The organism is Ancrocorticia populi (assembly GCF_003123745.1).
Taxonomy (GTDB): Bacteria; Actinomycetota; Actinomycetes; order Actinomycetales; family Actinomycetaceae; genus Ancrocorticia; species Ancrocorticia populi.
Map to the genome: position 1 here is coordinate 1 of NZ_QETB01000008.1, position 57,671 is coordinate 57,671.

Genomic DNA, 57,671 nt, shown 5'->3' on the forward strand with positions numbered 1-57,671 from the left:
ATCAATCGACTCTGGTGGCAACACCCCCCGGATCATTGAATAGACAGGGGTAGAACACCATGCCAGAGCGACTGACCGACAAGCCCAATCAACACTCGTCAAAAGGACCTGTCAACAAGGTAACGGGGAATTCTCCGCTAGTCGTTAGCGAGTAACTCCAACTCACGCCCTAAACCAAGCGTTTGGCGCCCATTTGTCGTTTTGGGTTGCGCTTGCCGCTATGGGTTGCCGTTAGCGCTGTGGGTTGCCAATATACTGGCAACCCACAGCGCTAACCTACCCCCAACTGTCTGATATGCCTCGCGAGGCGCCAATTGGGGAGCTTCAAGGCCTCCCGCTACCAAAGCGGGAGTGTGTGTAGGGGCTGTTTTCTATGCCTAGGCAGAGTACGGCGTTCGCAGGTGGAGGCGTGTGGGTTTTGTGTTTGTGAGAGGTTTGCCAAAAAGCGGGCGGCTGAGGTTGGGCAATATGAGTACCCCGAACAGGATTCGAACCTGCGACCTTCTGCTCCGGAGGCAGACGCTCTATCCACTGAGCTATCGGGGCGTACCGCAACATACTAGCAGCTTGGCGGGCCTCGCTTGCGCGTGAACGGCGTCCGTGCGTGGTGAGATAGGCGACGAATGTGAGCAGTGATGAGCGCAATTCGGTGGGGAGGGCTAGAACACGTAGAATCTGCTGCGTGACTCCTGAAGAACTTGGTAAGGCAATTGCTGCGGCGCTGAAGGCCGCGGTTGATGACGGAACATTCTCCATCGAGGGTGAGCTGCCCGAGGTGCGCGTTGAGCGCCCGCGATCGCGCGAACATGGCGATTGGGCAACGAACGTTGCTATGCAGCTGGCGAAGCGCGCGGGGATGAAGCCGCGGGACTTTGCGGATCTGCTGGCAGTCCGTCTCCGCGAGATCAGCGGCGTGGACTCCGTGGAGGTAGCTGGGCCCGGCTTCCTCAACATCCGCCTATCTGCCGGCGCCGCGGGTGAGCTCGCGCGGACGATCCTTACCAAGGGTGCCGATTATGGCCGCTCCGATTCAGCCGCGGGGCACACCGTGAACCTAGAGTACGTGTCCGCAAATCCCACCGGCCCGATCCATATAGGTGGTGCCCGATGGGCTGCCGTGGGTGATTCGCTAGCTCGGATTCTCGCGTTCTCCGGCTCGGACGTTGTACGCGAGTACTACTTCAACGATCACGGCAATCAGATTGATCACTTCTCCGCCTCACTGTTGGCCCGCGCGCACGGCCGCCCCGTCCCGGACGATGGTTACGGCGGTCAGTACATTGAGGACATTGCCAACACTGTGATTGTGCAAGCGATCGAGGCTGGAGATCCTGACCCCCGCTCGTTGCCAGACGATGAGGCTCAGGAAGTGTTCCGCGCTCGCGGTGTTGACCTCATGTTCGGCGAGATTCAAGATTCGCTGCACGAGTTCCGCTCGGATTTCGACGTGTATTTCCACGAACAGTCGTTGCACGAATCGGGCGCGGTGGACCGCGCGATTGAGCGCCTGCGCGAGCAGGGTGCCCTTGTGGAGAAGGACGATGCCCTATGGCTGCGTTCTACTGATTACGGGGACGATAAGGACCGCGTGATCATCAAGTCCAACGGCGAGAAGGCGTACTTCGCGGCTGATATCGCCTACTACCTCGATAAACGTGAGCGTGGGGCGGACCAGTGCGTATACATGCTGGGCGCCGATCATCACGGCTATATCGGGCGTATGTACGCCATGGCGCGAGCCTTTGGCGATGAATCTGGCACGGGCAAGAACATGGAGATTTTGATTGGGCAGCTGGTCAATCTAGTCCGTGGCGGAGCGGCCGTGCGGATGTCTAAGCGCGCTGGCACGGTGGTCACGATGGAGGACCTCGTGGATGCAGTGGGCGTGGATGCGGCACGCTATTCGCTGGTACGCGCCTCTGTGGATACAACGCTGGAGCTCGATCTAGATCTCGTTGCCTCACATTCGAACGAGAACCCGGTCTACTACGTACAGTACGCTCACGCCCGCACCTGCGCGGTGTCCCGCAACGCGACCGAACACAAGGTGGCGCGCGAGGACGGCTTTAAGCCCGAGCTGCTTGAAGCCGCCGATTCCGAGCTGCTCGGAAGCCTCGCGCGCTTCCCGGATATTGCCGCTCAGTCAGCCACCTTGCGCGAGCCCCACCGCGTGGCGCGCTATCTCGAGGAACTAGCAGGCTCGTACCACACCTGGTATGCAAAGGCCCGTGTCACTCCTCGTGCTGATGAGGAAGTTACTGATCTTCACCGGACCCGCCTCTGGCTCAACGACGCTACCCGCCAAGTATTGGTCAACGGACTGGGCTTGTTGGGAGTCTCGGCACCGGAGAGAATGTAGTGAGTGTTCGCCACTGAAAGGAAACCGATGACATCGCCGCTGGAACACCTTGCTGCCCCCGAACCAGATGGTTCGCCCTCGGGTATTTGGCCCATGAACGTGGACCGGGTGGGAGGCGAGCTGACAATCGGTGGAGTTTCAGCTTCCGATCTGGTGGCTCAGTTCGGTTCGCCCCTGTATGTCATTGACGAAGGGGACATGCGGGCCCGCGCCCATGCGTGGAAGTCCGCGATTGATGAGAGCTTCGCCGATCTAGCCGGGGGAGATGTTTTCTATGCCGGTAAGGCGTTCCTGAGCGTTGCGGCGGCCCGCTGGATGGCCGAGGAAGGCCTGAGCATAGACACGTGTTCGGAGGGTGAGCTTCGCACGGCGATCGCGGCCGGCGTTCCCGGATCGAAGATTGGCCTGCATGGCAATAACAAATCCCGGGCTGAAATCGAGTTGGCGCTTCAGGCGGGGGTGGCGCACGTCGTCGTCGACTCTCTAGCAGAACTCGCCCTCGTAGAACAGGTAGCGGGCCAACGTGGCCAAACTGCACCCATAGTCTTGCGGGTAACAACTGGGGTACACGCGGGCGGCCACGAATATATCTCGACGGCGCACGAGGATCAGAAGTTCGGACTATCCATCTCAACTGGGGCCGCCTTGCGTGCGGTGGAGGAAACCCTCGCCGCTTCGCACCTGGAGCTGGTGGGGCTACATTCCCACATCGGCTCGCAGATTCTTGCAGTGGAGGCTTTCCAAGCGGCGGCCAACGCCATTCTGGCCCTCCGTGCTGAAATCTCCGCCCTCCACGGAGTCACGGTGCCAGAAATCGATTTTGGCGGCGGATACGCGATTCGCTACACGGTAATCGACGACGTCCCGCCTGCACCGCTCACCTACACGGCCGCACTTGCCGGCGCGGTGACGGCTCACGTTGTCGAATCCGGGCTTGCCGCCCCGCGGGTTTCCATCGAGCCGGGCCGCTCCATCGTTGGCCCCGCAGGCATCACCCTGTACACAGTTGGCACGATCAAGAATGTTGAGCTGGAGGAAGGCTCGCGCCGCTACGTATCTGTTGACGGCGGCATGAGCGATAATATCCGGCCAGCGCTTTACGAGGCCGATTACACGGCGGCGCTTGCCAGCCGCGAGCCCTTTGACGAGCAGGTTCGTTCACGCGTGGTAGGAAAGCACTGCGAGAGCGGAGATATCCTAGTTAAGGACGTTGCACTCAGCGCCAGCCTTGGTCCGGGCGATCTGCTGGCAGTGCCAGCCACGGGCGCTTACGGGCGCTCCATGGCCTCAAACTACAACATGCTGCCGCGCCCGGGCGTCGTGGCTGTCAGCGACGGCAGCGTCAAGCAGCTCATCCGGCGGGAGACCGTTGAGGATCTGCTCACCTTTGATGAGGATGCTTAGGCTGTTGGACGCTTAGGCTCTCGGACTCAGGCCTCCTCTGCCCACTTCTCAATTGTGGTCAGAATCGGCTTGAGAACGGATGCCGGAACCTGACCTGGGGCGGAAGCATCCCCAACGGTCGCGAACGTGGCGGATGATCCGAACAGGCTGCCGGCCACACGTGAGATGGTTCCCGTGGGGCCCATGGCCGCGGTGATGATCGGGATGTTGAGCTTTTGGCTAGCCTGCCAGGTTGCCTGCATGAGGGCCAGAGTATCGCCCGCGTCCTTTGGCATGCACACGAACTTGGCGATATCTGCGCCGGAATCCTCCATTGCCGTGAGCGTATCCACGATCGATTGGGTGCTGGGCGTTGCCTTGAAATCGTGCACGGAGGCCACGACGCTGCTTCCGGCCGAATGCGCGGCATGCAGAATCGTCGCTATGACTTCGCGGCCGCGGGAAAGCTCTACGTCAATACCCGCCACGGATCCGGAGTTGGCAAGAGTGGTGAGCAGACGAATGTACTGGCCGGTGGCTAGATCCTTCTCCCCGCCTTCGGGCGTGGTGCGGAAGGTCGCAAGGATGGGCAGCGGCGTTCGGGAGCGGAGGATCGCGGCAGCATGCGTGATTGCACTGGGATCTAGCGCATGCTCATAGCAATCAATGCGCCACTCCACGATGTCCGAAATAAAGGTGGGTTTGGAACCCTCAAGTCCGTTTGTGTCATATGCGAGCTCACGCCCCTTGTAGTCTTCGAGCTTTTGGCCGCCCAGCTCAAGGGCCTGCCTCTCCAGTTCCTCAAGAGTCCTTGGCGTAATCGGGGTGATGATTTTAGGGCAATCTTTACCCAAGATGACACCGTCAAGATTTGCAAATGCCATGGTCAGCCTCTCCTCTTCGAATCGCTGCGTCTACGCCTTCAACTTATAACATTGGCCACATTTATAGGACATGCTTTGGTCCCGAATACACCGTATTGGACAAAGTGAACCTCTGCCGTTTTTGTGGTGGACATCCTCCCAGTTTTCCGGCTTCCCCCAGTACGCTGGGGACATCTGAAAGGAGAATCCGTGGAAGATGTGAGAGTTGCCCTTCTTGGATGTGGCACTGTAGGTAGTCAGGTAGCTCGCCTGCTCGATGAACAAGCGGCGGATCTGACGGCCCGCGCCGGTGCGTGGCTGCACTTGGAGGGTATCGCTGTACGTGATATCAACGCGCCCCGAGACCAAGCGGTTGACCGAACGTTGCTCACCACGGATGCCTCCAGCCTGATTGATGGCGCTGATATCGTGATCGAGTTGATGGGCGGAATCGAGCCCGCTCGATCCTATATCTTGGAAGCCTTCGAACATGGGGCGTCCGTTGTTACGGGCAACAAGGCCCTGTTGGCTGCTCACGGCCCCGAGCTTTACGAGGCTGCCGCCCGGGCGGACGTGGATCTGTATTACGAGGCCGCCGTGGCAGGTGCCGTACCCGTTGTATACGGCCTACGCGAATCGCTGGCTGGGGACCGCATCACCGCGGTGCTCGGGATCGTGAATGGCACCACGAACTATATTCTTGATGAGATGACCACCAAGGGCCTCGAATTTGATGATGTCCTAGCCGAGGCCCAACGGCTCGGGTACGCGGAGGCGGATCCTACTGCGGACGTGGACGGTCTGGATGCCGCGGCTAAGTGCGCGATTCTGGCCTCACTCGCCTTCCATTCACGCGTGGCGATGGACGAGGTTCACGTGGAAGGCATCCGTTCCATCACGTCCTCTGATATTGCGGCGGCAACGCGGGCGGGATACGTCATTAAACTCATCGCCTCTGCCAAGCGCCGCGAGAACGGTATTGAGGCCACGGTTGGGCCCACCCTTATCCCAAATTCACATCCGTTGGCTGGAGTACATGGGCCCTTCAATGCGGTGGTGATTGAGGCCGAGGCCGCCGATCGCCTCATGTTCTACGGACGCGGCGCTGGCGGTGCCCCCACTGCCTCCGCCGTCCTGTCGGATGTGGTGGCCGCGGCTAGCCATATCGTGGAAGGCGGCCACGCCCCGCGCGAGCTCATTTACGCGGACCTGCCCGTCCTTTCCCTAGAGGAGAGCGTCGCGCGCTATCAGGTTGAAGTGGCAGTTGACGATACTGTGGGAGTCCTCACCGAGGTTAGCGGTATCTTCGCCCAGCACGGCGTTTCGATCAGCGCGGTGGCTCAGGACCACGAAAAGATCATCAAGGGTGAAGATGGTCTGCCCGGGCAGGCAGTATGCCACCTGACGGTCACTACCCATGCAGCGTCCCACGAGGCGCTTGAAGCAACTATCGCCCAGCTTGAGGATTCGGATGCTGTGGCCGGTATTAATCGCGTTATCCGAGTAGAGGAGGCCTGATGGCTCATCAGTGGCAGGGCGTAATTTCCGAGTACCGCGAACGGCTCCCGTTCGCTGAGTCTGATCCGATCGTCTCGCTGGGTGAGGGAGGAACACCGCTGGTTCATGCTCGCGCGCTGGACGAGCGTACGGGCGCCCGCGTGTACGTCAAGGTCGAGGGAATGAATCCCACGGGTTCCTTCAAGGATCGCGGCATGACAACCGCGATCTCGAAGGTGTTGCAGTCCGATACGCAGGTGGTTGCCTGCGCTTCCACGGGCAACACCTCCGCATCGGCCGCCGCATACGCGGTGGCGGCGGGCCTGAAGAGCGCCGTGATCCTACCCGCAGGCAAGATCGCCGCAGGCAAGCTGGCTCAGGCAATCGTGCACGGCGCCCATTTGGTGGCCGTAGACGGAAACTTCGATGATTGCCTCAACATCACCCGTGCCCTGACCGAACGCTATCCCGTAGCGCTCGTGAATTCGGTGAATCCCTACCGGCTCCAGGGGCAGAAGACCGCCGCTTTTGAAATCGTTGACTATCTGGGAGACGCCCCCGATATTCACGTGTTGCCCGTGGGTAATGCCGGCAATATCTCCGCCTATTGGATGGGGTACAACGAATATGCCGGGCGCCCCACGATTGCGTCCCTCGATGAGTCTGCGGCCCATATGCCGCCGATTTCCACGAAGGTGCCCCAGATGTGGGGTGTTCAGGCATGGGGGGCCGCGCCGCTAGTTCTGGGCCATCCGGTTGAGAAGCCGGAGACCGTGGCAACGGCCATCCGCATCGGAAATCCCGCCTCCTGGAAGTTTGCCGAAGCTGCCCGCGATGATTCCCACGGCTGGATCGATCGCGTGACGGACGATCAGATTCTCAACGCACAGGCGATCTTAGCCGCGGAGGTCGGGGTGTTCATCGAGCCCGGTTCCGCCGCCTCGATTGCCGGCCTCCTTAAGGCTGCCGAAGCCGGGAAGGTGCCTGAAGGCGCCACGATTGTCTGTACCGTAACGGGTAATGGTCTGAAGGACACGGCCACGGCTTTGGGTGGGCGCGAGCTCGATTTCGATCCGATCGCACCTACTCCTGAAGCTGCCGCCGCCGCACTGGGGTTCTAATGCGTGAGACCGCGCGCGCACGCGTTCCCGCTACCTCCGGGAACCTCGGCCCTGGGTTTGATTGCATGGGTATGGCCCACGATCTGTGGGACGAGGTTTCGGTACGTGCCTTTTTTAACGACGACGACGAAGCACCGCCCTCCGCCCACATCAACATCACGGGCGAAGGGGCAGATTACCTTCCTCGCGATAACTCGCACCTTGTGGTGCGGGCGTTGCGGCGCGGGCTTGATCAAGTGGGTGCCCCACAACCGAGCCTAGAGCTGACGTGCGTCAACGGTATTCGCCAAGGGCGGGGTCTCGGATCGTCGGCCTCGGCCATTGTGGCGGGACTCTTGCTAGCACGAGGCTTGGTCGAGGATCCGCAGACTCTGAGTGATCAGGTGATTCTTGAGCTAGCCACACAGTTCGAAGGTCATCCCGATAATGCCGCCCCCGCCATCTTTGGTGGAGCAGTTGTGGGATGGGTTGATGAGAGCGGTGCCCACGCTGTTCCGATTCGGGTGCGCGAGGATCTGCGGACAACCCTCTTGATTCCCGAATCTGAACTTCTGACGGAAACAGCTCGTTCAGTGCTGCCCGAAAAGGTCCCACATAAGGACGCTGCGTTTAATGCGTCGCGAACAGCTCTCTTGGTTTTGGCGTTAGAACACGATCCCTCTGTGCTGTTTGAAGCAACCGAGGAGCGGCTGCATCAGCAGTATCGAGCATCGGCCATGCAGCCGTCTGCGGACGCCCTTGCTGCGTTGCGAGAACGCCGAATTCCCGCGGTCATCTCGGGCGCCGGCCCCTCGATCTTGGTGTTGGGTGAACTGCCCGAAGAGGTGAAGGAAGAGATGGAGAGGACTGGGTTCAGTGCTGTTGGTGGCTTCCCGGCGCGAGGCGCTTATCTAGTTTGAAATTGCTGGGTGTCCCTAAAGTCCTAACCCTGGGTCGTGTCCACAACTAGGATCGGCAATAGCAAGAATTGCCGAGAGGACAGGCCACCTGTGCACACGAATAATCCACTCCCTATTGGTTCGGTTCGTCCGTCGAATTATGCCTATGATCGTGCGCCCATGATTGTGTATTGGGAGCTCACGTTGGCCTGTGATCTGGTGTGCCGTCATTGCCGGGCAAAGGCGATGCGCCGGGCCCTGCCAGGAGAGCTTTCCACCGACGAATGTAAGGCAGTTCTTGACAGCATTCTCGATTTTGGCGATCCGCTCCCACACCTGATCCTTACGGGCGGCGATCCTCTCCGGCGGGACGACCTAGAGGAGATAATGAGTGCTGCCCGCGAGCGTGGCATCGGGGTATCCCTCTCGCCTTCGGCCACTCCGCTTCTCACCCGCGAGCGCATGGCCACGCTGAAGGACGCTGGAATGCAGGCGATGTCGCTCAGTTTGGACGGTGCTACCGCCGCCACGCATGATGGCATCCGGCGTGTAGAGGGGACGTTCGATCACACGGTTGAGGCGATGGAATGGGCCCATGAGCTAGACATTCCGCTTCAGGTCAACACATTGGTGGCTGAACAGACTATCGGTGACCTTGAGGGGATCCGCGAGCTGATGGAACAGCACGACATCATGCGATGGACTCTGTTCTTCTTGATTCGGACGGGGCGCGGCCTGATGCTTTCGGAGATCGAACCGGCGGAGGCGGAGAAGGTACTTAGGTGGGCCGACCAGCTTAATGAGATTGAGCCTTTCGAGGTTCGCACCACCGAGGCTTTGCATTTTCGGCGTGTGGCCGCCCAGCGGATGATGGCGGAAGGCATGACGCCGGAGCAGGTTCGGGCAACGAAACTTGGGCGTTCTTTTGGTGTGCGCGATGGCAACGGAATCGTGTTTGTGAATAACCAAGGCAACGTCACTCCCTCGGGCTTCCTGCCAAAGATTCTTGGCAACGTCAAAGAGCGTTCGATCGTAGACATGTATCGGAACGATCCGCTTATGCACTCCCTACGCACGCCCGAGAGCTTCGGTGGAAAGTGCGGCGTGTGCGAGTTCAATAATTGGTGTGGCGGTGGGCGCTCGCGTGCCTACGCCGTGAGCGGAGATCCACTAGCCGCCGATCCGATGTGTCTTTATGTGCCGGCCCAGTTGCGGCAGCCGCAACCCGTTTCGGGCGTGTAGGCGCAGAGCGGCGTTTCCTAGTTCACTTTGCGGAAATAGTGCATCCTGTGGGTGAAGCCTGCTAAAGTAACCACGTACCGACAGATATACATATATGTTCGGTAAGGCATCAAAGATCTCTCGGATGAGTCATTCCGTGAAATCATTTCGCGCAATTAGTCAAGATGCCATCCTCTAAGTACTCAGCCGAAGCCATTTCGGCTACAGCAAAGCGAATGTAACAGGCTTTGCAAGGAAGGAAACTCGTGAGCGAAACTCGCACGAGCGGCGCAATCTCAACGATGCGTCTCCCCGAACTAAAGGATCTCGCAAGGTCTTTGGGCATCGACGTGCAACCAAAGGCGCGTAAGGCAGATCTGGTCGAGGCCATCCGCACGGTGCAAGGCCCGGCCAAGCGTGGGCGCCCGCCGAAAGCGGGACGAACTACGCCGGAGGACACGTCCGCCCAGCCGCAGCAGGGCAAGGATGCGAAGCAGAACACGGCCTCGGCGAAGCCTGCAGAGCAGGAAAAGTCCAAGGCACCCGAAAAGACTGAAGAGCCCTTTAAGTTGGATTTGCCCGCGAAGAAGGAAGAACCCGCCAAGCAGGAAGCGCCGGCCAAGAAGCCTGAGTCTACTGATGACATCGTGCTGCCCGATCACTCCGGGCAAGGTAATAAGCACGAGAATCAGCGCAACCGCCGCGATCGGCGCAACCGCCAGGGTATGTCAGACGAAGATCGTCGTGCAGCCCTAGACGCCATTGGCGAAGCCGCCGAACGTAAGGCGAGCGATTCCGGCGAAGAAGACAACACAAATCGGCGTAACCGCCGCAACCGCCGCGATCGAAACCGCGGGCGCGATAATCAGCGCAACGATAATCAACGTAACGACCGGGATAACCAGCGTAACGATAACCATCGCAACGACAATCAGCAGAACGATCGTCAGCAGAACGATCGTCAGGATAACCGTCGCGATTCGGGCGATGAAGAGGTCTTGATTCCCGTCGCTGGAATTCTGGACATGGAAGGCAATCACGCCTTCCTGCGTACTGGCGGCTACTTGCCGGGTAACAACGATGCTTCGGTGTCTCCTCAAATTGTTCGCCAGTTTGGTCTGCGCCGCGGCGATGCGTTGGTGGGTGCTGTCCGCCAACGAAGCGAGCGTGAAAACCAGAATCAGAATCGCGGGCGCAATCAGCACCGCAAGTATTCGCCGAAGCTCAATCCGTTGGTTCAGGTGGATTCGATCAATTCGCTCGATCCTGAAGAGTCCCGGCAGCGTGCGGAGTTCAATAAGCTGACGCCTCTCTACCCGCAGGAAATGCTGCGGATGGAAACAACGTCTAAGGCTCTGACGGCACGCGCAATCGATCTTGTTGCCCCCGTTGGCAAGGGCCAGCGCGGACTCATCGTTTCTCCGCCCAAGGCCGGCAAGACGATGGTCATGCAGCAGATTGCTAAGGCGATTGCCACAAACAATCCGAATGTCCACCTGATGGTGGTGCTGGTGGATGAGCGCCCCGAAGAGGTTACGGACATGAAGCGTCTGGTCAAGGGCGAGGTTATTGCCTCCACCTTCGATCGGCCGGCCTCCGATCATACGATCGTTGCTGAGCTTGCGATTGAACGCGCAAAGCGCTTGGTGGAGTTGGGTCAGGATGTTGTGGTTCTGCTCGATTCGATCACCCGCTTGTCGCGTGCCTACAACTTGGCTGCACCGGCATCCGGCCGAATTCTGTCTGGTGGCGTGGACGCGGGTGCGCTGTATCCGCCCAAGAAGTTCTTTGGAGCCGCGCGCAACATCGAAGATGGCGGATCCCTGACCATCATCGCCTCCGCGCTTGTGGAGACAGGTTCGAAGATGGACGAAGTGATCTTCGAGGAGTTCAAGGGTACGGGCAACATGGAGCTGCGCCTGTCCCGCCAGCTTGCTGACCGCCGAATCTACCCGGCAATCGATGTCAACGCTTCGGGTACCCGCCGCGAGGAGTTGCTCTTCACGGCCGAGGAACTGAAGGTGATCTGGCACCTGCGCCGTGCCCTAGGTACGCTGGATGTGAACGATGCCTCCGACTTCCTTTTGGGCAGGATGCGCAAGACGGAAAACAATGCGGAATTCTTGGTGTCCATCATGCGTTCAATGCAAGGTGGGGCGAAGAAGTAACCTCACGGGTAGCTCCGCCAAAGGTGGAGTTACTCACCCGGCCCGGTCCGCTCTGGTAACTGAGCGGTTGGGCGTGTCATAATATTTCGTCGGCTTTCGGTTCACCGATCTGCACAAGCAGGTTGGACCCGGGGCGCAAAACGATCCAAGGAGAATACTATGAAGCAGGGAATTCACCCTGATTACCACACCATCGCAGTGACCTGCACCTGCGGGAACGAGTTCGAGACGGGTTCGACCTTCGCAGGCGATCACCTTCGTGTTGATGTGTGCAATGCTTGCCATCCGTTCTACACCGGTAAGCAGAAGATCCTCGATACCGGCGGCCGCGTGGCTCGCTTCGAGGCTCGCTACGGCAAGCGCAAGAAGTAGTCTTTGAACATCAGATGCCGGCACAGCTTGCTGTGCCGGCATCTGTCATGATTATGGGTATTGCCAGCTTGAATCGAGGAAACCGTGGATAAGAAGGTCGAGCTTGCCGAGCAGATGCTTGCCGAATACGAGCAAGTTGAAGCGAAGATGTCTAGTCCGGAGGTGCTGAAATCTCCGGCAAAGATGAAAGCCGTGGGACGGCGCTACGCCGAGCTGGGACGCATCGTGCGTGTGTACCGCGACTACAAGAGTGCTGGCGCTGATCTAGAAGAGGCAAAGGAGATCGTGGCGGCGGGCGGCGAGGATGCCGAACTGTTCAAGCCAGAGCTTCCCGGCTTGCGTAAGAGCTTTGAGACCCTAGAAGAAGAACTTCACGACGTTTTGATTCCCCGAGATCCAGACGATGCGCGTGATGCCATCGTGGAGGTCAAAGCCGGGGCCGGCGGCGAAGAATCCGCCCTGTTCGCCTCCGATCTGGTGCGGATGTACCAACGGTACGCAGAAACGATGGGCTGGTCCGTTGAAGTTCTCTCGGCAACCACCACCGATATGGGTGGGTACAAGGAATTCCAGATGGCCGTGCGTTCCAAGGGCAACTTGGCCGATCCCGCCGACGGGGTGTGGGCCCATCTCAAGTACGAGGGCGGCGTGCACCGCGTCCAGCGAGTGCCAGTCACCGAATCTCAGGGTCGCGTCCACACGTCGGCTGCCGGCGTCCTAGTGTTCGCCGAAGTAGACGATCCGGGTGAGGTAGAGATTCATGATGCCGATTTGCGCATCGACGTTTATCGCTCCTCCGGGCCTGGTGGCCAGTCCGTGAACACCACGGACTCTGCCGTTCGCATCACCCACCTGCCCACCGGTGTGGTGGTTTCTATGCAGGACGAAAAATCACAAATCCAAAACCGCGAGGCAGCGATGCGAGTGCTGCGCTCGCGACTTCGCCAGATGCAATTGGACCAGCAAGCCGAAGAAAACGCTGCGCTGCGCCGCTCGCAAGTGCGCACAGTCGATAGGTCTGAGAGAATCCGTACCTATAACTTCCCCGAGAACCGCGTCTCTGATCACCGCACGGGATACAAGGCCTATAACCTCGATCATGTACTCTCCGGAGATTTGGGGCCGCTCGTAGACTCGGCGCGCAACATGGACGAGGCTGAGCGGATGGCAAACGCGGAGGAATAATGCTGTGGAACGATCTGGTGATTCAGGCCACCGGCTGGCTCGCAGCCAAGGGGCTAGAGTCACCAGCAGCCGATGCGCGTGAGATTGCTGAGGTGGCGGCGGGATCATCCCTTCATAAGGCGTCAGATCCCACAACGCAGCAACGCGACCGCTTTGCCGAAATGGTGGTTCAGCGCGGTGAAAGGGTGCCCCTCCAACACGTAACGGGGCAGATGTACTTCCGCTACCTGGAACTTGCCTCGCGCCCCGGATGCTTCATTGTGCGGCCCGAGACGGAATTGGTGGCAGGTGACGCCATCGATGAGGCAGCGGCGATGGTGGAGGCGGCGGGCCCCGATGAGATTATCCGCGTTGCAGATCTATGCACGGGAAGTGGCAATATCGCACTTGCAGTAGCTACGGAGGTCCCAGAAGCATACGTGATGGGTGTGGAGCTATCCGAGGAAGCCCTCGTTACGGCCCGTGAGAACAACGCACGGTATGGCAACCCCGTGGCCCTCATCCATGGGGATGCGCGCACTGCATTGGAGGGGCTTGAGGGGGAAGTTTCCGTCGTCGTCTCAAATCCTCCCTACGTGCCTCCCACCGTAGAACTCAGCCCCGAAGTGGAAGCCGACCCGCCGATGGCGTTATGGGGCGGCGGACCGGACGGGGAGGACTTCCCGAAGGCAATTATCGAGCGGGCGGCGCAGCTGCTGAAGCCCGGCGGTATCCTCGTGATGGAACACGCCGAGAACCAGGGGGAGGGCCTTCTGGACTACGCCCGCGCATCAGAATTCGAAGAAGCGCACACGGGCTGTGATTACACGGGCAGGCCGCGGTGGCTGTGGGCAAAGAAGGAAGCAGAATGACGATAGTGGACTGTTCAAACGATCTGGACGCGGCAATCGGCCAGGCCCGCCACGCCGTAGCGGACGGCGGACTCGTGGTCCTTCCAACAGACACGGTATACGGGGTGGGTGCCAACGCGTTCTCCCCGCGAGCCGTGGACAAGCTCCTGACCGCCAAGGGCCGCGGCCGCGACAAACCCTCTCCGGTGCTCGTGGCTTCCCCCGAGGATGCGGCGAAACTAACAACCAGTATCCCCGAGGCCGCCCGCGCCCTCATGGACGAATTCTGGCCGGGAGCTCTCACCATCATCCTGCCAGCCCGCCAGGAGATCGGATGGGACCTCGGCGAAACTGGGGGAACTGTTGCACTGCGCATGCCGGATAACCCGATAGCCCTCGCGCTCCTCCAGCAGGCCGGGCCGATGGCCGTCTCCTCCGCAAACCTCACGGCTCAGCACCCGGCGGCAACGGCGCAGCAGGCGCGGGACCAGCTAGGCGACAAGGTGGCTGTTTATCTGGACGGTGGAAAATGCGGTGGGGGCGAACCTTCCACTATCGTGATCGTAGGCGAGAAGCTGGAGATCGTTCGCCACGGTGCCATCGCTGATTCAGATATCGCTCGGTTCGGCACACTCGCGGGCTAGAAGGCAGGCTAGAAGGGTTCATGCGCGTATACCTGCTCATCATGGTGCTTGCCGCGGCCATCACATATCTGATGGTCCCGGTGGTCCGGCGCATCGCGCTGGCGGCTGGTGCCGTGACAGGGGTGCGCGCTCGCGACATTCACACGGTGCCTATCCCGCGGCTTGGCGGGATTGCGATGTACATCGGGTATGTGGTGACGCTACTAGTTGCTTCCCAGATCCCCTACCTACATTGGGTGTTCGCCTCCGGCTCCGGAGTATGGGGAGTACTGCTGGGCGCCGGAATCATGTGTGTTGTTGGGGCTATCGATGACATCTGGCAGCTGGACTGGTACGCGAAACTGGCCGGGCAGATCCTCGCTGCCGGAGTGATGGCTTGGCAGGGTGTCCAACTGGTTTCCGTCCCTTTCATGGGGCTGACCGTGGGCTCCTCCCGGCTGACGCTGTTCGCTACCGTTGTGATCGTTCTGATAGTTGCCAACGCTGTGAACTTCATGGATGGACTGGATGGGTTGGCGGCCGGAATCGTGGGGATCGCGGCCCTCGCCTTCTTTGGATACTCCTACTTCCTTGCCCGGGATGCCAGCCCCGATAACTATGCGGCCGTCTCTTCGGTTGTAGTGGCCGCACTCGTGGGGATCTGTGTGGGATTTTTACCGCACAACTTCCACCCGGCAAGTATCTTCATGGGGGATTCCGGGGCGCTTATGCTTGGGATGGTGATCGCTGGCGCCGGTATCCTCGTGACTGGCCAGATCGATCCCGCCAACACATCCGTTGGCGATTCCCTACCGGCCTACATGCCTATTTTGGTGCCAGTTGCCGTTATTTTGCTTCCGATTATCGATTTTGTGTGGGCCGTTGTGCGCAGGCTTGCGCGAGGGCAGTCCCCATTTCACGCCGACGCCGGGCACCTGCACCACCGTCTTCTTCGCAGGGGCCACTCCCATCAGGGAGCTGTCCTCACACTTTATTTGTGGGCTGCCATTGCATCCTTTGCGTGCGTTGCGCTGGTGATTTTCCCAGCCAAGATCGTTATATCGATCTCCGCGGTTTGCATTGTATTGGCCATCGTGGTTTCGCACCGCGCGCTTGGGCGCCGGCGTCATAGTGTGGGTGCCCGCGATGACGATACGCACATTCCCGATGAAGACGTTGTGGGCGATGACTAAGCGCCATCACTGGCTGGGACGGCGCGAACCCGGGGAAACGCTAAGTATTGCCCAATTGTTCGGGCTGATCTTCGTGTGGTGTGGCGTGAGCGTTGGTGGCATCGGAGCTGCTGGTGCCTTGATTGCCTATGGTACCGGCAACCCCGATTGGGGGATCGCCGCGTTGATTAGTTCGGCGGCGGTGGTTGTCTCCTTCGGGCTGACTGCCCTCTTTGTCCGGTGGGGCACCTTGGGCGGGGTTGCGAGTGGCATACTCTACGGTCTTAAAGTGATCGTGACGGCGGTTGCCGTTGTTGCGTGCGGACGCTGGGCCGGTGCGGATGATATTGCCCTTGTGGTCACTCTCATAGTGGCCGAAATTATCGCCCTGTCCGCAATGGTCGTGGTGGTGCTGCGGGCCGAAGGTCCCGGTTTAGACGTGGATAAACCGTAGCGAGCGCACGAAAGAGCCAGAATTGCTTGGGCGGGCTGGACGGAGCTAGGTTCTTCGGCGCTAACTTGGTTAGAGGCAGCCAGTTGAATACTCGTCTGGGTGCCGGTTCCCGTGCCCGTGGATTCATGGGTATCATGTACGGGTGTCTCGGGGAACGTAGCAGCTCCTCGTCCACCTAACTTACGGAGGATGGTTTGTTGGTTTCTCTCGCCGCGGCCTCGGCAACCACTCTCGCCGATGGCGATAGCTCGTGGCATGTGCCGGGCCTTGAGGAGTTTTTCCCCGAGCCGTTCCTCTTTGAAGGGACTCCGTTTGAGATCAACCGGTTGATCCTTGTACGTCTGATCGCGGTTGTTTTGCTTGCGATCGTTTTTGGACTCTATGCCCGCCGGGCGAAGTTGGTGCCCGGGCGCGCTCAGGCTGTCGTGGAGTTTGGATTAGATTTCGTCCGCAAGCAGATCGGGCATGAGATCATCGGCGAAGAAAAGTCAGATCGGTACATGCCACTTTTGGCGACGATCTTCTTCGGAACGCTGTTCATGAACCTCACCGGGGTGATCCCCGGCCTCCAGATCGCGGCAACGTCCGTGATCGGTATGCCACTGGTTTACGCCGTTGTGGCGTACGTTGGCTTCATAGTGGCAGGTATCAAGGAACAGGGTGCCGGGCACTTCTTCAAGAATCAGCTCATGCCTCCGGGAATGCCGAAGGTCCTGTATCTGCTGATGACCCCGATTGAGTTCCTCTCCACCTTCATCATCCGGCCGCTCACGCTGACCATCCGTCTCTTGGCCAACATGGTTGCCGGGCACATGATTCTTGTCTTGTGCTTTGTGGGTACCAACTTCCTGTACACAGGCATGGGGGGAGCGGCCGGTATTGGCCTGGGTTCTCTCACGCTGGTAGCGGGAATCATATTTGTAGCGTTCGAGATATTCATTGGCGCTCTACAGGCATACATCTTCGCTCTCCTGAGCGCTGTCTACATTTCACTTTCTATCGAAGAACACTGATCTTCAATCGAAGAACACTGATCCGTCCTTAACCAATAACCAAAGGAAGATTCATTATGGAGATTGTCGGTAACATCGCAACGATCGGTTACGGCCTCGCCACCCTCGGCCCCGGCATCGGCATCGGCATGCTTGCCGGTAGGACTCAGGAAGCCACGGCGCGCCAGCCCGAGGTTAAGAGCTTCTTGCGCGTGAACATGCTGATTTCAGCGGCGTTCGTTGAGGCTCTCGGCCTGATCGGTTTCGTTGCTGGGCTCGTCTTTGGAGCATGATGTTGGCAGTGACGTTGGCCGAGGAAGCGGAGCACAATCTTCTTCTCCCGGCACCTGCTGATCTGATCTGGGGCTCGATCGCGTTTGTGATCGTTGCTCTAGTGGTAGGGAAGCTTGCGTGGCCCACCTTCATGGAGATGCTCGACGAGCGGAAGACCAAGATTGAAGATGGTCTGGCTGCCGCCGCGAACGCCAAGGAGGAGATGGCTGGCGAACGCGAGGCACTTGCCGATGAGATCAACAATGCCCACCGCGAGGCGGCCCAGATCCGCAATCAGGCGAAGGATAACGCCGTTGAGATCGCTCGTACAGCTAAGGCCGATGCGGCCTCGGACGCGGAGCGGATCACCTCGAACGCTCAGCGTCAGATCGAAGTTGACGCCACCTCAGCGAAGAAGGCTCTGGAGCAGCAGATCGGTACTCTCGCAGTGGACCTTGCGGAGAAGATCGTTGGGGCACAGGCTCTGGACCCGGATATCTCGCGCGACGTTATCGATCGCTTCCTTGATGATCTCGAGGCCCAGAATGCCCAGTTAGCTAAGGCGGAGGTCAAGGAAAACTGATGCGTTCTAGCACCGAGGCCGCCTTTAGCCGGTTGGCAGACGTTTGGGACACCATCCTCGCTGAACGCGACGGTGGCGAACACGAGTGTGCGCGGGAGCTCTTTCGCGCGGCCCGCCTTGTAGAGGGAACGCCAACCCTTGGAAAAGCGTTGACGGACCCCGCGCGCGCTAGCGCGGATAGGTCGCGCCTGGTGCTCGATGTATTTGGGGATTCGGTTTCGGGGCCAGTGTCCGATCTGCTCTCTGGAATCGCACGTGAGCGGTGGGGGAGTCCCGCAGAGCTTGTTGATGTGATAAATCGCTTGGGCGTTCAGTCTGTTCTTTCTGGTGCGGGGCGCGCAGGCATTCTCAAGCAGGTGGAAGAAGAGTTGTATCACGCGAGGCGATTGCTGCGTGATGAGCGTGATTTGCGCGTGGCTCTTGGGGATAGGTCCCGTACGGCGGACGAGCGCGCGGCGTTAACCCGGAGTATCTTCACGGGTATGGGGGGCGACGCTCAGCTCTTGCTCGTGCACGCAGTACGGATGGCCCCCGAGCGGGCAATCACCCAGACGCTCGCGGCAATGACCCAGGCGGCGGCAGAGCGGAGCCATCGCCTGCTTGCATCGGTGACCGTGGCTGTTCCACTCACCAGAGCTCAAGAGGAAAGGCTTACCCGCCTTCTCAGCGAGCGTTACCAGGGCCCTGTCAACGTGCACGTGTACGTTGATACACGGGTTGTTGGAGGCATGCGGATCCGAGTTGGTGACGAAGTGATGGACGGGACCCTCGCCCATCGTGTTGCCAAGTTACGCGAAGAAATCAAGTAGTGAGCGATAGCGTCCGGTCCATAGCCGGTATTGAGATACGGCAAGAGCCGTCGAACGAAGGAATGAGGAATGGCTGAACTGACAATCCGGCCCGATGAGATCAGGGCTGCCCTTGACAGTTTCGTGGGCTCGTACAAGCCGAGCGAGACGGCCAGCGAGGAGGTTGGTCACGTAACAGTGACCGCCGATGGTATCGCTCGCGTCGAGGGCCTTCGGGGCACGATGGCGAATGAGCTTTTGAAGTTTAGCGACGGAACGCTCGGCTTGGCTATGAATCTCGAGGAACGCGACATTGGTGTTGTTGTTCTTGGAGACTTCTCCAACATCGAAGAGGGCCAGGACGTCCGGCGCACTGGAGAAGTACTCTCTGTGCCCGTGGGCGATGGCTACCTTGGGCGTACCGTTGACCCTCTGGGTCATCCGATTGACGGCTTGGGAGAAATCACTGATCTTGAGGGACGCCGGGCGCTTGAGCTTCAGGCTCCGGGTGTTATGGCCCGCAAGAGCGTGAGCGAGCCACTGCAGACGGGGCTCAAGGCGATTGACGCCATGATTCCGATCGGGCGTGGCCAGCGCCAGCTCATCATTGGTGATCGTCAGACGGGTAAGACCGCGTTGGCGATCGATACGATCCTCAATCAGAAGGACAACTGGGACACCGGAGATCCGGACCAGCAGGTGCGGTGCATCTACGTGGCTATTGGGCAGAAGGGATCAACGATCGCTTCCGTGCGCTCCACACTGGAGCGCTTCGGCGCCATGGAGTACACGACTATCGTCGCTTCCCCCGCCTCAGATCCGGCAGGCTACAAGTACCTCGCTCCTTACACCGGTTCGGCCATTGGTCAGCACTGGATGTACGGCGGCAAGCACGTTCTGATCGTGTTTGACGATCTTTCCAAGCAGGCCGAGGCCTACCGAGCAGTTTCCCTGCTCCTGCGGCGGCCACCGGGCCGTGAGGCATATCCAGGAGACGTCTTCTACTTGCACTCCCGCCTCCTCGAGCGTTGTGCCAAGCTGTCCGATGAGCTAGGCGGCGGTTCGATGACGGGCCTACCCCTCATTGAGACGAAAGCAAATGACGTTTCGGCTTACATTCCCACGAACGTCATCTCTATTACAGACGGCCAGATCTTCCTGCAGTCCGATCTCTTCAACTCGAATCAGCGTCCGGCCGTCGATGTGGGTATTTCCGTATCGCGGGTAGGCGGTGATGCCCAGATCAAGGCCATGAAGAAGGTTGCTGGAACGCTCAAGATCACGCTGGCTCAATATCGTGCGCAGGCTGCGTTCGCAATGTTCGCGTCCGATCTTGACGCCACTACGCGCCAGCAGTTGACTCGTGGTGAGAGGTTGATGGAGCTTCTGAAGCAGCCGCAGTACACGCCCTATAAGGCTGAGCAGCAGGTTGTTTCTATGTGGACTGGAACCGCCGGTTACCTTGACGAGATCCCGGTAGAGATGGTCCATTCCTTCGAATCCGGCTTGCTGGATTACGTTGCACATAACTCGGATGTTTTGTCCACGATCGCAGATACGGGACAGCTGTCAAGCGAAACCGAGGATAAGCTGCGAGAGGCTGTGGAGGCATATCAGCACGGGTTCCTCGCGTCCGAGGGACTGCTTCAGGATTCTGAGGCCGAGGTGGAAACGGAACAGGCCAAGGAACAAATCGTACGCGGTAAGCGGGGCTAAGCGTGGCGGGAAAGCAGCGGGCCTATAAAGAGAAGATCCGGGCAACGGCCACCCTTGAAAAGGTGTTCCGTGCCATGGAGCTTATCGCGGCTTCACGTATCGGCAAGGCTCGGGAGATCGCGCAGGGCAGAGATCCCTACAACCGTGTGTTGACCGAGGCCATCGCCACCGTTGCCGCACACTCTGACGAAGAGAATCATCCCCTCCTCAACGAGCGTACGGATACGAACCGAGTCGCAGTTCTCGTGGTGACGTCCGATAGAGGGATGGCAGGCGCTTATTCGGCCTCGGTACTGCGCGAAGCTGACCGCTATATGGAGGAGCTGCGTGAGGCGGGCAAGGAGCCGGTTCTCTATGTGGCGGGCCGCCGGGGGATCTCGCACTACCATTTCCGAGGGGCTGATGTTCAGCAGAGTTGGTCCGGGGAATCGGATCGGCCAAGTCCCGAGATGTCCCGAGATATCGCGGACGCGCTCTTAGAACGTTTCTTGGCGGATACCGATGATGATCCGGTGGCAGAGCTGCACGTAGTGTTTACCCGTTTTGAGTCCATGGTTCGTCAGGTTGTTCAGGTTCGGCACATGCTGCCGATGGAGATCGTGGATACGGATGAACCCATGGCTGACCGTACGGCGGAGCCGGATGAGCTGGGTGAGTACCCCGTTCCGATTCATCCGGTTTACGAGTTCGAGCCATCGGCGAAAGAACTATTTGATCTGATTCTGCCGCTGTATGTACGTCAGCGTATTTCTAGCGTTCTCTCAATGTCCGCAGCGTCCGAGCTCGCTTCGCGCCAGCAGGCGATGCATTCGGCAACGGAGAACGCCGGACAGCTTATTGAGGATTACACACGGTTGGCGAACAACGCACGCCAAACCGAGATCACCACCGAGATCACCGAGATTGTTTCCGGTGCGGACTCTCTGAAGTCCAGCTAGCACACGGAAGATGCAAGGAAGAGAAGAACATGAGTGCCACTGTTGAGACCACTACTAGCCAGGGCAGGATCGTCCAGGTGCTCGGCGCCATTGTGGACGTGGAGTTCCCGGCCGATGCCCTACCAGAGATCAATAACGCTCTGACCACAACCGTGGAGCTTACTAGTCAGGGCGAAGGCGAAGCTGATTACCAGATGACTCTTGAGGTGTCTCAGCACCTCGGGGATAACGTGGTCCGCTGCATCGCAATGAAGCCGACGGACGGGCTTGTACGCGGAGCCGTAGTCCAGAACACCGGAAGCGCTATCACGGTGCCGGTTGGCGATGTGACTAAAGGCCACGTGTTCAACGTGCTGGGTGAATGCCTGAACCTTGAGGAGGGTGAGAAGCTCGAAGTTACGGAGCGCTGGCCAATTCACCGTAAGGCCCCCGCCTTCGATGAGCTCGAGCCTGAAACCCGCATGTTCGAGACGGGAATCAAGGTGATCGATCTGCTCACCCCCTACGTTCAGGGTGGAAAGATCGGCCTATTCGGCGGTGCCGGTGTGGGCAAAACCGTCCTGATCCAAGAGATGATTCAGCGCGTGGCGCAGGATCACGATGGCGTTTCTGTGTTTGCCGGTGTAGGCGAGCGTACGCGCGAAGGCAACGATCTCATCATGGAGATGGGTGAGGCGGGCGTGCTGGATAAGACGGCGCTAGTGTTCGGCCAGATGGACGAGCCGCCCGGCGTGCGCCTGCGTATCGCCCTGTCCGGCCTCACTATGGCCGAATATTTCCGCGATGTTCAGAACCAGGACGTGCTCCTGTTTATCGATAACATCTTCCGCTTTACACAGGCGGGTTCTGAAGTTTCCACGTTGCTTGGACGTATGCCCTCTGCGGTGGGCTACCAGCCCACGCTTGCCGATGAAATGGGTGCCTTGCAGGAGCGCATTACCTCCACCCGCGGCCACTCGATCACCTCGCTGCAGGCCATTTACGTCCCCGCGGATGATTACACGGATCCGGCCCCGGCAACCACCTTCGCCCACTTGGATGCCACCACCGAGCTTTCCCGTGAGATCGCCTCTCAGGGACTATATCCTGCGGTGGATCCTCTGGCCTCAACATCGCGAATCCTCGATCCACAGATCGTTGGCCAGGAGCACTACGATGTGGCCACCCGTGTGAAGGCGATTCTTCAGAAGAACAAGGAACTTCAGGACATCATCTCGATTCTGGGTGTTGACGAACTGTCCGAAGAGGACAAGGTGACGGTGGCTCGTGCTCGCCGTATCCAGCAGTACCTCTCGCAGAACACCTACACGGCCGTGAAGTTCACGGGCGTTGAAGGCTCTACGGTACCCGTGGATGAAACCGTTGAAGCCTTCAAGCGGATCTGTGACGGCGTGTACGATAAGGTGCCTGAGCAGGCATTCTTCAACATCGGTGGTATCGAGGATCTTGAGCAGGCTTGGGCCAAGATTCAGGCGGAGCAGCGATAATGCTTCTGGAGATTGTTTCACCGGCTGGTGTGGTGTGGACCGGGCAGGCCGAACAGATTCGCATCCCCTCCGTTGGTGGCGAGATGGGCATCTTGGCCGGGCACACCCCACTCATGGCGGGGCTTGAGCAAGGATCCGTGATTGTTGATACGCCGGAGGGGACGAAACTCGGTTTCAGCGTCTCCGAAGGCCTTGTCACTGTGGATTCTGATCACATCTATGTGGTTGTACAGTCGGCGGAGAAGCAGGAAGCCTAATGACAGGAGATGCGGCCATGAACGAACTACTCTTCTGGATAGTGTGCGTTCTGGCCGTTCTTTTCGTTCTGGCCGCCCTGTGGCTCTTGCTGCGCTTTGTGCTGCTGCTGCGGGCTGGTGGCGCCGTCCAGTGCTCATTACGTAATCCTCACGCGAAGTGGCGTACGGGCGTCTTGATCCTCGGGCAGGATTCGCTTAGCTGGTACCGGGCTAGGTCAATCTCTCCCGTTGCTCGGCGCGTGATTACACGAGAGAACTTCGTTCTTGTCTCTCACCGGCCCTCGAAGGAGGACCCGGAAACCATGATCATTGAAGTTCTAGATGGCGATTTTCCGCTCGTGGCAGCGATGAGTGCCAACTCATTTGCCGGGTTGGTTTCGTGGATCGATTCAGCTCCTCCCGGTGTACAGAGGACGGGGCTCTAAGAGCTGGTAAGGTGTGCTGCTGTGCGCACAGTATATGCAACGTGTTCGGTCGAATACTCTGGGCGGCTTGACGCTCACCTCGAGATGGCCAATCGCCTCCTCATGGTCAAGGCCGACGGCTCGGTACTAGTCCATTCTGATGGGGGCTCCTACAAGCCACTTAATTGGATGAGCCCGCCCGCCACCATGAAGGTCCGCGAGCCCGATATCGAAGAAGCTGAGGCCGGCGTTACGGAAGTCTGGGAGGTAGCGCATAAGAAGACCAGCGACCTCCTAGTGATACGCCTATTCGAGATCATTGCTGATGTTGCTCACGATCTTGGTGAGGAGCCAGGCCTCGTCAAAGATGGCGTGGAAGCCCACCTTCAGGCCCTTCTGGCTGAGCAAGTAGACCGCCTTGGCGGGGGTTCGCTGGTCCGGCGCGAATACCCCACACCTATCGGGCCCGTGGACCTCATGATCCGCGACGGCGAGGGAACGTACGTGGCGGTTGAGGTTAAGCGCCGCGGGGAGATCGACGGCGTAGAACAGTTAACCCGCTACCTAGAGCTTCTGGGAAGGGATCCTCTCCTGCAACCGTTGCGCGGTATCTTTGCCGCCCAAATCATTAAGCCGCAGGCCCGCGTGCTTGCCGAGGATCGTGGCATTGAGTGTGTGATACTGGACTACGACGAAATGCGCGGGATCGATCATCCGGAGGACCGTCTATTCTAGGCGTGCGCTCGTAGGTGAGGCTCCGTTGGCGTTATTCGACTCAAAGGAGATGCTCGTGGAAGTGCTACGCGGACGTGCGGTAGTTGGTTCACAGGTATGGGACGACGCCGTTGTTGCTTGGGAATCCGAGCACTTAACCTATGTAGGCCCGCCGCGCCCCGGTGATCCAGATATCCGGCAGGCAGGATACATCCTTCCGGGGCTCATTGATCTGCACTGTCACGGCGGTGGAGGAGAGTCCTTTCCCGATGCCACCATGCGCGATGAGGTTGCAGCTGCGGCCATGTACCATCGCCAGAACGGCACAACCGTATTGAGTGCAGCAACCTCAACTATGGAGTTCGGGAGGATGGAGTTTGTTCTCGGGCTTCTGGCGCAGGCGTGCGAGGAGGATCTGATTGAGGGGATCGAGATCGAGGGCCCGTTCCTCTCGCGCGAACGCTGCGGATCCCAAAACGCGAACTATCTCTTGGCCCCTGACCCGGCGTGTGCAGAGCTGCTTTTGGATGCAGCGGGTGGGTATGCGTGGGCAATGGCCGTGGCCCCCGAGTTGGAGGGTGCGGCAGACCTTGTTGAGTGTCTAGCCCGAAGGGGCGTGCTTCCTGCATGGGCCCACACGAATGCAGATTCCACAATCGCGCGTCGAATGAATGATCTGGCCTGCACGCTCCTTGCGGATCATGGAAAAGCGCCATTGGATTACCCCGTTGTTGATCACCTCTTCAACGCGATGAGGGAGATGAACCATCGCGCACCCGGTCCCGTCATGGAATACATGGCAGCGGCCCGCCTGAATCGCGCTACGGTGGAGATCATCGCCGATGGCGTGCACGTCTCCAATGAATTGGTGCGCGATGTGGTGGAGATTCTTGGTCCCGATTCCATCGCGCTCGTCACTGATGCGATGGCCGCGGCCGGCATGCCTGATGGCACCTACGAGCTGGGCGGCTTGCTGGTACATGTGACGAACGGCGTTGCTCGGTTGCGCGGGGGAAACCTCGCCGGCGGAACGCGGTTCCTGATGGACATTGTGCGCAACGTGGTGGCCTATGGAGTGGACCTAGCCACCGCCGTTGAAATGGCAACTCGTACTCCGGCGCGCGTGCTTGGCAGAACGGACGTTGGTGAGCTGCGGGAGGGCATGCGTGCGGACGTGCTCCTGGTTTCGCCAGAGCTTGAGGTGGAGCGGGTGTACCGCCGGGGTCGGATCGTGGCCTGAGGCTCTCGGGTGAGAGCAATCTTCCACTCATGTGGTGGCGATGCTGAGCTAGCCTAGATGGGTGCGCCGTTCCAAGAAGTACTCCCGTCCCGTCCGCCCTCTCAATGAGAACGCGGCATTAGGAGGAGTCCACTTCGAAGAAGGTAGCGGCGGTACCCAATACAAGGTGCACCACATTCAATCCGGCAAGAAGGAATATGTGTGCCCTGGTTGCGGCGGGATCGTCGCGATCGGAGAGTCACACGAGGTGGCTTGGACCGAGGACACCATTTGGGGCGCCCAGTACGGCCAAGAGTCCCGGCGGCATTGGCATACTTCCTGTTGGAAGCATCGCGGCCGCCGGTGACCGTCAGCTAGTCCTGAGTGGGTTCTTCGGGAGCGCCCTCCGTACCGAAAGTGGCTTCCTCAGTGTTGTCGTCAGCGGGAACTCCGTTTTCGTCGGCGTCAGGCTGGTCGGTGCCAGCCTCGCTGGGTGCTTCCTCGGCATCGGCAGCCCCGACGATCGAGGAGAGCGTCAGGCCAGAATCGCTTCCCGAGAGAAGCGAACGCATGTCTTCAACGTAGGACGAGAGAGCGGCCCTCTGCTGCTCTAGGTGCGCAAGGTGCTCATCAGCTTCCGTTGTGCGTTCCTGAGCCTCAGCCTGGGCTTCAGTGCGGAGCCGGCGTGCATCCTCACGCGCTAGGGACAAGACGCGTTCGGCCTCGTCGCGAGCGGTGTTGAGCTGCTCTGCAGCGTCCTCTTGCGAGGATGCCGTCAGGGCCTCGGCCCGCTCAATCGCTTCGGCTAGGCGCTGTTCTGCGGCGTCTGCACGCTGGTCAGCATCGGCAATCATCTCATCGATCTTGCGGCGTGCCTCCTGATCCGAGGCGCTGAGTTCTTCTGCGGACTGCTTGCGCTTGGTGGAGATCTCACGATCGGCTTCGGCGCGAAGTGATGCCACTTCCTCATTCGCCTCGGACTTTATTTGCTGAACCTCGCGTTCGGCTTCGGCGCGGAGCCGAGCCACTTCTTCCTCGGCTTGGGTCCGTAGCTCCGCGATCTCTGCATCGGCTTTGGCCCGTAGTTCCTGAGATTCATTGGCGGCTTGTGAACGCAGCGATGATGCCTCGGACTTAGCCTCCATCAGGATCCTCTCTGCCTTTCGGGTGGCCGTTGCAACAGTTTCGTCCGCCGAAATCTGGGAGTTCTTGGTGAGGCTCGCAGCATCGGCCTCGGTGCTGGTGCGTAGCTTTTCAGTAACGCTATACGCGTTGGCAAGGGTGTCCTGAGCTTCGGCCTCGGCGGACTTGGTGAGCTCATCGGCACTGCGCTGGGCGCGGGTAATGATCGCCTTCGCGTCACCGTTTGCGCGGCTCATCACCTCGAGAGCTTGTTGCTCCGTTGAGCGCAGGAGGCGCTCAACGCGAGAACCGAGTGTGGCGTAGGACGGGCGGTCCTGTTCACGCAGGTGATCCTGTGCCTCGGCTAATTCACCTGAGAGCCGAAGAATCCGCGAGTCTAGCTCAGCAACTTGAGAGCGGGTTTCCTCCAAAGCACTTTCAAGTGAATAGACGCGCTGATCAACCTGAGCGCGATCGTATCCGCGGCGAACTAGCGGGAACTGAGGATTTTCATCCACCATGATGAGCCTTTCTCAGGGTGTTCGGGGCCGAACCCTTGTCCTGACCAGAATAGTAAAGTGAGAGCATCTTCCACATCTACCGTGACTGAGCTAACCGCGAAAACACAGCTATACACGGTATCGTTATGAAACCGTTATCTGGTTAAGTATATGAGCTCAGTCCGAGTACGTGATAGTAGAAGTTTAGAGCCAAGTAAGGCTCTCGGGCTAATGAGAGGGAAATGATGCGACGAATCGTCAGCGCCGCGCTGGCCACGTTTGGAATCATCGCCATGATTATTGGCGTTGGGTTCCTAACGTTCTGGGCACCCGATGGCAGCGTTCGGGCAACGGCGGAGGCACCGAACTCCACCTTCATCAAGACGGATCCGGGCGTTATTGATCTGGTTGGTGAGGATGTCTCAATTGCCCTTGAGGCCCCCGATGATTCAGAGGTTATCGTGGCCTTTGGTGCCGCCGATGACATTGATGCTTGGGCCGAGGGAACTGACGTTTCCACTGTCAGTGGCTTAGCCGATTGGGAAACCCTGAAGGTTGCCGGCCCAGATTCAGCGGCTACACCCGAAGCCACGCCCGCGCCTTCTGGTACGCCCACAGATGAAGACGCGGATCAAAATGCAGACGAACCTGAGTTCGCGGACGTTGATCCGGAGCTCTTGGCTACTTCGGACATGTGGCTCCAGGTGGAGCAGGGAGAGAAGAAGGTTGATCTCTCCTACCGCGTTGCCGATGCTGGTGCGATCTCGCTGCTGGCAACCACAACGAGTGGAGAGGCCCCAACCCTTACACTTACCTGGAACCGCGAGGTCGGCAACGATCTAGCGGTGCCGCTCATTGCGGTTGGTGCTCTTGTAACCCTCATTGGCATCCTGCTCTATGCTCTAGACGTTCAGGAGGCCCGCCGCCGCAGGCAACGCCGGGCCGCTCGGGAAGCGAAGTTCGCTGCCCGCGCCTCCCGTTCTTCTGCATCAACGAGCGTTCTGACAGCCGTAGAGGTTGACGAACTCTTGGCACAAAACGATGAGCTCGCGGGCGAGTCCCGCGACGTCCAAAGCGAGAAGACGGCCCGTGGGTTCGGTGCCGGAATCCTTCCCGTTAGCGAGCGTGCCGAAGAGTTCCGTAACCGTGAGCTGTCCGATGATGATCGGATCGTCCTGCCAGCTGAAGAAGACGAACTCGCGGAGGATACCGGTGAGGTAAGCCCTGGCGAGGGATCTGGCGAGTCAGCGGGGAGTGCCGACCGGCCCACGGAAGCGGCCGATGAAGAGTCCGAGGCCGTTGGGGAAGCAGAGAACTCCGACGAAGCTATCGAGAATGCTGAGGATGCGTCCGAGGAAGCAGATGAGGCGGCTGAGATGCCTGCCGAGGAATTTGGTGAAACAGAAGAAACTGCCGAACCGGTTGAATACTCAGATGATGACCAAGTTTCTGAGGACGGCGAAACAACAGACGGAACCGAAACGGACAGTGAGGAGAATAAGAATGCGTAAGTATGGTGGATTTGCCCTTCTTGCGGCAGCCTCTCTGGCCCTGTCTGGGTGCGCATCAGACGAGGCTTTGCCACAGCCGTCAGCGGCACCTGAAGCCGCACGTGCTGCCGTATCTACCGAATCATTTGAGGATATTCAAGAGGAGATCTTCGCGTCAGTCGCGGATGCTGATGCAGAGCTGGATGCGGATCTGCTTACGGACCGCGCGACCGGACCTTTTGCGACGATCCGAAAGGGCGAGTACAAGCTCAAGAATGTCCTTGCGGACAGCTATGGCTTGGAGAAGCTCTCAGCGTCACCGATTCAAACGGCTGTTTCCTCTGCTCAGAATTACCCGCATTCCGCGATCTCTGTGATGGAGGCCCCCAAGGGCTCCAATCTCCAGACGATCTCCGTTTTCCAGCAGCCTACTGCACGGGAGAATTGGAAGCTCTGGGGCGTACTGGACATTCTTCCAGGGGCCACATTCCCCGCGCTGTCACTCGAGGAAAGTAGCGCTAGCACGATCGCTCAGGATGAGGCTGATGGCCTTGTTGCTAGCCCATCGGGTGCTCTGGCCGGGTACGCGAAGGCCGCCCAAAGCGGTAAGAACCCGGACAACATGAAGTTCACCGACGATAAGTTGCGTGACACTTTGGCGAAGGGCAAAGAGAGCAACGCTGAAGCCATTGGGGATGCCGGAACGGTAGATATGGGCTTCAAGGTAGCCGATGTTGACCCGGTGTCCTTCGCAACGGATGATGGCGGTGCCCTCGTGGTGGGCCGATTGAACTTCACCACCAAGATCGAGGTTACTGAGGAGAATGCGACAGTCACCCTGGGTTCAACCATCGGGGCGCTTGCTAGCGGCGAAGCCGATGGCGAAATCGAGGTGAGCGGGACCCTGACAGCGAACTACACTGTCATGGTGGCAATCCATATACCGGCGGATGGCGCCGAGGATGAGGCCATAACTACCATTGGCGCCAGCGACCCGGTACTCATCAAGGTGAAGAACGGATAGTTTAATGACTCAGCCTCTGGCAAGCTCAATGTACGGAGCGGTAGACCTTTCGGGACTAGCACAGAGCGCCTCGCCCGCCCAAGCGGGGCCGGATGGCACGGTTCCCGGGCCGTATGTTCTGGACGTGAATCAGGATAATCTGCGCGGCGTACTGGAGACGTCAGGGCAACTGCCCGTTGTGCTTTCCTTCTACGCGGAGCAGTCAGAGGCATCCGTCAAACTCACTTCTCAGCTCGAGGCGCTGGCCGGGGAAGCCCGCGGCCATTTCCAGCTCGGCAAGGTTGATGTGGGTGCCAGCCCGGAGGTTGCTCAGGCATTCGGCCTGCAGGGAGTCCCGGCGGCTGTGGCGCTCATTCAAGGACAGCCCGTCCCGCTCTTCCAAGGTTCACCCGATGATAGCGAGATTGCGCCGCTCATCAATCGAGTACTCGAAACGGCCGCCCAGTATGGGATGACTGCGGTACTCAGCGGTGATGAAGAGCCAGAGGAGCCTGCGGCTCCAGCACGGCCGCCGCATCAGGCTGCGGGTTTCGACGCCGTAGACGCGGGCGATCTAGAGACGGCGAAGGCCGAATTTACTCAGGCGCTCAAGGATAATCCGGGCGATGAGGAATCTCAGAAGATGCTGGCGCAGGTAGAGCTGGTGGAGCGCGTGCGCGAAGTGACCGATCCTGTGGCACTCATGCAGCAGGCGCAAGCCGCCGGCCTTGACGATGTCCCCACCCAGCTTTCGGCCGCGGATGTTGAATGCTATAACCGTAGGCCCGAGGCCGCGTTTCAGAGGCTCATCGATGTTATCTCGGTGACCTCAGGTCAGGATCGCGAGACGGCACGCAAGCGCCTTCTGGAGCTCTTCGAGATTGTCGGCTCGGATAATCCTGCGGTTGGTCAGGCGCGCAAGGCGCTCGCGATGGCGCTCTTTTCCTAACACTGATCTTGATGCAAGGGCCTCCCGGCTAGGGGTTTACTACCCCGGCTCGGAGGCCCTTTACTTCACCTGGAGGCCAATTACTCAGCACGGGAAAGTTGCACGCGTGCCCCGAGTTTTCGAGTGGTAACCGGCGGTTACTTCGCGCATGACCCCGCAGCTACTTGGGGCAGGGCCCGGTCGATTTACGAACGATCAGTTCGGACTGGAAGGTGAGAGAGCGGGGAGATGTCCCGCTCCCATCGATCAGGCCGGAGATGGTGGAGAGCGCGGCCTCGCACATGGAGCGTACCGGCTGACGGAAGGTAGTTAGTGGTGGATTGGTGAATGCCATGAGCGGGGAATCGTCGTACCCGATGATCGAAATGTCCTCGGGTACGGACAACCCAGACGATTCGAAGTAGCGAATCGCGCCGAGCGCCATGATGTCGCTGCCACAAAGGATTGCCGTACAACCCATGTCGATGAGCTGGGCGGCGGCCGATTGGCCGCCCTCAACGGTGTAAAGCGTGTTGACGATGGGTGCGGGCTCACCCGGGTACAGGTTCTCCATGGCTTCGCTGAACCCGAGAGTCTTTTGCTGGGAGGGAATGAAGCGGTCAGGCCCCATAGCCAAGCCGACGTGGGTGTGGCCGAGCGATCCCAAGTGGCGCACTCCCTGGGCGATTGCCGCCGCATCATTCGGAGAGAAATCGGGAGCGGCAACATCGGGGCGGTTCCCGTTGAGGGTCACATACGGTATCCCGAGCTCCTCCAAGCGCTGGTAGCGATCTGCCGAGGCTTGGGTATCGGCGTGAAGACCGGACACAAAGATGATTCCGGCGGCATGCTGATCCACAAGCATCTGCACGTAGGAATCCTCGGTGATACCACCCGCCGTTTGCGTGCACAGCAGGGGAGTGTAGCCGGCGCCTGCCATCGTGGATTCGAGGTTCTGGGCGAAGATCGGGAAAATGGGGTTCGTCAGTTCTGGAACGATCATGCCGATAAGCCTGCTGGGACGCTGACGGAGGCGTTCTGGACGCTCATAGCCAAGCAAGTCCAACGCTGTCAGAACGGCCTTGCGAGTGGAAGGCGCAACAGTGTCCTTCCCGTTGAGCACGCGTGAGACCGTTGCCGTGGAGACACCAGCCTGCTGCGCCAAATCGGCGAGACGGATTCGATTCGTCATTGTTCCAACTCTTTGTCTCGATCAGTAAATGAGTAACCCACAATATATCGGGGCCGACTGGACGGCCCCTTGAAGCTAAGATATTGCACGGAACGGCTCCACAACAGCTGTGAGGCACCCCGTTGCTGCAAGAGTTTACATTAGTACAATACCTAGCGCCACTGCAGCGCCCGTCAATATTAGCTGATTTGCTAGAGCATCACGCCAAGTTCTCAATCTTGCCGCCACCTGTAGCTCACAGCACAATCTTGCAACTTCTTGCAAACTGTGATGTAACCAGCTAGTCTTACAGCAGGTTGCCGGTGCGTGGGAGCACATGCAAGCTACAACCATAATTAAACCTTTATTCTCAGGAGAAATATATGCGACGGGGCATTGCGCTCGCGGCCGTGGCAAGCATGGCCTTCACGCTGGCCGCTTGCGGTGGCAACGATGATTCAGGATCTACAGATTCAGCTACCGAGGGCGTTTCAGCCGCGCCCGCAGGGGATGGCAACCTCACCGTCTGGACGGATAGTAACCGCGAGCCAGCGCTGAAGGAAGCCGCCGCTGCCTATGAGGAAGAGACCGGCAACAAGGTAGAGCTGGTTGTTAAGGACTTTGACGGGATTCGCGCAGATTTCCTCTCGCAGGTCTCTAACGGAGAGGGCCCGGACATTACGGTGGGTGCTCACGACTGGCTCGGCGAATTCGCAGCCAACGGTGTGGTTTCCCCGATCGAGCTGGGTGATGGCGCAGCTGACTTCGCAGAAGTTTCCATCTCCGCCTTTACTTACGACGGTCAGGTTTACGGTCTGCCCTACGCCATTGAGAACACGGCCATTATCCGCAATACGGCTCTGGCCGATTCCACGCCGGAATCCTTCGATGACATGATCGCTATGGGTGAGGAAGCTGGAACGGACTACTCATTCCTAGTCCAGACCGGCGCTGAGGGCGATCCCTATACGTTCTACCCATTCCAGACCTCGTTCGGAGCTCCCGTATTTGAGCAGAATAGCGATGGCTCCTACACATCCGATCTTGCCCTCGGCGGTGAGAACGGTCAGGCCTACGCGCAGTGGCTGGCAGAGCAGGGCCAGGCTGGCGTTTTGGACACCGCGATTGATTACGATATTGCCGTGGATGCATTCAAGAACGGAGAGTCTCCCTACATTCTCGGTGGGCCGTGGATGATCGCAGACTTCGAGGATGCCGGAATTGACGTTGCAGTGGACCCGATCCCATCCGCTGGTGGGGAGACCGCGGTTCCATTCTCCGGTGTGCAGGGCTTCTACATGTCCTCCGCCTCGGATAACCAGCTCCTGGCATCCCAGTTCCTCATTGATTACGTGGGAACCAAGGACGTCCAGTTCTCCATCTACGAGACGGGTAACCGCCTCCCGGCTCTGACGGCCGCGGCTGAGGAGGCTTCGCAGGACGATGCAACCGCTGGCTTCGCCGAAGTTGCTGAAGTCGCGCAGCCGATGCCGTCCACCCCCGAGATGGGTGAGGTTTGGGCCTTCTGGGGTGTGACCGAAGCGCAGATCATCTCCGGTGATGCCTCTGACCCTGTTGCTGCGTGGGACAAGATGGTTGACGATATTCAGGCTGCAATCGACGCCTCGAACTAACGCAAGTAGGTGAAGTGACACTGGGCGTGTGACGGGGGACCGTCACACGCCCACCTGTTCGGAGGAAATATGGCAGGCAAGCACACAAGCGCTGAACCCAGCGCGAAAGCGCCACGCGTAGAACGCAAGGCCACTACGCCCCATGCACGGAGTTGGAGCGCCGGTTTCTTCGTCAAGCTGGTGCTCATGGCAGTTGTGAACGCACTGGGAATCTACGTTCTCATATCGGCGGCAACCGCTTCCCAGTGGGGAATCTTCGCTGCGATGCTCGCGCTGATTCTGGCAGCGGATTACGTGTACTTCTCCAAGCGCACGCTCGCCTTGAAGTACCTGATTCCCGGGCTTGCCTTCCTCCTAGTCTTCCAGATCTTCGTTATCGCCTACACCGGCTACGTGGCGTTCACGAACTACGGTGACCGCCACATGCTGACCAAGGAGGGAGCAACCGATGCACTCCTGCTGCGGTCAGTTGAACGCGTCCCTGATTCGCCGCAGTACCCTCTAGTTGTTGTTGAATCGGGCGATGATCTTGGGTTTGCCATCTTGGACAACGGCGTTATCCGCGCCGGCACAGAGACCCAGCCGCTTGAGGAGGTCGATGGCGTCGTCGTCGACAATAAAATAACGGAAGTCTCCGGCTACGACATTGTCAACCTCTCCGAACTCGGAACCCGTCAAAACGAGGTGACTGAACTCAGGGTGCCGCTCACGGACGATACGGAGGATGGTGCCATCGGAACTCAGACGGGCGGGACGGGCTTCGTTTTCCAAACCACAATGCATTACGACGAAGATCTGGACGCGCTTGTCTCGGATAAGACGGGTAAGGTCTACGTTGCGAACGGGGATACAGGTTTTTTTGAGGCCGACGACGGCGAGACCCTGACAACGGGCTGGCGCGTCAACGTAGGCTTCGATAACTTCAGTAAGGCATTCGCAGATCAGCGCTATTCCCAGCCATTCGTCAAGGTGTTGCTGTGGACCTTCGCGTTCGCCTTCCTCTCTGTGGCCACTACCTTCTTGCTCGGAATGTTCCTCGCACTCATCATGAACGACGAGCGCATGCGGGGGCGCAAGGTATACCGCACCTTCATGTTGCTGCCCTACGCCTTCCCAGCGTTCATGACGGCTTTCCTGTTCGCGGGCATGATGAATCCAAAATACGGCTTCATCAATCAAGTCCTGTTGGGAGGGGCAAACGTTCCATGGCTGACCGATCCGTGGCTGGCCAAATTCTCTGTGATCTTCGTGAACCTGTGGATGGGCTTCCCCTACATGTTCCTCATCTGCACGGGTGCCCTTCAGTCAATCTCTTCCGATCTTAACGAGGCAGCGGAGATCGATGGTGCCAGCGGATTTCAGGTATGGCGCTACATCACCATGCCGCAGTTGCTCACTCAGGTGACGCCGCTGCTCATCGCCTCTTTCGCCTTTAACTTCAACAACTTCAATCTCATCTACATGTTGACTCGCGGTGGGCCACGGTTCTCGGACGCCTCCGTGCCCGTTGGTGACACGGACATCCTCATTTCGATGGTGTACCAAATCTCCGGGCTCTCCGGGCAGGCTGCGAAGAATTACGGACTGGCCTCGGCCATGTCCATCCTGATCTTCCTCATCGTAGGCGCGATTTCGATGTACAGCTTCAGAAAGTCCAAGGCTATGGAAGGAGCACAGTGATGAGCGTTATTGAGCAGACTCCCCACGTTGAGGTTCCCCAAGCAGACGCGCGTGCGAACAAGATGCCCTTCGGACGCTGGTTCAAAGAGATCGGGTTCCGGCACGTCATTGGCGTGATCGCCATCATCTATTCCGTGTTCCCGATCCTCTACGTTATCTCGGCTGCGCTCAACCCTTCGGTTGGCACCACGCTGACAGCATCAAATTCGCTATTCTCAGAGATCTCGCTGGAGAATTTTGCTGAACTCGGGAATGAGACGCGGTTCTGGACGTGGTTCGGCAATAGCCTCCAGATTGGCATCATTACCTCGATCGGGACGGTCCTCATGGGCGCGGCTGCGGCCTACGCCTTCTCTCGTTTCCGCTTCAGCGGCCGCCGGGGCGGGCTGATGGCACTTATGGTGGTCCAGATGTTCCCGCAGCTTCTTGCCTTCGTTGCAATCTTCCTGCTGCTACTGGCACTGGGTGACGTTGTGCCAGCGCTCGGGCTGAACTCTAAGCTGGGCCTTATCTGCGTGTATCTGGGAGGTGCGCTGGGCGCCAACACCTTCCTCATGTATGGCACCTTCAACTCCATCCCGTTGGAGCTGGACGAGGCTGCCAAGATCGATGGAGCCTCCCACACTCAGATCTACTGGACCATCGTTCTTCCGCTAGTGACACCAATTCTGGCCGTTGTGGGCCTGCTCAGTTTCATCTCCGCGTTCAACGATTTCGTGTTGGCCAACACTGTACTGACCGGCTCTGAGAACTGGACCATGGCCATCGGCATGAACAGCTGGGTCGGTGGCATGGATAAGCACTGGGACTGGTTCACCGCCGGCGCCATCATTGCCGCTCTTCCGATCTTGCTGCTCTTCCTGTTCCTGCAGAAGTACATCGTGGCGGGGCTGACGGGTGGTTCCGTCAAGGGCTGACGGGCGTTTCGTGATCGTTCCCCGGGTTCGCGTCAAGCCCCGGAAACGAAGTCCGGTTTGCGTCAAGACTCGGGGTTGGCCAGACTCTTGCGAGGCAGCACCCCAGCCACTGCAACAACCAGCAGCGAGAGCAGTGGCACGATGAGCAGGCCGTAGCGAATACCGACGGTATCGGCGATTGCCCCAACTATCGGTGGGGCGCATAGCGAGCCGAGTCTCAGCAACCAGGTCACGATCGTGAGCCCAGTTCCTGTCCTGAGGCCCGGGATGCGGTCGGCTTCTGCCATGGCCGCGGGGATGATTGTGGCTTGGCCAAGGCCGATTGATGCGAACCCAATAAGGGTGCCGGGAACCGTGGGGAAGGCGAGCGCAAGGCCCATTCCGAGCGCCGTGATGAGCGCGCCTGTGCGGGTAACTGCTCGAACGCCAAAGCGATCGCTTAAGCGATCACCAGTGGCTCGCCCGATGAATTGGGTGCCAACGAGGGCCGTGAATCCAAGCCCGGCAAGGCTGGCCGGAGCGTCGAGTTCGGTCTTCAGGTATAGGGCAGCCCATGAGCTCCCGGAGTCTTCTCCAACCGCTCCAGCGATCCCAATGATGACGAGGGCGCCGAGTATGAGCACGGTCTTGACGGAAACCTTTGAAGTTCCGAGTTCGGCCCTAGTTGCCTCTTGAAGGTCACGTTCAGCTTCCTTGGGGATGCAAAACCGATGGGCAATGAGGGCAACAACCGCCCAAGTGATTCCCGAGATCCCGAGGTGGATGTTGATGGGGAGATGGATTGAGATGGCCCCGGCAGCCATAAGGCCACCGCCTGCGGCGCCAATGGACCAGGTGGCGTGGAAGCTATTGAAAATGGAGCGAGGATAGCGCTTTTGGACGGTGAGCGCCTGCGCATTCTGGCTCACATCGGTGACGGCGTCCATGGCACCGCCAAACAGGAGGCATGCCACGAACAGCACGTAGGTTGGGGAAACGCCGGCCCCGATGGCGGCGAGTGCGGTGCCAACTGTGCCCAGCACGGCAAGCCTCGCCGATCCCATCCGCCTGATGAGAGTGGCAGCTGCCAGCCCGGAGAGGATAGCCCCAACAGGCCAAGCGGCCACCGCAAATCCATACATGGTGTTGTCGATCCCCAGCGCGGCCTTGATCTCCGGGTAACGGGGAACGAGGTTAGCAAAGATCGCGCCGTTGGCGAAGAAAAGCGCGGAAACGGCAACGCGCGCGCGGCGATCTGCCGCGGTCAAAGTGTTGACTGGGGACTGCATGTGTACAATCGTACACATGCATGACTTCTTTCAAGGTGACTCGCGGACAAATCGTGAGCGAATGCTCGCTGGAGACCTCTATATCGCAGATGATCCCGACAATGCCAGACTCGCGGCCCGCGGCTTCAAACTAGCCGATACCTATTACAAGTTGGAGGTGGAGGGCGATCCAGCTGCGCGTGGAGTGTTGGAGGATCTGCTCGGATCTCTGGGTGAGGAAGCCTATATAAAGCCGCCGCTCGCCGTGGACTACGGCGAGAATATCCACCTCGGCGCGCGAGCTTTCATCAACTACAACCTTGTGGCGCTGGACGTTGCCCGTATCGAGATCGGGGACGATTGCCAGATCGGCCCAAACGTTCAACTACTAACTCCTACTCATCCAGTTGATCCTGAACCGCGCCGGGCTCACCTTGAAGCCGCTCAGCCCATCACCATCGGAGCGAACGTGTGGATTGGTGGCGGCGCGATTATTTGCCCGGGCGTGACGATCGGAGACAATTCAGTGATCGGGGCCGGCTCCGTGGTGATTCGCGATATCCCGGCCAACAGCGTAGCTGTAGGGAACCCGGCGAGGGTTGTCAGGAGTATCTGATGAGCGGCTCTGGCCGGACTGGAGCGGGAGATCGCACGCCCGCAAACCCCCGATATGATCCGCAGCGGGCCGAGAAGATCGTTATGGCTACGCTCGAAGTGATCGGGGACGTGGGTATTTCTGGTACATCTATGCGGAAGGTAGCAAAGCAGGCTGGCGTCCCCTTGGGATCCGTAACGTACCATTTTGGTACGCGTGAGGAACTGCTGCAAGAGGCTATGCGCCGGCATGCTGAAACGGTTGCACTCAAACTTGAGAAACGCATGAACCACGCCGATTGCACTGAGCGGGCACAAGATGCGGTTGTAGCGCTCATCATGGAGGATATGTTTGCGAGCCAGAGCGAGCTGATCCTTAACCAAGAGCTCTACACTTTAGCCGCCCGGCTCCCGGCCTTCCGGGCGATCACCAACGAATGGATGGCACGGTCCCGTGCCTGCCTCATGCGACACTTCGATGCCGATACCGCGCGCGGCCTAGACGCACTAATCGAGGGACTCACTCTCCACGGGGCGCTTGGAACAGAACAGCTGGACCCTGAGTTTGTGGCCCGGATGGTTCGCAGGGTCAGCCGTTCTTAGCCCACGGACTCCCTACCCGCGTGCCATACGCCGCCCCCGCCCGCACACCGTACCCGCGTACTTGAGGGGTTGCACCACCGTCTAAGCGGCGATGCAACCCCTCAATCCTTACAACACTTGTTTAGTGGTCACTCAGCGGATCGTCAGCGGATACATCCTGTTCAGATACTCCATCTTCTACAAGATGCTTACCAACACGCTGCCCAGCGGGCTCTAGGAAGATCACGCCAAAGGGCGGGAGCTGCATGTTGAGCGAGTAGGGGCGCCCATTCCACGGGATGCGTTCGGCGGTCAGATCGCCGAAGTTCCCCACACCGGATCCGCCAAAGGCTAGGTCATCGGTGTTAAGGATTTCCTTCCAGCGGCCTCCGCGCGGCAGCCCAACCCGGTAATCATTCTGTGGCACTCCGGAGAAGTTGCACGCCACGGCGATGACATCAGAACCGTCCCTGGCTTTGCGAAGGTAGGTGATGACGTTCCGATCGGAATCGGAGGCATCGATCCACTCGAAGCCGTCCCCTTGGAAATCATTGGACCACAGGGCCGGAGAGGACACATAGATCTCGTTGAGCCGCTTGATGAGGGAAAGAACTCCATCATGGGATGGATCCTCGGTGAGCCACCAATCGAGTCCCCGAGATTCGTTCCACTCCTGAATCTGTCCGAATTCTTGCCCCATGAAGAGAAGCTGCTTGCCCGGGTGGGACCATTGGTAGGCAAAGAGTTCGCGAATCCCGGCGAGCTTCTGCCAATCGTCTCCTGGCATCTTCGTGTAGAGGGAACCCTTCCCGTGCACAACTTCGTCATGGGAGATGGGCAGCAGGAACTGCTCCGAGAACGCGTACACCAGAGAGAAGGTCAGTTCGCCGTGGTGCCACTTGCGGTTAATCGGCTTCTCTTCCACGTAGCGCAGAGTGTCATTCATCCACCCCATGTTCCACTTGAGGCCGAAGCCAAGCCCGCCGTCCTCGGTGAGGCCCGTCACTCCGGGCCATGAAGTGGACTCCTCGGCAATCATCATGATGCCCGGAGCGGCACGGTAGGCAGTTGCCGTGGACTCTTGGAGGAACGAGATGGCTTCCAAGTTTTCGCGCCCGCCGTAGATGTTGGGCTGCCACTGCCCGTCTTCGCGAGAATAGTCAAGGTAGAGCATCGAGGCCACAGCATCCACGCGCATACCGTCGATGTGGAACTCGTTGAGCCAGTACAGCGCATTGGCCACAAGGAAATTACGTACCTCGCGCCGTCCGAAGTTGAAGACGAGCGTGCCCCAATCAGGATGCTCACCGCGCAACGGGTTGGGATCCTCGTATAGTGGCGTTCCATCGAACCGGGCAAGTGCCCATTCGTCCTTGGGGAAGTGCGCGGGCACCCAATCCATGATCACGCCGATCCCGGCCTTATGAAGCTCATCTATCAGGTACTTGAGATCGTCGGGAGATCCGAAGCGGGCGGTGGGAGCATAGTAGCCTGTCACTTGGTATCCCCACGATGGGGTGAAGGGGTGCTCGGCCAGAGGCATGAACTCCACGTGCGTGAAACCGGCGTAGGTCAAATGGCCGATGAGCTGTTTGGCTATGGACCGGTAGTTCAGGCCGGGCCGCCAAGATCCGAGGTGCATTTCGTAAATTGATACGGGCCCATTGTGGGGATCGGTGACGGCGCGATCGGCCATCCACGTGGAATCGCCCCATTCGTAGTAGCTCTCCGCGATGATGGAGGCCGTTGAGGGAGGTTCTTCGGAACGCCGAGCCATGGGATCGGCCTTCTGGTGCCAGGACAGATCGGTGTACTGGATCTCGTACTTGTAACGCGAACCCTCGGTAGCGCCGGGGATGAACAGCTCCCAAAGCCCAGAAGATCCCATGGTGCGCATCGCGTTGAGCGATCCGTCCCATCCGTTGAAATCTCCGACCACCCGCACGGCCTTGGCGTTCGGTGCCCATACAACGAATCCGGTTCCGGTGACAGAACCGAGATCGCTCGGGTAGGTGAGAACGTGCGCCCCGAGCGCCTTCCACAGTTGCTCGTGGCGCCCCTCGCCAAATAGGTAGATATCTACTTCGCCGATCGTTGGCAGGAACCGATAGGGATCATCCCCCCGGTGCTCCACTCCGCCATAGACTGCGATGACGCGATAATCGGGAGTCTCGGTGCCCGGAAGGACTGCCCGCCAGATCCCGTTGAACTCGTGAACGGCTTCGGTGCGTCCCGATTCAGTTTCGATGTACACGGAATCCGCGAGACGGCGGATAACTCGGATCGTCACGGTGGTCTCAGAAGCATGAGGGCCAAGAATATCGTGGGGGGCGTGGTACCAGCCGTTAGATACGGCGTTGAGGACGTCTTCATTGACGTTTACGTAATCCATAGCGTTCATGCCCTTACTCTTCCATGTTGAAGTGGAGCGGTTATCTAGTTTTGTCATGTGGAAAGCCCGGCCGGTGAGTGAACCGGATTCGAACTCCTAATGTCTAGGATACGTGACTTAGGATACGTTCTAAACCAGTTACGGGCACACTCAGCCAAGTTGGGCGTTCGGCAGCTTCGTAAGAGACCTCATAAAGAGCCTTGTCAATCACCAACGCGCGCAGAAGAGCTTCCTGATCCTCGGGGAGTGGGCCATAGCCTTCGCGGAAGGCTTCTCCGGCGGCTTTCGCCCACGCGTGCACTACTTCCGGGTTGCCTCCTGCCAGTTCGGCAGAACCCGCTGCGTAATCAAAGGATCTGAGCATGCCGGCTACGTCGCGCAGGGCTAGATCCACCCCGGTGCGCTCGTTGAGCGGCCGCAGCGGCTCCCCCTCAAAGTCAAGCGCAAACCACCCGCGCCCCGGAACCTCCACCACTTGGCCGAGGTGGTAATCCCCGTGAATCCGTTGAAGATCAGGCCAAGGCGATCCGGCCGCAGCCTCGTAGGCGGCATCGATCGCGCCCCTAAGAGATTCCAGACTGGGAACCAGCTGTATTGCCGCCGCAGCCCGCGTGTGCCACGAGGAAACGATCTCAGCGCGCCTGACATCTCCTGCAGCCACGGGAGGGAAGGCGTGTGCAAGCTCGGTGTGAATGCGCCTCGTCAGTTGGCCGAGGCCCCGGATGGAATCGGCTTTGTTACCAAGAGTTCCGTCCGAAACGGCCAAGCTTTCCGTCATCACCTGCCAGGCATCGTGGGCGCCTTCGAGGAATTCTTGAGCGACGACGACGTCTGCTCGCCTCCGCCCCGGTCCCTCACATACTTTGGGCGCGGCTTGGTCCCAACCCATCGTGACGGAACCGTATTGGCCCGGTACGGTCCCTGTTCCGTCGAGGGCCTGCTGAAGCTCCACATCGGGGTTATAGCCCGGGGCAAGCACCCGGAAAACCTTGAGAATCAACTTTTTCGAATCATCCAGTTCATAGATGATCGAGGTGTTTGACTGCTCGGAGGTCAACTTGTGGGCTGACCGGATTGTAGGAGCGGTAAGGTGCAGTGACTTGCCTGTCAGCTTCCAATGTTCCTCGGGTCCAGGCGTTATCTCCGACGTGAGAAGGCTGAAGATCACCCGCTGGCCAAGCGGGTGATCGGCCGCATCAAAGATGTCATAACCGTCCACGTGCCCAACGGTGGGAGTACCAGCATCCGCTGTTCCCTGCGTCAGCACCAGCGGCACGTTGTAATCGATTGAGCCATCGCGTACCACCATCCAGATGACGATGCCATCTTGATCGGAGTGCAGGGTGGTGTAGCCGCGCGCCGTTAGATCCGTGGATTCACCCAGATGCCATCGCACTGGCCCAATCCACTCCGTGATGGCAGATGTGATGTGCTGAGGGTGAACCATGCTGGACCTCCTAGATTGACGATTCTGGATGGCTCGGGCGGGACAGGGCGAGGAAGTCAATACCTGTATCCCCCGCATCCGCGGGTAGGCCCTCAAGCGGCGCGGTCTCGGATCCGGGAGGAGTGAGGGAGAGCCAGAGGAAATCGCGTGCTCCCAGCGTCACGGTGTAGTGTTCGCTGGCCCGCGGGAACCCGGCGCCTCCCAGAACGTCGGCAGCATGCCACCCGCTATAGGCGCCCAGCTTCACCGTTCCAGACCGCGGTGTGTTTGCCATGTTTATAATGCACACCATCGTTTCGGTGGCATTCGTTCTGGTGAACGCCAAGATGGCCTCATTATCCACTTCGAGCAACTTGAAATCGCCATCGCCCAGCACTGGGTGCTGCCGGCGAACATCGAGGATGCCGTGAAGCCAGTGTAGAAGGGAGGACGGTTGGGCAAGCTGGGACTCCACGTTGACGGCTTGTGAGTTGAATACGAGTGAACTGATGACGGGAAGGTAGAGCTTTCCTGGATCGGCAGTGGAGAAGCCCGCGTTTCGGTCAGGGGTCCACTGCATCGGGGTCCGGACCCCGTCGCGGTCCGTCAGCCAAATGTTATCGCCCATGCCGATCTCGTCTCCGTAGTACAGGCATGGAGAACCAGGTAGGGAGAGCAAAAGGGCGTGAGCTAGCTCGATCTCCGATCGCGAGTTGCCAAGGAGCGAGGCAAGCCTACGCCGGATACCCACGTTGGCGCGCATCCTGGGATCTTCGGCATACCAGCCGTACATGCGGGCACGCTCCTCGGTTGTCACCATCTCGAGCGTGAGCTCATCGTGGTTGCGTAGGAATGTGCCCCACTGGGTGCCGGCCGGAATGTTCGGGGTGGCCTCCAGAATGTCACGGATGGCGGTGGATCGCTGATCCCGCAGCCCGTAATAAATACGCGGCATTACCGGGAAATGGAAGCACATGTGGCATTCGGGTTCCTCCTCGGTCCCGTAGTATGCGACCACGTCCTCAGGCCACTGATTGGCTTCGGCAAGGAGGATCGTTCCTGGGAATTCGGCGTCCAGAGTTGCCCTCATCTTGGCTAGGTACTCATGTGTTTTCGGGAGGTTTTCGCAGTTCGTCCCCTCCTCTTCGAAGAGGTAGGGTACGGCGTCCAGCCGGAAGCCATCAATGCCCCGCCGTGCCCAGAACCGCGCCACGTCCAAAATGGCCTCTTGAACCGCAGGGTTCTCGTAGTTCAGGTCAGGTTGATGAGAAAAGAAGCGGTGCCAGAAAAACTGCTTGCGGACTGGATCAAAAGTCCAGTTGCTTTCCTCGGTATCGATGAAGATGATGCGGGCGTCGCGATACTTAAGATCGTGATCCTCCCACACGTAGAAATCTCCGTAGGGGCCGGTTGGATTGGTTCGGGAGGCTTGGAACCACGGGTGCTGGTCCGAAGTGTGGTTCACTACCAGGTCGATGATGATGCGGATCCCGCGCTCGTGTGCCGCAGTGATGAGATCCTCAAACTCTTCCAGTGATCCATACTCGGGATCGATCGCGGTGAAATCGGAGATGTCGTATCCGCCATCGCGCATCGGGGATGGGTAGAACGGTGGAATCCAGAGACAATCTACCCCCAGCCACTGCAGATAATCGAGGTGGGCGATCAGTCCCTGAATGTCTCCCGTACCGCTGGCCTTGGTATCGCCAAAGGCGCGTAGGAGCACCTGATAAAACACTGCGTGCCGGAACCACTCCGGATCGGTGCTAATGCCCGGTCTGGTGGGATTCTCAGCGACAGCCGGATTCGACACTGCTGGATTGAGCCTCGTTTGATTCACCTATAACATCCTGTCAGCCTCACGATGGACATAGTCTCCCGCGCTCCGCTCGCTCGCAGGGTACGCGTTCTATAGAACCCTGACTGAAAGCACATGCGCAACCCGGGAATCCGGATCTAGCCGGACATAGGGGTGCTCATTCCACTCGAAGGATTCACCCGTTAATTCATCCGTCACCTCAAGGAGCGCCTCACCCGCCCAGCCGGGGGTTACCCCAAAGGGGCTGAGATTAAGATCGATCACTGCGTCGTGGGCGCCGTGGGGATCAAGATTGATGACGGTGATTATGGCGTCTGCCGCAAGCGCGCCTGGGGCGAGTGGGCCTGCATTGCCCCCCATTTCCTCTGGCCGGGCAAATCGAGTATAGGAGATGATCTGGTCCGATGACGTGGGGTTAATGCGGATCCCGCGCAAGCGGCCGAGGCTCGGATGATTGTGGCGAACTGAATTGAGCTGGGTGAGCAGATGCGGGATCCCGGTGTGTTCTGCTTGTTGCCAGTTACGAGGCTTAAACTCGTACTTCTCATTATTGATCTGTTCTTCGAAACCGGGCCGCGCAACGTCTTCCACAAGCTCATAGCCAGAGTAGATCCCGTACGTTGGAGCGCCGGTTGCCGCGAGCACTGCGCGAAGCTTGAAGGCGGGGGCCCCGCCATTCTGCATGAACGGCGTCAAGATATCGTGCGTGGTGGGCCAGAATGCTGGCCGGAGAAGGTGATCCGAATCGTGGGCAAGTTCCCACAAGTAATCTTCGATATCCTGCTTTTCGGTGCGCCAGGCAAAGTAGCAGTAGGACTGGTGGAAGCCCACGGCGCCAAGGCCCTGCAGCATTGGGGGCGCGGTGAACGCTTCAGCCAAAAAGATGATATCCGGGTGGTCCCGGCGGAACTGAGCCATCAACCTCTGCCAGAACTGAACGGGCTTCGTGTGCGGGTTGTCCACGCGGAAGATGGTCACGCCGTGATCAATCCACACTTGGAGCACCCGGACGATCTCCTGATATATCCCTTCCGGATCGTTATCGAAGTTCAGCGGATAGATATCCTGATATTTCTTGGGAGGATTCTCCGCATACGCAATGGTGCCATCCACTCGGGTGGTAAACCATTCGGGGTGCTCGGTGAGCCACGGATGGTCAGGCGAACATTGAAGCGCGAAATCAAGAGCTACCTCCATGCCGGAGGAGTGAGCCTTTTCCACGAAGCGATCGAAATCATCAAACGTTCCGAGCTCGGGATTGATGGCGTCATGGCCGCCATCGGCCGAGCCGATGGCATAGGGCGAACCGGGATCACCCGGAAGGGCCTCCAACGTGTTGTTGCGCCCCTTCCTGTTCGTTGTTCCGATGGGGGAGACGGGTGTCAGATACACAACGTCGAATCCCATGCCAGCGATGCGATCTAGGTCCTGAGAGGCGGTCTCGAGCGTGCCAGAAATCCAGGTTCCATCGGCATCCTGATAGGAGCCGTGCGAGCGCGGGAACATTTCATACCATGAACCGGTAAGAGCACGGGAGCGATCAACCGCCACCGGGAAGGCCGAGGATTCTGTGATCATGTCGCGGATAGGCGCGTGTTCCAGCGCTGTACGGATGGTCGGGGCCGTTGCCGCCTCAAATCTAACGGTCGGCTCCAACCGGTCCATCTGGATCACTGCCAGAGCGTCCTCTAGAGCCGTCCGATCAGCTGCGAGTTCTTCGGCGGATACCGGCGCCAGTGAGGCCGAGACGGGAACCCCGCCCGATGCGAGCTTGCCCTGAGCCTTCCCGATCTTGTTCAGAGCCCGGTCAATCCACTCCTGTGCCTCCAAGAAGACCAGCTCAATGTCCGTGTTCGCCGTGATTCGAGCCGTGGCATTGTGCTCCCAAGTGGCGATGGGATCGGAGAAAGAGCGCACAAAGAAGCTCCATGCTCCGGGATACGTGGGCGTTAGCCATGCCTCGTAGACGCCAAGGCCTGGCCGGATGAGTTCCATCGGCGCGGCCTGAACCTCAGCCCCCGACGGATCCACCAAGACGGCCTCACACCCAAAGAGGTCGTGTCCCTCCCGGAACACGGTGGCTCGCACGGGGAAGGATTCGAACTCGGTGCCTTTGGCTGCCCATGAGCCGTTTTCTACTGTGGGTTCAATATCCCGGATGGGGATTCGGCCCATTTCGGAGAACGGCGCGGGGGCAGGCGCTGGACGGCCAGTGGACAGGGGCTGGACATGCTCGTTAATGCTCACGCGAACAGCCTATGTGGTTTAGAGCTCATCTGCAGCCGAATTCCGGCCGTAGCTAGATCAATACACCATGTTCATCGCGGAGCGAACCTCCGCCAGAGTGGCATCGGCCTGTGCATTGGCGCGCGCGATGCCCTCGTGGAGAACCTCTACGATATAGCCCGGGTTAGCCTCCAGTTCGGCCCGGCGTGCCCGGAAGGGAGCTAGATGCTCGTTGAGCGCCTCGGTCAGCATCTTCTTGAGCGTGCCGCCCCCGCCATCGCCGATTTCGTCCGCAATCTCTACCTGAGGCTGGCCCGTGCACAGGCTGATGAGCGTGAGTAGGTTGGCCACCTCGGGCCGGTTCACCGGATCGAAGCTGATGTGACGGTCTGAATCTGTCACGGCCTTCTTGATTAGCTTGGCCGTCTCATCGGCGCTCATACGTAGTTCGATGGTGTTGCCCTTGGACTTACTCATCTTGGTGCCGTCTAGCCCCAGAACCATTTCTGCGTTGGAAAGCAGACCCTGCGGACGCGGGAACACGCGCTTATCGGAGCCCTTGGGCCGCCCGTAACGGGCATCGAAGCGATCGGTGATCACGCGCGCCTGCTCGAGGTGAGGGAGCTGATCCTTGCCCACCGGTACAAGGTTCGCCTTGCAGAACAGAATATCCGCAGCCTGATGGACTGGGTAGGTGAGCATGAGGCCGGACATTGGGCGTCCATCCGTGGCTTCAAGCTCAGACTTGACCGTGGGGTTGCGACGCAGCTCGGCGTCCGTCACTAGGGAAAGGAACGGAAGCATCAGCTGGTTGAGCGCGGGAACCTGGGAATGAGCAAAAATCGTTGAGCGTTTCGGATCGATTCCCAGAGCAAGGTAATCGGTCACGAGCGAGTACACGCGATCTTTGATCGGACCCACGCCGTCGCGGTCCGTGATCACCTGATAGTCCGCAACAAGTACCCACGTATCTACGCCGGCTTCCTGCAGGCGCAGCCGGTTTTGCAATGAGCCGAAGTAGTGGCCGATGTGCAGGTTGCCAGTGGGCCGATCGCCTGTAAGAACGCGGAACTGTGTCGCATCTTCCTTAATCGCCTGCTCGATCTTCTCGCTGATCTTGCGGGAGTGAGCGAGGGAGGCTTGGCTGGTTGAGTTTTCGAGGGCGTCCCCGATGTTCTGAGTCATGATTTCCTTTACACGTGTGGATCTTGGACCGGTGGGCGTGGCGCCCTCAAGTGAGTAGTAGGCCCCTAGGGCCAGACGTGCTCTGGCTGGGAAAGATACAACTGGATGGACAGCGGCTCTAGGCTGGTCATCGCATTCGGGGCGTAAACCGGGTGGGTTGAACGCGGAGACGGCCAGCTAGAATCCCACAGGAGCTCAAAGGAAGTCTCGCGCCCATTAGGAAGGCATACTTCGGTACGGTCAAGCGAGCCATTCACTACGATCAGTGCGTCTCCATCAACACCCCGGCCGCTGCGGAGCATCTGGACGATGCGCCTCTTGGAGTCAAACCACTTGTGCTCGGGCATGTTTGCGCCCTCGGCATCGAACCATTCCAGATCGCCCACGTTCTCTGCCGCGGCCAGTCCCTCCGTATAGAAATGATCGGGGCGCAGAACCTTGTGCTTGGATCGAATCTTCAGCAGGTAGGCCACCGTGTCATGCAGGTCCGTCTGCCACTGCTCAAGATCCCAGTTCACCCAAGAGATCTCATTGTCTTGGCAGTAGGAGTTGTTGTTGCCGTTCTGGGTGCGGCCGATCTCATCGCCCGCCGTAATCATTGGCGTTCCCGCGGACAGAATGAGGGTGCCCATGAGATTGCGCAGGGTTTGCTGACGCCGCTCGCGAACCGCGCGCGGGGCCTGAACCTCACCCTCCTCGTGTCCGTGATCCCATGACTTATTGTCATTGGTCCCGTCCCGATTGGATTCCAGATTGGCGTCGTTGCGTTTATTGTTGTAGGACACTAGGTCCCGCATCGTGAACCCGTCGTGGGCGGTGACGAAGTTGATTGACGACGACGGCCCGCGGCCACCCGGAATCCTGCCATGACTGAAGAGATCGGCGGATCCTGAAAGCCGCGTTGCTAGATCGCGGATATCGCCGCCGGTTCCCCCTCCCATCAAGGAACGCGGCTGAGCAACCCAGAAGGCTCGAACCGTGTCGCGGAAGTGATCGTTCCAATCCGCCGTTGGGGAGATGAATCTGCCGGTCTGCCAGCCGTTGGGGCCCAGATCCCAGGGCTCGTTAATGAGCTTGACGTTACCTAGAACCGGATCGGTGGTCAGAGCCACAAAGAACGGATGATGAGTATCGAAGTGCTTGCCGTTGCGTCCAAGCGTGACCGAGAGGTCAAACCGGAAGCCGTCCACGCCCATCTTCTGCACCCAATAGCGCAGGGAATCAAGCGCGAGCCGCACAACCTTTTGCCGCCGGAAATCCAGCGAGTTGCCGCAGCCCGTGGTGTCGAAGAACTGTGAAGGATCGTCCTGTTCAAAGAGGTAATACGACCTTTGATCGAGCCCGCGCCAGGAGACCATCGGGCCATCCGCCCCGCCCTCACACGTGTGGTTGTAAACCACATCGAGAATGACTTCCAGACCCGCCTCATGGAGATTCTTCACCATGTCGCGGACCTCGTTCAAAACGGCCGCCGGGCTGGATTCTTGCGAGGCTTTCGTTGCGTAGCTCGGTTCGGGAGCAAAGAAGGAAAGGGTGTTGTACCCCCAATAATTGGAAAGCCCCTTAGCCTGAAGGAATGGTTCGGCCATCGAGGCATGAATTGGCAGTAGCTCCACTGAAGTCACGCCAAGGTTCTTGAGGTAGGCCGCGGTAGCGGGATGCCCCATGCCCGCGTACGTTCCGCGCAGTTCCTCGGGTACGTCTGGCAGGAGCTTCGTCAGGCCCTTGAGATGAGCCTCATAAATCACGGTATCTTCCCACGCGACAAAGGGATGATCGGTGACGTCCGGAGCTTCGTCCAGCACCACGCCGCGTGCCATGGAGCCAGCAGAATCCCTCGCGTCAGGTTCTAGCGGAATCATCGTGGGGCTCAGGTCCTCGTCAACCTGATGACCGTAAAGCTCGGGGCCAAGAACGGGTGACTGAGTAATTGCTTGCGCGTATGGATCCAGCAGGAGCTTCGCCGGATTGTGCCGCAGCCCCAGCTCGGGTGCCCAGCGGCCATCCACACGGTAGCCATACTCTGTACCGGCCCGAACGCCCGGAATATGGGCACGCCAATATCCCAGCTTGCACGGGTTCATGGCATAGCGCCGTTCGATGGTCGATCCGTCGTCGTCGTTCAAAAACAAACACAACGTAACCGCGGAAGCGTGCGGAGCCAACACCGAAAAATCGGCGCCACCATCAGTGAGATGGGCTCCTAGACGCACAGGCGAATTTATGGGCATTGCGGCTGGTCCCGGTTCCTCGGCAACGTAGCGAGTTCCGGGTAGCACGTCCTGATCCATATCTGTCACTCTGGCATTATCCCAGTTTGAGAGCGCGGTGGCACACGCAACGCCCTACGTAAGACGAGCACCACATTATGGCTAGCCGCACCGAGAGCTCAAGATGTGGTTACCCTATGACGAGGAGGGTGCCGTGTTCCATGACTTAAACCTCGCACGAGGAACGATTGACCGTGACGAGCTGACCAGAAATAACCCATCAGCGCTGGCCAAAGCGCGAAATTCTCCCGATGCCCGATTCATTCTTGTGGCAGGGCAATCCGTGGCGATCGATCCGGAAGCTCCCGGGCGCATCTTGATTCTCACACGCGAGCAGGCCGCAGAATGGGGCAGCCGTAGTGCCGTCTATCTGGGTAAAGATTCGGGGCGCCACTACTTCGCCTGCGATGCTACGGGCTTGGTTACCGAGCAAGACGTCCAGGCTACCGATCATCCCACGATGCGTCCGATCCGATATTGGGCACACGAATGGGAAGATTTGGACACCACTCTGGCGGTCAGCGGCGTGGCAGTGGTTCAGTGGCGGCAAAAGGCAAAGTTCTGCCCGGACTGCGGGCAGCCCCTCGAAGTTTCTGGTAGTGGCTGGGAAATGGTCTGCCCCAATAACCACCTGCAGTTCCCACGTACGGACCCGGCCGTCATCATGGCCATTCATGATCCGCAGGACCGCCTTTTACTCGGGCGTAACTCCGCGTGGGGACCGGGCAAGTACTCCGTCCTAGCCGGATTCGTGGAGGCGGGGGAGACCCTCGAAGCGGCCGTGCGCCGCGAAGTATTCGAGGAAGCCCACCTCAAAGTAGGTGAACTGCGCTACTTCGGCTCCCAGCCGTGGCCGTTCCCACGCTCCCTCATGCTCGCCTTCGACGGCTGGACAGATGCCGAGGCCGGTGACATCGCCGTAGATGGCAAGGAGATGGCCGACGCCCGCTTCTTTACCCGCAACGAACTCAGCGATGCTCTACGCACTCAAGAGATCCAGCTGCCCAGCCCCACCTCTGTGGCGGCCAGCCTCATTCAGTCATGGCTGGGGGAGAGCTTTACCGATATCTTGGGGCGATAGGCGTAAGTTCCCGGCGCTCAGCCAAGCGCGGCCAGCTTTTCCTTGACCTGAGCTAGGCTCGGGTTGGTCAGGGCCGTTCCATCGGAGAACTCAAGGGTCGGAACCGTCTGGTTCCCGCCGTTGAAGCCCTCAACACGGGTGGCTGCGGCCGGATCTTCCTCGATGTTCACCTCGGCGAAGTCCGTAATGCCCGACTTGTCCAACTGCCGTTTGAGGTTCTTGCAGTAAGAGCACCATGTTGTGGAATACAGCGTGAAATCACTCATGGGGCCAGTCTAGGGCGGGCTGGGGCCATATAAACAGATCTCTATTCGATCAGTGAACGGCCCAGCCTAATGGAGTTGGCTGGCGCTTTGGGGTGGTGGAGGGCCGTGGGAGACTTAAGGCAGGAGGTTCGATGAAGGTAGAAGAATTGCTCGATCATCTAGATCCCGAGCAGCGTGAGGTGGCGAGGAGCTTGAACGGTCCGGTGTGCGTTCGGGCCGGAGCAGGCACTGGCAAGACCCGCGCGATTACCTACCGCATCGCTTACGGCGTGCATTCGGGGGCATTTGCTCCAGGTCATGTTCTTGCGGTTACCTTTACCTCGCGGGCAGCGGGGGAGCTGCGCTCGCGATTGCGGGATCTGGGGGTGAGCGGCGTGTCCGCTCAAACCTTCCATGCGGCGGCCCTGCGTCAGCTCTCCTTCTTCTGGGGGACCGCGGTGGGAGGGACCATCCCTCCCATTGCCGAGCACAAGGTTGCCTTGGTTTCTCAGGCGGCAAGCGAGCTGGGCATGCCCGTTGATCGGGTCGCGGTTCGGGATCTGGCGGCGGAAATCGAGTGGGCGAAGGTTTCGCTGGTCTCACCTGACAACTACGTGGAACGTGCCGCAAGCGCTGGCCACGGTGAGATCGCAGGGCATTCTCCCCATGAGATCCCGGCTCTCCTAAGGCTGTATGAGGATGTCAAGACGGAACGCCACGTTATTGATTTCGAGGATGTTCTTCTTCTTCTCGTGGGAATTATGCTGGATCGCCCCGACGTGGCGCGCCAAATCCGGGATCAGTACCGCCACTTCGTGGTGGACGAGTTCCAGGACGTTTCCCCGCTCCAGCACCGATTGCTCCAGTTGTGGTTGGGGGATCGCAAGGAACTTTGCGTGGTGGGGGACGTCTCGCAGACGATTTACTCCTTCACGGGCGCACGCTCGCACTATCTGGCACGGTTCACCGAGGAGTTTCCCAAGGCCAGAGTAATCGAACTCAATCGGGACTACCGGTCCACTCCACAGATCGTTGAGGCCGCCAATCAGGTGATCGCTGCCGACCGTTCCGAGGGGGCGGTGAGCCTGTCCTCTCAGCTACCTTCCTCCGTTCCAGTGCAGTGGAAAGAGTACCCGGACGATGAAGGCGAGGCCTCCGGCATCGTCGGCGAGATCCTGACCCTCAAAGAACAGGGCATCCCGCTTCAAGACATGGCGATTCTGTACCGCACCAACGCACAGTCTGCCCAGTTTGAGGCCGCTTTGGCTCAGGCGGGGGTTGGATACTCTGTGCGCGGCTCCGAACGCTTCTTCTCGCGGCGCGAGGTGCGCGAGGCGATGGTGGCAATGCGGGCGGCGGCCCGCTCGGGAGCCGAGGGCGATCTGCCCAACGTTGTGCGCACCGTGCTGCGGCAGATGGGATGGCGTGATGAGGCGCCGGATCAAGCCGGTGCAGCCCGTGAGCGGTGGGACGCGCTCAACGCTCTGCTCTCACTCGCCAAGGAGATGCAGGCGAAGCGCGGGGCTGGAATCACCGAGTTCGTGCAGGAGCTCGAAGAGCGAGCACTCATGCAAAACGCTCCGGAGATGGACGGCGTGACCCTCTCCTCCCTCCACGCAGCAAAGGGTTTGGAATGGGAAGCCGTGTTCTTGGCCGGGATGAGCGAGGGGCTCATGCCTATCTCGTTGGCCAAGGGTGAGGAAGGCACGGCTGAAGAGCGCCGGCTGCTTTACGTGGGGATTACCCGGGCGAAGCAGCACCTTCAGGTCTCCTATGCCAAGGGCAACGGCTCCCGCGCTAACCGCAAGGTGACACGGTTCTTGGACGGCATCTGGCCGGCACCGGAGAAGAAGGTATCACGCACTACGGACTACCGGCGCAGGAAGGCCCAAGCGCGTACCGACTTTACGAGGGACCACCCCGAAGATGTAGAACTACTGGAGCGCCTGGTCCAATGGCGCAGCGCCAAGGCAACCCAATTGGAGCGCCCGGCCTACACCGTTTTCCATGACACAACACTTAGGGCCATCGCGATTGCCAAGCCAGCCGGTATTCAGCAGCTCGGACGGATCAAGGGAATTGGCTCCACAAAACTCGAGGCATGGGGCGAGGAAGTTCTAGATATCGTCAACGGATAGCTCCGGGCCCTCAACCGCTCGAAGCTGAGACCGCTGGCCCGCAGCGGCGGGTAACGCGCTCGTCAAGGCGTTCACCATGGCCGCGTAAGACGTACACCCGCAGCGCGGGTGAGGCGGGTGAGAAGCGAGGAACGGAAACGTGGGCAGCGGCGGCACCCTCCACTGGGAATCATGGAGGGGATTACCGTGACCATCGAGCAGGCTGAGTATCGTGCGGGCCGCGATGCTGGCCGAAAGATCGCGGGTATCGCTGCTCAGATGGGGAGGAGAACCGGCCCGCGCCTGCGCCGCCAGAAAGCCCCATGCATCGTCCTGCTCAAGGCGGCTCTCGTGGAGACAACTCGCGCACACCGATCGGTGTGGTTCTACAAGTGGGCCCACACAGGTATCGATATCCTCCGTCCACGCCAGCAGGTGCGGGATGTCCTCTTCCATCCAACGTTCCGTGGCCGAGGCAAGGATGAGCCGTGAACCCGTCACCACCGCAACGTCTGGTGTGCCATCGCCTGTCACATCCACGTGGGGAGAGTACTGGCGTAGTAGCGTTGTCATTGCCCGCGTCCGTGACAAGCCATCCCATCGGGGCCACATCAGCGGGTGGTCCAGTCGCGAAACCGCAGCCCCGTCAGCGAAACTGAGATGCGAGATGCCGTTTTCTGCGAGCTTGAGCGCGATTGCGGTTCCGAGCGCGTCAAGATTATCGATGTGCACTCGCCACACGGTCCTGTCATTGGTGGCATTGTGCCGGGTAGGAGCCGGCGCATCGGTTCCTTCGAGAAGCCCGGCCCGGGCGAGCATTCCGAGAATCTCCGCCAACCGGGAAGAACTCATGCCGTACGCTTCGGCCACCGGGTGGAGCTCCGTGACGGTCCGCTCCTGAGTAAGGAGTGAGACGAATTCCTGCTCTTGGTGCGTCAGCCCCTCGATGATCGCGCCGACCCTTGGATCCAGGCCCACTTGGATCGTGTCGCGATCGCGCCAGTAGACGCCCAACTCCGGGATAATCCGCATCTGTTCCCCCACATCACGTCCTGATGATCTGAAGGCTAGACCGCTGGTGCTACCGCGAGGCAGTTTTCTCCCCAGCTGTGCATAGGTTCAGCGTCCGGCATCAATCTGTGATAGGCGCTCGCCATACAGGGCCATTCCCCAGTTTTGACGCAATCCCGGGAGCAGGTTGATCGGGGGTGGGTTGCTCGATAGCTATGAGTTGGCGGGCTGCTCGGGTGGGGTGTTGCCGTCGTCGCCCTTATCCTCGGACGTACCGGTATCCCCAAACTCGCCCTTATCCTCGGACTCGGGGGACCCTTCGCCGAAGGCGGGCTCGTGCGGGGCCTCGGAATCGGTGCCGCCCAGGAGCTCCTCCAAGAAGGCGTCCAGTTCGGCCTCAACCTCACTCGGCTCGGACATTTCGAAAAAGGACTCAGGTTCTTCGAGATGGTCAGCAGTGGGCAGAAGATCTGGGTGAGACCACAGGTGATCCCGCTCCTCCATACCCAAACGGTCCAGCGCCATACGCCAGAACGCCGCCGCCTCACGAATCTTACGCGGCTTGAGGTCCAGCCCAACGAGTGATCCGAACACGAGATTTACCGGAGAATTCGTGGCGGAGCGACGTGAGAACATTTCGCCAAGCGGGACGGCATGGGGGAGTTGGGCCGCTACGGCTCGCGCGGAAACGGCGCTCACCCAGCCCTCAACAAGCGAGAGTATGTGTTCGAGGCGGGCCAGAGACGCTTCCTGTGAGGGTGTATCGCTCGGAGTAAACAGGTTCCCGAGGTCCAGATTCTGCATGCTGTCCGGGGTGAAGTTCATCCCGCGCACTTGTTCCTCGATCGATTCCGTGTCGATCTCAATCTCTCTGGCGTAGGCCGCCACGGTGTCCAGTACCTGACGGCGCAACCACGGCACGCGGGAGTACAGCCGTGCCGCTGCCTGCTCGCGCACTGCAACGAAAAGGAGAACCTCGTTCTCTTCCGCGTCAAGGTCGCGGCCGAATTCGGTCACATTCGAGGGCACGAGCGCAGCAGTTTCGCCTTCAACCAGGGGAAGTCCTGCATCCGACGTACCGAAGGCCTGAGACGCCAGCTCTGCCAGCCCGGACCCAAACTGCATCCCGAGGACCGAGGAAATCATGGACTCCATCATCTGAGAGGGGTCCCCGCCCATCAGGTTCTTTAGCTCGTCCGGGGCGTGCTCCATCTGCTCGCTCATCGTGGCGATGAATGCGCGCGAAATGTTCTCACCCACCGGCTCCACGAGGCGCCTAAAGGTGGGGAGCGTGTGTGCGAGCCAATCCAGCCGATTCCACGCCTGACTCGGGCCCCCGCACGGATCGATATCCGTTGCCGGGTCCAGCCACAGATTGGCAGTTTGAAGACTTGAGCGTGCCTGATCACCCTCGGTTGTGGAAAGTGAATCGTAGTGATCGCGTTGGATCGTTTCGCGAGCCACCTGCTCTGCGATCTTCCAATTGACCGGCCCCTCGCCCGAGGAACCGAGCATTGCACGCACCTGAGAAACGACCTGATTGAAGTTGGCGGGGTCCATCATCTGCTGCATCTGCTCACCCGGATCAATGCCCTGGCTCCGCATTTGCCCGATGATCTGTTCGGCGGCTTCGTCCCCCAAGACCGCCCGGAGCATCTTCTCCCACTGATCAGAGTTTTCGCTCATGACGCCTCCTTCATTCTCCAGCCTCTAGCCTACTGGTCACGGAGAACATCGTGCACCTGATACGCCGAGGGCGTGACATCCACTGAGAACGTCTGGTGAATTCACAGTTCGATGCGGCATGATGGCACCGTGCTCAAACAACGTCGCCTCTACATCTCCGGTGGAATCTTCGGACTCGCGGCCTGTGTCTCGCTCGTGTTGCCCGGATCTTTCATGATCGAGCAGGCCGGCCCAGCCCTTGACGTAACCGGGGATGTAGATGGCGTCCAGCTCCTCGATATCTCCGGGACGGATACCTATTCTTCCGATACTCAGCTCTATATGACCACCGTGAGCGCTTTTGGAAATGCGGATTACGGGGTGTCCGGCGCGCAAGCGCTTCTTGCCCTCGGTTCGGCCGAGCAGCAGCTCATCCCCGTCCGCGCCATGTACGCCAAGGAAGAATCTGCCAGCGATGTGGACGAACGCAACGCCGCAATGATGACAAGCTCGCAGGATTCAGGAACCGTTGCGGGGCTGGAGGCCGCGGGCATGGAGGTGCCGATGACTCTCGTGGTTGCCGGCACGGACGAAGCATCGGGCGCCGCTGACAAGCTTGCCGAAAACGATGTCCTCACCAGTATCGAGGTTGACGGCACTACCACCGAGATCACCACATTTTCGGATCTTTCCGCGGTTCTCCGGGACGCCCCAGCGGGAACCGACGTGACCGTGGGGTTCACCCGGGACGGCACGGCCAAGGAGGCGACCTTCGCCACGCAGGCCTACGAAACGGACAACACCGGCTGGGATCAGCCCGGCTCACGGCTGGGTGTTTACCTCACGCCGAGCGATCTGGAATTCCCCGTGGATGTCACTTACGGAGTTGAGAACATTGGGGGGCCATCGGCCGGTACGATGTTTGCGCTCGCGATCTACGATGATCTCACGGAGGGATCGCTGGGAGGCGACTCCAAGATCGCTGGCACCGGGACCATGTCCTTCGCCGGTGAGGTCGGAGCCATCGGCGGCGTTCAGCACAAGATGGTGGGTGCCGCTTCCGAGGGCGCCGAATACTTCCTCTCTCCGGCTACGAATTGTGCGGAAACCGTTGGCTACGAGCCCGCTGGCATGGAGGTCTTCTCGATCCGGACGCTTCAGGACGCGATCGATGCCACTGAAGCGATCGGCGCGGGGGATACGAGTTCGTTGACCACCTGTGCGCAGGTCGCTGCCGATTCGCCAGAGAATTAACGCCGACGACGTTTCCTCCCGCACGCTCCAAGCGCGCTAAGCACGTACTCCTGTACGTGCTTTCCCCGAGGATTGACGCAATCTCGGGTTTTTCTCATTACCCGGTTACTCGAAGGTGTGGCGCAATGCCTCCACCAGCTCCGGCACCAAGTCCACTGACCCCAGCACCGAATCATCCGCATCAAACGATTTCATTCGCAACGCACACCACGATTCGCCACTGCGCATCACGCCAACTGCCATCCGGACGTCCTCGCGGCGCTCGTCGGTTGCCAAGAATTGTTCGGCTTCCGCCGGATCGGTCGGAATATCGGCCTCGGCCTCCGGCGGCAGCGTGATCCGCTCGCAAGTGACGGCAGCGCCGGCCACGCCCTCTGGCCATGCAAGCTGAGCGAGTAGTGACTCAACCGAATCGGCGGGTGGGAGTTCCTCCTGCTCAACGGAGAAGAGGGATTCTTCGCTTTCCGCCGCATTGAGCGAGACATCGGCGGGCAGCTCCTCGGAAAGCTCAGGATGATCGGCCAGCGCCTCGGCGCTCCGGATCAGAGCGAATACTCTGATCGGGCCATCCCAGCCATACCCGGCAACGTAATGCTCGATCTCTCGGACTGCTTC

50 protein-coding genes and 1 tRNA gene (1 of these 51 running past the window's edge) are annotated in these 57,671 nt (G+C 59.5%); 36 read left to right on the forward strand and 15 right to left on the reverse strand.

The window, feature by feature from the left end; translation table 11 throughout:
- Nucleotides 1–473: 473 nt before the first annotated feature.
- Nucleotides 474–546 (reverse strand) — tRNA-Arg (locus DD236_RS11655).
- Nucleotides 547–682: 136 nt separating this feature from the next.
- Between DD236_RS11655 and argS the strand changes: the two genes are divergently transcribed.
- Together argS and lysA are read left to right on the forward strand one after the other, a co-directional pair.
- The gene (gene argS / locus DD236_RS11660) at nt 683–2,359 is read left to right on the forward strand and encodes an arginine--tRNA ligase (protein ID WP_109094574.1); all 1,677 of its coding nucleotides are present in this window, start codon (nt 683–685) and stop codon (nt 2,357–2,359) included.
- 27 nt (nt 2,360–2,386) lie between these two features.
- Nucleotides 2,387–3,763 (forward strand): diaminopimelate decarboxylase, encoded by a 1,377-nt coding sequence (lysA, locus tag DD236_RS11665; RefSeq protein ID WP_109094575.1) that lies wholly within the window; start codon nt 2,387–2,389, stop codon nt 3,761–3,763.
- 26 nt (nt 3,764–3,789) lie between these two features.
- On the opposite strand, the gene aroD is transcribed toward lysA, so the two are convergent.
- Nucleotides 3,790–4,626, reverse strand: a complete 837-nt coding sequence (aroD, locus tag DD236_RS11670) for a type I 3-dehydroquinate dehydratase (RefSeq protein ID WP_109094576.1) — start codon at nt 4,624–4,626, stop codon at nt 3,790–3,792.
- 189 nt (nt 4,627–4,815) lie between these two features.
- Here aroD and DD236_RS11675 point away from each other — a divergent pair, with 189 nt between their 5' ends.
- From DD236_RS11675 to DD236_RS11785, 23 genes are all read left to right on the forward strand, one after another.
- The gene (locus DD236_RS11675) at nt 4,816–6,123 is read left to right on the forward strand and encodes a homoserine dehydrogenase (protein WP_109094577.1); all 1,308 of its coding nucleotides are present in this window, start codon (nt 4,816–4,818) and stop codon (nt 6,121–6,123) included.
- Nucleotides 6,123–7,223: a threonine synthase gene (gene thrC, locus DD236_RS11680; protein WP_109094578.1), complete on the forward strand. Its 1,101-nt coding sequence runs from the start codon at nt 6,123–6,125 to the stop codon at nt 7,221–7,223. The genes DD236_RS11675 and thrC overlap by 1 nt, the downstream gene beginning before the upstream one ends.
- The gene (gene thrB / locus DD236_RS11685; protein WP_109094579.1) at nt 7,223–8,122 is read left to right on the forward strand and encodes a homoserine kinase; all 900 of its coding nucleotides are present in this window, start codon (nt 7,223–7,225) and stop codon (nt 8,120–8,122) included. Before thrC ends, thrB begins: the two co-directional genes overlap by 1 nt.
- A gap of 90 nt (nt 8,123–8,212) precedes the next feature.
- Nucleotides 8,213–9,343, forward strand: coding sequence for a TIGR04053 family radical SAM/SPASM domain-containing protein (locus tag DD236_RS11690; protein ID WP_273487372.1), 1,131 nt, complete (start codon nt 8,213–8,215; stop codon nt 9,341–9,343).
- 245 nt (nt 9,344–9,588) lie between these two features.
- Nucleotides 9,589–11,490 carry a transcription termination factor Rho gene (rho, locus tag DD236_RS11695; protein WP_109094581.1) on the forward strand — a complete coding sequence of 634 codons (1,902 nt, stop codon included), beginning with the start codon at nt 9,589–9,591 and terminating at the stop codon, nt 11,488–11,490.
- Nucleotides 11,491–11,649: 159 nt separating this feature from the next.
- Nucleotides 11,650–11,862, forward strand: coding sequence for a 50S ribosomal protein L31 (gene rpmE, locus DD236_RS11700; RefSeq protein ID WP_109094582.1), 213 nt, complete (start codon nt 11,650–11,652; stop codon nt 11,860–11,862).
- An 84-nt stretch (nt 11,863–11,946) separates the two neighbouring features.
- Nucleotides 11,947–13,047 carry a peptide chain release factor 1 gene (gene prfA, locus DD236_RS11705; RefSeq protein WP_423716476.1) on the forward strand — a complete coding sequence of 367 codons (1,101 nt, stop codon included), beginning with the start codon at nt 11,947–11,949 and terminating at the stop codon, nt 13,045–13,047.
- The gene (gene prmC, locus DD236_RS11710; protein ID WP_109094583.1) at nt 13,047–13,898 is read left to right on the forward strand and encodes a peptide chain release factor N(5)-glutamine methyltransferase; all 852 of its coding nucleotides are present in this window, start codon (nt 13,047–13,049) and stop codon (nt 13,896–13,898) included. Before prfA ends, prmC begins: the two co-directional genes overlap by 1 nt.
- Nucleotides 13,895–14,521 carry an L-threonylcarbamoyladenylate synthase gene (locus DD236_RS11715; protein WP_109094584.1) on the forward strand — a complete coding sequence of 209 codons (627 nt, stop codon included), beginning with the start codon at nt 13,895–13,897 and terminating at the stop codon, nt 14,519–14,521. The genes prmC and DD236_RS11715 overlap by 4 nt, the downstream gene beginning before the upstream one ends.
- Nucleotides 14,522–14,541: 20 nt before the next feature.
- A complete protein-coding gene (locus DD236_RS11720) occupies nt 14,542–15,693 on the forward strand; it encodes an MraY family glycosyltransferase (protein WP_109094585.1) in 1,152 nt (383 codons plus the stop codon).
- Entirely contained in the window at nt 15,647–16,126 is a 480-nt protein-coding gene (locus tag DD236_RS11725) for a hypothetical protein (protein ID WP_133246103.1), read from the forward strand. Before DD236_RS11720 ends, DD236_RS11725 begins: the two co-directional genes overlap by 47 nt.
- Nucleotides 16,127–16,320: 194 nt before the next feature.
- Nucleotides 16,321–17,139: a F0F1 ATP synthase subunit A gene (gene atpB / locus DD236_RS11730; protein ID WP_243410308.1), complete on the forward strand. Its 819-nt coding sequence runs from the start codon at nt 16,321–16,323 to the stop codon at nt 17,137–17,139.
- Nucleotides 17,140–17,201: 62 nt separating this feature from the next.
- The gene (gene atpE, locus DD236_RS11735) at nt 17,202–17,411 is read left to right on the forward strand and encodes an ATP synthase F0 subunit C (RefSeq protein ID WP_109094623.1); all 210 of its coding nucleotides are present in this window, start codon (nt 17,202–17,204) and stop codon (nt 17,409–17,411) included.
- On the forward strand, nt 17,408–17,974 hold the full coding sequence (atpF, locus tag DD236_RS11740; RefSeq protein ID WP_243410309.1) for a F0F1 ATP synthase subunit B: 567 nt from the start codon (nt 17,408–17,410) through the stop codon (nt 17,972–17,974). The genes atpE and atpF overlap by 4 nt, the downstream gene beginning before the upstream one ends.
- Nucleotides 17,974–18,783 carry a F0F1 ATP synthase subunit delta gene (locus DD236_RS11745; protein ID WP_109094587.1) on the forward strand — a complete coding sequence of 270 codons (810 nt, stop codon included), beginning with the start codon at nt 17,974–17,976 and terminating at the stop codon, nt 18,781–18,783. Before atpF ends, DD236_RS11745 begins: the two co-directional genes overlap by 1 nt.
- A 69-nt stretch (nt 18,784–18,852) precedes the next feature.
- Nucleotides 18,853–20,478: a F0F1 ATP synthase subunit alpha gene (atpA, locus tag DD236_RS11750; RefSeq protein ID WP_109094588.1), complete on the forward strand. Its 1,626-nt coding sequence runs from the start codon at nt 18,853–18,855 to the stop codon at nt 20,476–20,478.
- Between the two features lie 2 nt (nt 20,479–20,480).
- Nucleotides 20,481–21,416: a F0F1 ATP synthase subunit gamma gene (locus DD236_RS11755; protein WP_109094589.1), complete on the forward strand. Its 936-nt coding sequence runs from the start codon at nt 20,481–20,483 to the stop codon at nt 21,414–21,416.
- 29 nt (nt 21,417–21,445) lie between these two features.
- Complete coding sequence (gene atpD / locus DD236_RS11760) at nt 21,446–22,903, forward strand: F0F1 ATP synthase subunit beta (RefSeq protein ID WP_109094590.1); 1,458 nt, start codon at nt 21,446–21,448, stop codon at nt 22,901–22,903.
- Nucleotides 22,903–23,160, forward strand: a complete 258-nt coding sequence (gene atpC / locus DD236_RS11765; RefSeq protein ID WP_109094591.1) for an ATP synthase F1 subunit epsilon — start codon at nt 22,903–22,905, stop codon at nt 23,158–23,160. Before atpD ends, atpC begins: the two co-directional genes overlap by 1 nt.
- Before the next feature lie 17 nt (nt 23,161–23,177).
- Nucleotides 23,178–23,585 carry a DUF2550 family protein gene (locus DD236_RS11770; RefSeq protein WP_165819917.1) on the forward strand — a complete coding sequence of 136 codons (408 nt, stop codon included), beginning with the start codon at nt 23,178–23,180 and terminating at the stop codon, nt 23,583–23,585.
- Between the two features lie 21 nt (nt 23,586–23,606).
- Nucleotides 23,607–24,299: an endonuclease NucS gene (nucS, locus tag DD236_RS11775; protein WP_109094593.1), complete on the forward strand. Its 693-nt coding sequence runs from the start codon at nt 23,607–23,609 to the stop codon at nt 24,297–24,299.
- A gap of 55 nt (nt 24,300–24,354) precedes the next feature.
- Nucleotides 24,355–25,518 (forward strand): N-acetylglucosamine-6-phosphate deacetylase, encoded by a 1,164-nt coding sequence (locus DD236_RS11780; RefSeq protein ID WP_243410310.1) that lies wholly within the window; start codon nt 24,355–24,357, stop codon nt 25,516–25,518.
- A 61-nt stretch (nt 25,519–25,579) separates the two neighbouring features.
- A complete protein-coding gene (locus DD236_RS11785; RefSeq protein WP_109094595.1) occupies nt 25,580–25,864 on the forward strand; it encodes an ATP/GTP-binding protein in 285 nt (94 codons plus the stop codon).
- Between the two features lie 7 nt (nt 25,865–25,871).
- Here DD236_RS11785 and DD236_RS11790 read toward each other — a convergent pair whose 3' ends face one another.
- The gene (locus DD236_RS11790) at nt 25,872–27,140 is read right to left on the reverse strand and encodes a cell division protein DivIVA (protein WP_207785813.1); all 1,269 of its coding nucleotides are present in this window, start codon (nt 27,138–27,140) and stop codon (nt 25,872–25,874) included.
- A gap of 221 nt (nt 27,141–27,361) precedes the next feature.
- Here DD236_RS11790 and DD236_RS11795 point away from each other — a divergent pair, with 221 nt between their 5' ends.
- The 3 genes from DD236_RS11795 to DD236_RS11805 are packed head-to-tail and all read left to right on the forward strand — an operon-like array spanning nt 27,362 to nt 30,561.
- Nucleotides 27,362–28,630, forward strand: a complete 1,269-nt coding sequence (locus DD236_RS11795; protein ID WP_109094596.1) for a hypothetical protein — start codon at nt 27,362–27,364, stop codon at nt 28,628–28,630.
- On the forward strand, nt 28,623–29,633 hold the full coding sequence (locus DD236_RS11800) for a DUF8094 domain-containing protein (protein ID WP_109094597.1): 1,011 nt from the start codon (nt 28,623–28,625) through the stop codon (nt 29,631–29,633). Before DD236_RS11795 ends, DD236_RS11800 begins: the two co-directional genes overlap by 8 nt.
- A 4-nt stretch (nt 29,634–29,637) precedes the next feature.
- Entirely contained in the window at nt 29,638–30,561 is a 924-nt protein-coding gene (locus DD236_RS11805) for a tetratricopeptide repeat protein (protein ID WP_109094598.1), read from the forward strand.
- A gap of 160 nt (nt 30,562–30,721) precedes the next feature.
- On the opposite strand, the gene DD236_RS11810 is transcribed toward DD236_RS11805, so the two are convergent.
- The gene (locus DD236_RS11810; RefSeq protein WP_109094599.1) at nt 30,722–31,732 is read right to left on the reverse strand and encodes a LacI family DNA-binding transcriptional regulator; all 1,011 of its coding nucleotides are present in this window, start codon (nt 31,730–31,732) and stop codon (nt 30,722–30,724) included.
- A 362-nt stretch (nt 31,733–32,094) separates the two neighbouring features.
- Between DD236_RS11810 and DD236_RS11815 the strand changes: the two genes are divergently transcribed.
- From DD236_RS11815 to DD236_RS11825, 3 genes are all read left to right on the forward strand, one after another.
- Nucleotides 32,095–33,345, forward strand: coding sequence for a sugar ABC transporter substrate-binding protein (locus DD236_RS11815; RefSeq protein WP_109094600.1), 1,251 nt, complete (start codon nt 32,095–32,097; stop codon nt 33,343–33,345).
- 69 nt (nt 33,346–33,414) lie between these two features.
- Nucleotides 33,415–35,025, forward strand: coding sequence for an ABC transporter permease subunit (locus DD236_RS11820; RefSeq protein ID WP_109094601.1), 1,611 nt, complete (start codon nt 33,415–33,417; stop codon nt 35,023–35,025).
- Entirely contained in the window at nt 35,025–35,942 is a 918-nt protein-coding gene (locus DD236_RS11825) for a sugar ABC transporter permease (RefSeq protein ID WP_109094602.1), read from the forward strand. Before DD236_RS11820 ends, DD236_RS11825 begins: the two co-directional genes overlap by 1 nt.
- A 62-nt stretch (nt 35,943–36,004) precedes the next feature.
- Here the strand turns inward: DD236_RS11825 and DD236_RS11830 are convergent, their stop codons facing one another.
- Complete coding sequence (locus DD236_RS11830) at nt 36,005–37,228, reverse strand: MFS transporter (protein WP_207785814.1); 1,224 nt, start codon at nt 37,226–37,228, stop codon at nt 36,005–36,007.
- Here DD236_RS11830 and DD236_RS11835 point away from each other — a divergent pair.
- Both DD236_RS11835 and DD236_RS11840 read left to right on the forward strand, forming a co-directional pair.
- On the forward strand, nt 37,227–37,805 hold the full coding sequence (locus DD236_RS11835; protein WP_243410311.1) for a sugar O-acetyltransferase: 579 nt from the start codon (nt 37,227–37,229) through the stop codon (nt 37,803–37,805). The two genes, DD236_RS11830 and DD236_RS11835, sit on opposite strands and share 2 nt — an antisense overlap.
- Entirely contained in the window at nt 37,805–38,386 is a 582-nt protein-coding gene (locus DD236_RS11840; protein ID WP_109094605.1) for a TetR/AcrR family transcriptional regulator, read from the forward strand. The genes DD236_RS11835 and DD236_RS11840 overlap by 1 nt, the downstream gene beginning before the upstream one ends.
- Nucleotides 38,387–38,507: 121 nt before the next feature.
- Here DD236_RS11840 and glgB read toward each other — a convergent pair whose 3' ends face one another.
- The 6 genes from glgB to glgX form a co-directional block, all read right to left on the reverse strand.
- Entirely contained in the window at nt 38,508–40,766 is a 2,259-nt protein-coding gene (gene glgB, locus DD236_RS11845) for a 1,4-alpha-glucan branching protein GlgB (protein WP_109094606.1), read from the reverse strand.
- Nucleotides 40,767–40,860: 94 nt separating this feature from the next.
- On the reverse strand, nt 40,861–42,204 hold the full coding sequence (locus DD236_RS11850; RefSeq protein ID WP_109094607.1) for a hypothetical protein: 1,344 nt from the start codon (nt 42,202–42,204) through the stop codon (nt 40,861–40,863).
- A gap of 10 nt (nt 42,205–42,214) precedes the next feature.
- Complete coding sequence (gene treS, locus DD236_RS11855) at nt 42,215–44,023, reverse strand: maltose alpha-D-glucosyltransferase (protein WP_109094608.1); 1,809 nt, start codon at nt 44,021–44,023, stop codon at nt 42,215–42,217.
- Nucleotides 44,024–44,092: 69 nt separating this feature from the next.
- Nucleotides 44,093–46,177 carry a maltotransferase domain-containing protein gene (locus DD236_RS11860; protein WP_109094625.1) on the reverse strand — a complete coding sequence of 695 codons (2,085 nt, stop codon included), beginning with the start codon at nt 46,175–46,177 and terminating at the stop codon, nt 44,093–44,095.
- 129 nt (nt 46,178–46,306) lie between these two features.
- The gene (gene trpS, locus DD236_RS11865) at nt 46,307–47,413 is read right to left on the reverse strand and encodes a tryptophan--tRNA ligase (RefSeq protein ID WP_109094609.1); all 1,107 of its coding nucleotides are present in this window, start codon (nt 47,411–47,413) and stop codon (nt 46,307–46,309) included.
- A 65-nt stretch (nt 47,414–47,478) separates the two neighbouring features.
- Nucleotides 47,479–49,704, reverse strand: a complete 2,226-nt coding sequence (gene glgX, locus DD236_RS11870) for a glycogen debranching protein GlgX (RefSeq protein WP_243410317.1) — start codon at nt 49,702–49,704, stop codon at nt 47,479–47,481.
- Between the two features lie 133 nt (nt 49,705–49,837).
- Between glgX and nudC the strand changes: the two genes are divergently transcribed.
- On the forward strand, nt 49,838–50,764 hold the full coding sequence (gene nudC / locus DD236_RS11875) for an NAD(+) diphosphatase (RefSeq protein ID WP_165819918.1): 927 nt from the start codon (nt 49,838–49,840) through the stop codon (nt 50,762–50,764).
- Nucleotides 50,765–50,781: 17 nt separating this feature from the next.
- Here nudC and DD236_RS11880 read toward each other — a convergent pair whose 3' ends face one another.
- On the reverse strand, nt 50,782–51,030 hold the full coding sequence (locus DD236_RS11880; protein WP_109094611.1) for a mycoredoxin: 249 nt from the start codon (nt 51,028–51,030) through the stop codon (nt 50,782–50,784).
- A 131-nt stretch (nt 51,031–51,161) separates the two neighbouring features.
- Between DD236_RS11880 and DD236_RS11885 the strand changes: the two genes are divergently transcribed.
- Nucleotides 51,162–53,147 carry an ATP-dependent DNA helicase UvrD2 gene (locus tag DD236_RS11885; protein ID WP_109094612.1) on the forward strand — a complete coding sequence of 662 codons (1,986 nt, stop codon included), beginning with the start codon at nt 51,162–51,164 and terminating at the stop codon, nt 53,145–53,147.
- Here the strand turns inward: DD236_RS11885 and DD236_RS11890 are convergent.
- Nucleotides 53,127–54,170: a hypothetical protein gene (locus tag DD236_RS11890; protein WP_133246104.1), complete on the reverse strand. Its 1,044-nt coding sequence runs from the start codon at nt 54,168–54,170 to the stop codon at nt 53,127–53,129. The genes DD236_RS11885 and DD236_RS11890 overlap by 21 nt on opposite strands.
- A gap of 180 nt (nt 54,171–54,350) precedes the next feature.
- Nucleotides 54,351–55,823, reverse strand: coding sequence for a zinc-dependent metalloprotease (locus tag DD236_RS11895; protein ID WP_109094614.1), 1,473 nt, complete (start codon nt 55,821–55,823; stop codon nt 54,351–54,353).
- 129 nt (nt 55,824–55,952) lie between these two features.
- Between DD236_RS11895 and DD236_RS11900 the strand changes: the two genes are divergently transcribed.
- On the forward strand, nt 55,953–57,056 hold the full coding sequence (locus DD236_RS11900; protein WP_243410312.1) for a YlbL family protein: 1,104 nt from the start codon (nt 55,953–55,955) through the stop codon (nt 57,054–57,056).
- Nucleotides 57,057–57,161: 105 nt separating this feature from the next.
- Here DD236_RS11900 and DD236_RS11905 read toward each other — a convergent pair whose 3' ends face one another.
- Nucleotides 57,162–57,671, reverse strand: partial view of a PPA1309 family protein gene (locus tag DD236_RS11905; RefSeq protein WP_109094616.1) — the 3' portion only. 27 nt of this gene lie beyond the right edge of the window; only the last 510 of its 537 coding nucleotides appear in the window; the start codon falls outside the window, past its right edge; it ends in the stop codon at nt 57,162–57,164.

What these genes read in the sequence shown, in the direction of transcription:
- lysA (WP_109094575.1), top strand. Translation starts at nt 2,387, where the DNA reads ATGACATCGCCGCTGGAACACCTTGCTGCCCCCGAACCAGATGGTTCG.
- aroD (WP_109094576.1), bottom strand. Translation starts at nt 4,626, where the DNA reads ATGGCATTTGCAAATCTTGACGGTGTCATCTTGGGTAAAGATTGCCCT.
- thrC (WP_109094578.1), top strand. Translation starts at nt 6,123, where the DNA reads ATGGCTCATCAGTGGCAGGGCGTAATTTCCGAGTACCGCGAACGGCTC.
- thrB (WP_109094579.1), top strand. Translation starts at nt 7,223, where the DNA reads ATGCGTGAGACCGCGCGCGCACGCGTTCCCGCTACCTCCGGGAACCTC.
- rpmE (WP_109094582.1), top strand. Translation starts at nt 11,650, where the DNA reads ATGAAGCAGGGAATTCACCCTGATTACCACACCATCGCAGTGACCTGC.
- prmC (WP_109094583.1), top strand. Translation starts at nt 13,047, where the DNA reads ATGCTGTGGAACGATCTGGTGATTCAGGCCACCGGCTGGCTCGCAGCC.
- DD236_RS11715 (WP_109094584.1), top strand. Translation starts at nt 13,895, where the DNA reads ATGACGATAGTGGACTGTTCAAACGATCTGGACGCGGCAATCGGCCAG.
- DD236_RS11720 (WP_109094585.1), top strand. Translation starts at nt 14,542, where the DNA reads ATGCGCGTATACCTGCTCATCATGGTGCTTGCCGCGGCCATCACATAT.
- DD236_RS11725 (WP_133246103.1), top strand. Translation starts at nt 15,647, where the DNA reads ATGACGATACGCACATTCCCGATGAAGACGTTGTGGGCGATGACTAAG.
- atpF (WP_243410309.1), top strand. Translation starts at nt 17,408, where the DNA reads ATGATGTTGGCAGTGACGTTGGCCGAGGAAGCGGAGCACAATCTTCTT.
- DD236_RS11745 (WP_109094587.1), top strand. Translation starts at nt 17,974, where the DNA reads ATGCGTTCTAGCACCGAGGCCGCCTTTAGCCGGTTGGCAGACGTTTGG.
- atpA (WP_109094588.1), top strand. Translation starts at nt 18,853, where the DNA reads ATGGCTGAACTGACAATCCGGCCCGATGAGATCAGGGCTGCCCTTGAC.
- atpD (WP_109094590.1), top strand. Translation starts at nt 21,446, where the DNA reads ATGAGTGCCACTGTTGAGACCACTACTAGCCAGGGCAGGATCGTCCAG.
- atpC (WP_109094591.1), top strand. Translation starts at nt 22,903, where the DNA reads ATGCTTCTGGAGATTGTTTCACCGGCTGGTGTGGTGTGGACCGGGCAG.
- DD236_RS11770 (WP_165819917.1), top strand. Translation starts at nt 23,178, where the DNA reads ATGAACGAACTACTCTTCTGGATAGTGTGCGTTCTGGCCGTTCTTTTC.
- DD236_RS11790 (WP_207785813.1), bottom strand. Translation starts at nt 27,140, where the DNA reads ATGGTGGATGAAAATCCTCAGTTCCCGCTAGTTCGCCGCGGATACGAT.
- DD236_RS11795 (WP_109094596.1), top strand. Translation starts at nt 27,362, where the DNA reads ATGATGCGACGAATCGTCAGCGCCGCGCTGGCCACGTTTGGAATCATC.
- DD236_RS11800 (WP_109094597.1), top strand. Translation starts at nt 28,623, where the DNA reads ATGCGTAAGTATGGTGGATTTGCCCTTCTTGCGGCAGCCTCTCTGGCC.
- DD236_RS11805 (WP_109094598.1), top strand. Translation starts at nt 29,638, where the DNA reads ATGACTCAGCCTCTGGCAAGCTCAATGTACGGAGCGGTAGACCTTTCG.
- DD236_RS11810 (WP_109094599.1), bottom strand. Translation starts at nt 31,732, where the DNA reads ATGACGAATCGAATCCGTCTCGCCGATTTGGCGCAGCAGGCTGGTGTC.
- DD236_RS11815 (WP_109094600.1), top strand. Translation starts at nt 32,095, where the DNA reads ATGCGACGGGGCATTGCGCTCGCGGCCGTGGCAAGCATGGCCTTCACG.
- DD236_RS11820 (WP_109094601.1), top strand. Translation starts at nt 33,415, where the DNA reads ATGGCAGGCAAGCACACAAGCGCTGAACCCAGCGCGAAAGCGCCACGC.
- DD236_RS11825 (WP_109094602.1), top strand. Translation starts at nt 35,025, where the DNA reads ATGAGCGTTATTGAGCAGACTCCCCACGTTGAGGTTCCCCAAGCAGAC.
- DD236_RS11835 (WP_243410311.1), top strand. Translation starts at nt 37,227, where the DNA reads ATGCATGACTTCTTTCAAGGTGACTCGCGGACAAATCGTGAGCGAATG.
- DD236_RS11830 (WP_207785814.1), bottom strand. Translation starts at nt 37,228, where the DNA reads ATGTGTACGATTGTACACATGCAGTCCCCAGTCAACACTTTGACCGCG.
- DD236_RS11840 (WP_109094605.1), top strand. Translation starts at nt 37,805, where the DNA reads ATGAGCGGCTCTGGCCGGACTGGAGCGGGAGATCGCACGCCCGCAAAC.
- glgB (WP_109094606.1), bottom strand. Translation starts at nt 40,766, where the DNA reads ATGAACGCTATGGATTACGTAAACGTCAATGAAGACGTCCTCAACGCC.
- DD236_RS11850 (WP_109094607.1), bottom strand. Translation starts at nt 42,204, where the DNA reads ATGGTTCACCCTCAGCACATCACATCTGCCATCACGGAGTGGATTGGG.
- DD236_RS11860 (WP_109094625.1), bottom strand. Translation starts at nt 46,177, where the DNA reads ATGGGCCGAATCCCCATCCGGGATATTGAACCCACAGTAGAAAACGGC.
- trpS (WP_109094609.1), bottom strand. Translation starts at nt 47,413, where the DNA reads ATGACTCAGAACATCGGGGACGCCCTCGAAAACTCAACCAGCCAAGCC.
- glgX (WP_243410317.1), bottom strand. Translation starts at nt 49,704, where the DNA reads ATGGATCAGGACGTGCTACCCGGAACTCGCTACGTTGCCGAGGAACCG.
- DD236_RS11880 (WP_109094611.1), bottom strand. Translation starts at nt 51,030, where the DNA reads ATGAGTGATTTCACGCTGTATTCCACAACATGGTGCTCTTACTGCAAG.
- DD236_RS11885 (WP_109094612.1), top strand. Translation starts at nt 51,162, where the DNA reads ATGAAGGTAGAAGAATTGCTCGATCATCTAGATCCCGAGCAGCGTGAG.
- DD236_RS11895 (WP_109094614.1), bottom strand. Translation starts at nt 55,823, where the DNA reads ATGAGCGAAAACTCTGATCAGTGGGAGAAGATGCTCCGGGCGGTCTTG.